This window comes from Klebsiella sp. P1CD1, from assembly GCF_003790505.1.
GTDB lineage: Bacteria > Pseudomonadota > Gammaproteobacteria > Enterobacterales > Enterobacteriaceae > Klebsiella > Klebsiella variicola.
The window spans coordinates 2565116-2621749 of record NZ_CP033631.1 but is presented as its reverse complement, the minus strand read 5'-3'; the positions used below and the strand labels follow the sequence as shown (position 1 = coordinate 2621749).

Here is a 56634-nt window from a genome sequence, read left to right as displayed (position 1 = left end):
CAAAGTAAAAAACGCGCCTGGATTGTTGGCAAAGAGCATTACGATCTCGGCAACGATCTCTTCAGCCGAATGCTTGACCCCTACATGCAGTATTCCTGCGGATACTGGAAAGAGGCGCAAACCCTCGAAGCGGCGCAGCAGGCTAAACTGGACCTCATCTGTCGTAAGCTGGAGCTTGAGCCGGGGATGCGGGTACTGGATATCGGCTGTGGATGGGGCGGGCTCGCCGAGTATATGGCGCGAAATTACCAGGTCAGCGTTGTCGGCGTGACCATCTCCGCCGAGCAGCAAAAGATGGCCCAGGCGCGCTGCGCTGATCTTGACGTGGAGATTCGGCTCCAGGACTATCGCGATCTGCACGACAGCTTTGACCGTATCGTCTCCGTCGGTATGTTCGAGCACGTGGGACCGAAAAATTACGCCACCTACTTTGAGGTCGCGGATCGTAATTTGAAACCCAACGGCCGTTTCTTACTGCACACCATCGGTTCCAAAGTCACCGACCATAACGTCGACCCGTGGATCGATAAATATATCTTCCCCAACGGCTGTCTGCCGTCGGTTCGGCAGATCGCCGATGCCAGCGAGAAGCACTTTGTGATGGAAGACTGGCATAACTTCGGCGCCGATTATGACACCACCCTGATGGCCTGGTATGAGCGTTTTCTCGCCAGCTGGCCGGAAATTGCCGATAACTATTCTGAACGTTTCAAACGGATGTTCAGCTATTATCTGAACGCCTGCGCCGGCGCCTTCCGCGCCCGTGACATTCAGCTCTGGCAGGTAGTGTTCTCGCGCGGTATTGAACATGGGCTACGCATCGCCCGCTAACAAAATCTCCCCCGCTCACCGGCGGGGGATTTTTTTCAGGCTTCATTCACCTTAGATGCAGCGTCTTTCGCGGCCAGCACGCGTTCAACCGTATCGACAACCGCCTGAGTTTGCGGGTCAATCTCAATATTGACGCGGTCGCCCAGCTTTTTCGCGCCCAGCGTGGTCCGCTGCAGCGTTTCCGGGATAAGATGCACGCAGAAGCGGGTTGCCGTCACCTCGCCCACCGTCAGGCTAATGCCATCAATACCGATGAATCCTTTATAAAGGATATATTTCATCAGCGTCGGATCCTGCACTTTAAACCAGATCTGACGGTTATTTTCGGAAGTGAGGATCTTCACGATTTCCGCGGTGGTCATAATATGGCCGGACATCAGATGCCCGCCGATTTCATCACTGAATTTCGCCGCCCGCTCGACGTTCACTTCATCCCCGATCTGAATATCGCCGAGGTTGGTAATCCGCAGCGTCTCTTTCATCAGATCGAAGCTGATGTGCGCGCCGTTTATTTCGGTCACCGTCAGGCAACAGCCGTTATTGGCTACCGAGGCGCCGGTTTCCAGCCCCTCCAGCATATGCGCCGGTAGCTCCACCACATGGGTGCGAAAATTGGGTTTATCATCAATGGAGACCACTTTCGCGGTTCCCTGAACAATACCAGTAAACATGTTAGGCTCCTGTTGAAAATCATGACGGTATCATTACCGTTTTCGCTATCGGGAACAATAACAGGAGGGCAAAGCGGTTGCCAGCGCGCTTCGTGCCTCGACTCTTTTTTCACTGGCTTAATGGCTAATCCTCGCTACAATAGACTGGAAATTCCTCATTTTTATCCCCTTGCTGCCAGTTACGGCGGCTTTTTTAGTCTCAAAATAACAACAAAATAAAGGTGTTCACGTGCAGAAGTATTTCGTTGAAGCGCGTCAGTTATTAGCTCTGGCTATACCCGTCATCCTTGCGCAGGTGGCGCAGACAGCGATGGGTTTTGTCGATACCGTGATGGCGGGTGGCTACAGCGCCACGGATATGGCCGCCGTGGCCATCGGGACCTCCATCTGGCTGCCGGCGATCCTCTTTGGCCACGGGCTGCTGCTGGCGCTGACCCCGGTGGTGGCGCAGCTTAACGGCTCCGGACGGCGGGATCGCATCGCACAGCAGGTGCGTCAGGGCTTCTGGCTGGCCGGCTTTGTCTCGGTGCTGATTATGGTCGTGCTATGGAACGCCGGCTATATCATCAGCTCCATGCATAATATCGACCCGCTGTTGGCTGAGAAGGCGGTTGGCTATCTGCGCGCGCTGCTGTGGGGCGCGCCGGGCTATCTGTTCTTCCAGGTTGCCCGTAATCAGTGTGAAGGGCTGGCGAAAACCAAACCCGGGATGGTCATGGGCTTTATCGGCTTACTGGTCAACATTCCGGTGAACTATATCTTTATCTATGGTCATTTCGGCATGCCCGAGCTGGGCGGTGTCGGCTGTGGCGTAGCGACTGCTTCGGTTTACTGGGTGATGTTCGCCAGCATGCTGTGGTGGGTGCGTCGGGCGCGTTCGATGCGGGATATCCGCTGCGCCGAGCGCTTCAGCCGCCCCGATGTCGCCGTCCTGTTACGGCTGGTGCAGCTGGGGCTGCCCATTGCTCTGGCGCTATTCTTTGAAGTCACGCTGTTTGCCGTCGTCGCGCTGCTGGTCTCCCCGCTGGGGATCATTGACGTCGCCGGTCACCAGATCGCGCTTAACTTCAGCTCATTGATGTTCGTTCTGCCGCTATCGCTGGCGGCGGCGGTCACCATTCGCGTCGGCTTCCGTCTCGGACAAGGTTCAACGATCGATGCCCAGGTTTCGGCCCGCACCGGCGTGGGCGTGGGCGTCTGTCTGGCGGTATTTACCGCTATCTTTACCGTGCTGATGCGTGAACAGATTGCCCTGCTGTATAACGATAATCCCGAGGTGGTGCTGCTGGCCTCGCACCTGATGCTGCTGGCGGCTATCTATCAGATCTCCGACTCCATCCAGGTGATCGGCAGCGGCATTCTGCGCGGCTATAAAGATACCCGGTCTATCTTTTTTATTACCTTTACCGCGTACTGGGTGCTGGGTTTGCCGAGCGGCTATCTGCTGGCGTTGACCGATATGGTTGTGCCACGCATGGGGCCCGCCGGTTTCTGGTGTGGATTTATCATCGGCCTGACCTCCGCCGCCATCATGATGATGCTGCGGATGCGTTTTCTACAGCGCCAGCCCTCCAGCATCATCTTACAGCGCGCCGCGCGCTAGTCCCTGCAAAGCCCGCCCCTCCGGCGGGCTTTTTCGTTCTCCGGCATTGCGACCACGTTGTACATTCCGTTACTCCCCGACACCAAAGACTTACTGATGGCACTCCCCGAGACGCATATAGTGTGGTCAACAGCCCCGCAGTGGGGTTACTCAAGAAACCAATTCGAGGATTTCAGAATGAAAAAAGTATTAGCTCTGGTTGTTGCCGCTGCTATGGGTCTGTCATCAGTTGCTTTCGCTGCCGATGCCGCAAGCGCCACCCCGGCCGCAGCTGCCAGCCATACCACCGTTCACCATAAGAAACATCACAAAGCGGCCGCGAAACCGGCAGCCGAGCAGAAAGCCCAGGCGGCGAAGAAACACCACAAAGCCGCTGCAAAACCGGCTGCTGAGCAAAAAGCCCAGGCGGCGAAGAAACACCATAAAGCCGCTGCGAAACCGGCAGTAGCGCAGAAAGCCCAGGCGGCGAAGAAACACCATAAAGCCGCTGCGAAACCGGCAGTCGCGCAGAAAGCGCAGGCTGCGAAGAAACACCACAAAGCTGCTGCGAAACCGGCAGTCGCGCAGAAAGCGCAGGCTGCAAAGAAACATCATAAAGCGGCACACCACGCAGCTAAACCGGCGGTTAAACCTGCGGCATAATGGTCAGGGCGTTAAGGTGATAAACCGGCGCAGAACAGCGCCGGTTTTTTTTCAGGAGGACATCATGCTGCAACGCTATCGCTTCGAATTGCTGCTGTTACTGCTCATCGTCTGCGCGCTGTTTACCCTGCGCTTGATATTTAAATAGCGGGCTGCTGAACCCATTTACGGGCCGGCGGCGTATAGTCGCGAAAACCGGCGATAATCTCGTCTGCCGAGGTAGCAAACGGCAGCATCTCCGCGTAGCGCGGGTGCATAAATCCTTCCCGTACCATGTTGTCGACCATCGCCTGAAGCGGATCGTAATAACCCTTGATATTCAGGAACGCGCACGGTTTCTCATGGATCCCCAGTTGCGCCCAGGTCCACTGTTCGAAAATCTCTTCGAGCGTCCCCGCCCCGCCCGGCAGGGCAATAAAGCCATCCGCCAGCGCCGCCATTTTGGTTTTCCGCTCGTGCATATCCTCGACCACATGCAGCTCCGTCAAGCCGCGGTGGGCAATTTCCCGTTCCACCAGGCCGCGCGGCATCACGCCGATCACCACGCCACCGGCCTCCAGCGCCGCATCGGCGACCGCCCCCATCAGACCGACTTTACCGCCGCCATAGACAAGCGCCAGCCCCTGCTGCGCCAGCGTACGTCCGACCAGACGGGCGGTGTCGAGATACAGCGGATGTTCGCCAGCTGAAGAACCGCAAAAAATACCAATCGATTTCATCTTCGTTATGACTCCTTATCTTCTGGTGGCCGATAATTTAACACAACGGCAACCGTACCGCGCAGAGTTAGACGGGCAGAAAAAAGCGAGTCATGACGCTCGCTGGCGAAGAAATATCCTTGTGGTTCAGTAAAATATATCCGGAATGGGTAAAAGTTCCGCAATCGCATGCAATGTGCAAGAAAAGTGACGTTTACCTCTTGCCACATCCTCTCCCTGCCGCTAATATGCGTCCCCGTTGTCACCACAACATTGCGTTCGTAGCTCAGTTGGTTAGAGCACCACCTTGACATGGTGGGGGTCGTTGGTTCGAGTCCAATCGAACGCACCATAATGCGTTTATAGCTCAGTTGGTTAGAGCACCACCTTGACATGGTGGGGGTCGTTGGTTCGAGTCCAATTAAACGCACCATAATGCGTCTGTAGCTCAGTTGGTTAGAGCACCACCTTGACATGGTGGGGGTCGATGGTTCGAGTCCATTCAGACGCACCAATCAGTTATCCTTCTGTAATTTCTGTGTTTTATCACCTGCCCCCCGATGGTATTGCTGACTTAAAATGTTGTGTATTGGCAAAGATTTTTCCTTGCATATTCCACACTCGTGCAGGGGAAGCCAACCCTTTTAAGTACATTTTTGAGCACATCGAAATGGCGCTTTAAGCCACAAACGGTGGGGAATGTGTCATTGCAACAAGGCATTTTTTCCCGGCGGAAAACATTTCAGGCTTTAAAACTCCGGGCACTGACGTGACAGAATACTGCAGACAAAACTAAGGTGACGACTATGCCATTAACCGACACGGCCATTCGTAATGGCGGCTACTCCCCCAAATGACTCGCTGACCGATATGGATGGCCACTCCCTGTCTGTCAGCAAATCAGGAAGCAAAAATGACAATTTCACTACTATCATAACGGAAAACAATGCAGCATGAGTTTCGGCCTCTAACCTGAAATTTCACTCAGTGTGGCCAGAATTTTACGTCATGAAGCCCGTTCACAAATTGCACAGGGTTTCGTTCCTCAGATTCAGACAAAATTAACGCTGGCAAAACGACACTTCAAGTATTTGAAAGGGCACCCATCACACTCATATTTTTACTCCACAGTCATGAGCATCAAAAATCGATCAACAGACCACGCCGTTTAATTTTTAATGATAATCATTCCATTCATCATAAATATATGCATATGCAAATCGATATATCAGATACCCCACCAGGAATTCCACAACTGAAAGTAAACCCCAGAGAAATTTATATTCATTTACTGAGAAAAAAAAGAACCAGCCAGCCAGCGCGATACCCGAAGTACCTAATCCCATACCTGCTCCCCTGATAACACGGGAAAGTATGATGAGTAATGTTCGTTTTATCTTCATAATCCACCAAAGAAATATTCCATACTGAAAACTATTCCCTGGCGTAAAAAAGCGAGCGCGCGGTACAGCAGGGATGAAACCCTGCCATAGTAGAATAAAGAAAGTCCAGCCCCGACCGGGCCAGACTAACTTTTTAAGATTAACGCCCGAATTACATTGAGAAATTACATATAAAAGACCTGAGCCATTGATGATGTCATAATATGGCGGGCGGTTCGCACATATCCAGAATAAGCGGCGAAAACGCACCATGAAATACATTGCTTTTCTGATTTACATCAGTAAGCGCCGCCTGACCGTTATGTCGTATAACCCGCTAATATTATCCAGACGATACTGACAGGGATAATATTCCCCGGCCATAAAGCGCAGCGGCAGCTTGCGCACCTACCGTCTGACAGACAGGACCCGCATATTGTCTTCAGACACGGCGAAGACTGGCCTGCGCCATCGCCAGGGCATCTTCCCCTGCCGGCAGCCGCGAAGGGGCATCAGGATCGTGCACCATTCGCCAGACGGCCTGAGCCACATCCGTCGTCTGCGTCACGCTGGCGTTATCCTGCATGCTGTCGAAGATCTGCTGGCCGAGCGCCGCATAGCTCTCCGGGAGCTGGCCCATCGTTCGACGAGCGTTTTCCCCGAAGCGGGTCTGGGGAGCGCGTCCCGGCAGGATCAACCCGACGCGAATATTAAAAGCACGAAGCTCCAGCGCCAGCGACTCCGTGAAGGCATTCACCGCCGCCTTACTCGCGGTGTATACCGCCAGCAGGGGCATCGGTTGCAGGGTGACCGCCGAGGTAATATTAACGATCGTCCCGCTTCGGCGCGCTCTGAACCGGGGGATCACCGCCTGGGTCATGGCAATCGTTCCCAGGGTATTGGTGGCAAACAGGTCTGCTATCGCCTCGCGCGACGCGCCCTCCAGGGCATTAAGCATCCCCACCCCGGCGTTGTTAACCAGCACATCAATCTCTCCGGCTTCGGCAATGGCCTCTGCGATACTCTGCGCCGAAGTGACGTCAAGACGCACCAGCCGCAGACGGTCACTGGCGGGCAACACACCTTCCTGCGGAGCGCGCATCGTGGCAATAACCTTCCAGCCTTGCTCGAGAAAATAACGCGCCGTCTCCAGGCCAAAACCCGATGAACAGCCGGTGATCATTATCGTTTGCATATCTCTGTCTCCGAATGGCTTCTTCCTTTTGATCATAGACAGGCCGTGTCGGACGATATAGGGTCAATAATCCATCATTCTTTAGCAGGAGTCCGGAAATGAGCGATCCGTTGGCGGAGGTTATTGCCATGCTAAATCTCAGAGCGGTGCTGACCAAAACCGTTGAGGGGGCGGGAGACTGGCGAGTGATACGCTCGGACCAGGGGTTGTCATTTTATGGCGTCGTGCTGGAAGGCGGCTGTCGGCTGGAAATAGACCAGCATGAGCCGCAGATCCTGCGCGCCGGGGATTTTATTCTGATCCCGGCGGCGTACCGCTTCGCGCTAACCAGCCTGACCCCGCCCCCTTCACCGGCGCTGGAGACCATCCCGATGCAACTGGCGGGGGGACACTTTCGGCTGGGAGCCCTCGACAAGCCTGCGCAGATGCAGGCGCTGATTGGCCACTGCGCTTCCGGTTCAACGAACGCCAGCCTGCTGGCCTCGCTGTTGCCAGCCTTTGTGGTGGTCCGCAATCAACCGCGGCTGGCCACCTTTGTCGGGCTGCTGAAAGAGGAAGCGCAGGCGGATCGCGCGGGCAAATCTTTCGTTCTGGCGCGGATGGTTGAGCTACTTTTTATCGAGGCCATCCGTTGCTGCGGAACGCTCGCGACCCCCGGTCTGATGCGCGGGCTGAGCGACCCGCGGGTCGCCCAGGCAATCCGCCTGCTGCATCAGGCCCCCGCCAGACGCTGGACGGTCAACGCCCTGGCCGCCGACTGCGCGCTGTCTCGCTCGACGTTATTTGAACGCTTTACCGACCTGACCGGGATGACCCCGATGGGCTATCTGTTAGGCTGGCGAATGACCCTGGCCATGCAGTGGCTGAGCGAGACGGGCATCAGCATTGCGGATATCGCCGAGCGCATCGGCTATGGCTCGGCCAGCGCGTTCAGCGTAGCTTTTACCCGTTATACCGGGATATCGCCGGGGAAATATGCCCGCCAGCGGGCGACGCAGCCTCCCCCCGGGCCAGCCCTGACTTAACCGGCTGCAATCTCCGTCTGCAGCCAGCGCTCAAACACCTGCAGCGCCAGCTCTCCCTCCCCGCCACCGGGTTTGATCAGACAAAAGCGCTTGGCCAGCGTCGGGGAGCCCGGCCACGGAGCGACCAGCGTCCCGGCGCGCAGCTCGCTTTCCACATACATCTTCGGCACCAGCGCCACCCCCTGCTGACTCAGTACCGCGGCGATGGCCATCTCATGCAGATCGTAGCGCGGCCCCTGCGCCGGATTATCCAGCGCCAGCCCGCATTCCCGGGCATAGAGCAGCCAGGCGTCAGGGTTCTGCCGCCGGTGAATGCGCGGCAATCGGTTCAGTTGCCCGGGGAGATCGTCATTCGTCAGCAGCGCCGCATGACAGACCGGCAGCAGATACTCCTCGAACAAAAAGGTCACATCCATGCCAGTCCACGCCGGGTGATCAAAATGGATGGCGGCATCAAAACCGCTGCCCGGGAGGATGAAGGGATCGCTGCGGGCGGCAATATTGACCACGATATGCGGATGCTGCGCTGCAAAGCGTCCAAGCCGGGGAATTAACCAGCGGCTGGCAAAGGTGGGGAGAACGGCGATCTCCAGACTATGCCCATCGGAGGGCATCCCGCTGACATCGTGGGTATCCCGCTCCAGACGGGCAAGGATCTCGCGGACCTGGTGGGCATAGCGGGCGCCAGCCGGATTGAGCCGCACCCGGCTCCCCGTCCTGTCGAAGAGTTTACTGTCGAGGAGCGCTTCCAGACGGGCAATCTGCCGGCTGATGGCCCCTTCCGTTAACGCGAGTTCCGCCGCTGCGCGGGCAAAGTTGCCGTGACGGGCAGCGGCCTCAAAAGCCAGTAGCGCAGCGCTGCTGGGGATTTTACGACGCATAGCCAATGCTCCTTGTGCAGTCTCACCGAAAGTCAGTGACAGAATATCACTGACCATTGAATTAACATCGTTTTTCAGCGCCATTTTTAGCCGATAGGATGATGAAAAGTCACTAAAGCGCTTTGCGCGCTCAATCATCTGTCCATCGAGGTCACTATGCTCTATGTCGTCGAATGCGCCTACACCGATCCCCAAAGCGAAACAGCGTGGAATACCTTTTACAATCAGGAAAAACTGCCGGCGCTGGTCTCTGTGCCCGGTTTTTACGCCTCTCAGCGCTTCCGCGCCCTCAACGAGGAGTGCCCCCGCTACCTGGCGCTGCACGATATCCACGATGCTACCGTCATCGACAGCGACGCCTACCGCCGCAACGGTGGCGGCCATTTTGCCCGCTGGCAATCGGCGATCACCGACTGGCACCGCCACCTCTATGTTGCAGATAGCGGCGTGCGGGAGGTCCGGTCTGATGAGGTGCTCCTGCTGAGCGATACGCCTCAGACGCTACCCATCTCCCCGGCAATCGTCCTGCTGCCTGGCGGCCTGGCGACGCAACAAACCCGGTATGCCGCCATCGTCCCGCGTGACGACCTGCATCACCTGGCCACGGCTGCCGCCGTCTTTATCTATCAGCCCATCACCGCCCGGTTACGTAACCCGGCGCAACGCGCGTGAGGTCGCCATGACACCAGCTCCCTTTTATACGTTGACCGCAGGAGATCTGACGGTGACCGCCGTCAGTGATGGTCAGATGTCGGCGCCACTGTCCTTACTCTCGGGTATCACGCCTGAGGAGGCGGAGCGCCTGCAGCGGAACGCCGGGTTAGCCTCACCGGAGGCCATTGCGATCGGCGCCTACCTTATCCGCGGACGCGGGCACACCGTACTGGTGGATACCGGCACCGGGGGAGTCAATGGCGTCGGCGGTGCGCTTATCGCCACTCTGGCGCTGCTCGGCGTACGCCCTGAGGAGATTGACACCATCCTCCTCACCCACGCGCACCCGGATCACATCGGCGGGTTGCTGACGGCAACCGGCGCCCCGGCGTATCCCAACGCCACGGTGTTCCTGCCTTCGCGGGAACGCGCTTACTGGCTGGCGGAATCCACACTGGACAACGCCAGCGATCGCGGCCGGCGCAACGTGCTGCTCGTCCACCGCGTACTGGCAATCTGCGCGGCGCAAATTCGCGAAGTTGATGGTGAGGAGACGGTCGCCGGGATCCACCCGTGCCCTCTGCCCGGCCATACGCCCGGCCATACCGGGTATCGTCTCGAGACGGGCGATACCTCGCTGCTCATCTGGGGGGATATTGTCCATTTCCCGACCATTCAGACCACCCGGACGTCGGTGTCGGTCGCCTTCGACGTCGATCCTGAACAGGCCCGACAAACCCGGGAATGTCTGCTGCGCCAGGCCGCCAGCGAACAATGGCTGATCGCCGGCATGCATCTTGGTTTGCCCGGCTTTGCCAGGGTGGTGGAGACGCCTTATGGTTATCTGTTGCAGTCGGTGTAAAGGTCGCAGAGGTAAGCCCTGCTTGTCCGCAGGGACAAGCAGGGCTTTATGTCAGGGGGTTGGGCAGGCCGCTAACTGCGGCTTTTCCAGGCTTTTTTGCTTTTGCAGCTGGCTTTGGTGGCGACCCACGGGTGGCGTAGCTGAGTCAACTGAAGATCCTGGGAGGCCGGGCTGGCCGACCAGCGTTTGTTACACAGAGGCTTACGAGTTGCAATGACCATAAAAACGCTCCTGAAAAGTAATGAACAATTCCCTGGGTAGTTCCATAAGTTCAGAATCAGCTTATCATCGCGTAACGGAAGTTATTTCAATCTTTGTTTTACTATGTAAATGGTGAAAGCCTCCTGAAATGAGCAAAATTGATCTAGATCAATATAAGTGCATTTAGTTTTTCCTGACACCTATATATTCAACCGCTTACCAGCGGCTGACGTTTGTTTAAGACTTTTCCTATACCATACAATCCTGCAGAGCAATAATCATTTATCAGATTTTTATTCTACTTATGTATACAAACATGGTTATTTGTTTTGATTATTCTAACAAATAAAATTCACTTGGTCAGTCAGCAGCAGGCAGGTACTCTGCACCGGCAATAACTGGATTTGTCAGGGAGTGGTGGATGACTAAGGGCTATAAACTGCTTGGCTATAAGTTAGCAGATAATATTTTCTACTGCCTGCATCATCGGGAAATTATCGCGCTGCGAGGGACGCGAACGCAAGTTCAGCTACGCAGTACCATGGCCTGTTTACTGGAATATCTGTTGGCGCATGGCAGAGAACGGGTGGTCAGCGATGAAGAGTTGATGATTAACGTCTGGGAAAAAAATAACCTTCGCCCGTCTGCGCAGCGATTATGGCAGGTTATTCAGACGTTAAAATCCCGTCTTAGCCAGGCAGGCGTTGAAAGCGCATTAATTATTCGGGTCAAGTGCGCAGGGTATTATATTAACAATGCTGTCGTAGCCGAAATTTACTCATTCAAACCACCGGGCATGATGAATTATATTAATGCCTCGCCTGCTGATATGAATAAACTTCTGGTACGCAGCTAATCCCCTCTCCGCGCCGTTTACATCGCTTGTAACAGGGTTTATCCGTTGAATATTTTAATTCACAGCAATAATCTTTTTTTTAATATCGGCCTCGCCCAGTGTTTCAGAGATATTCAGGAGACCCTGCCCGGGCTGAACATTATTCATTCGCTGCCACTCAGCCATTTTCCCGATCCGGCTGGGCTGGATGTGATTATTTTATCGCTGGAAAACTTTCACGATTATCAGGCCGCCGCTGAATTAGCCCTGCGTTATCAGAGTCTGGTGGTCGGCTTTACCTCGGCCGGCAACGTGAGGCGCGGACGCGCCTTTTTCGCGGATACCCTCCTGTGGGTTAGCCAGCGGGAAAGCGTTCCGGAGGTTGGCCGCCTTTTGCGCAGGCTGGCCGATCGTCGCTGGCCTCTGTTGCCGCGTCATCAGCGTCAGAGTACCTCTTCCCGTCAGCGAGCGCCCCTCAACCTTCTGGAAAGGCGGATAATCGCCGCCACCATGAAGGGACAGTCGGTGAATCAACTGGCGGCCACGTTGGGGATCAATCGCAAGCGAGTCTATAACGGACTGGAACGGATTAAGGTTAATTTTCACCTGGTCAGCCATGCTCATTTTCATCATTTTATGATCTCCGGGCCAACGTTTAACCCGCTCTCACCCGACCTTGCCAGTTATACGCCAGGGGCAAAGCCTGCCCGACAGCGGCAGGCTGCGTTGCACGCGGCGAAAAATCATTCATATTATTTGAATAAGATTCGCAAATTGTTTTGATTTTAGCCTGCAACATTCAAGCGTATTCTTTACCACATCAGGGCGAAAAGCCCTTTATCAGACACCAGATTAAGGAATACGACCATGAAATCCATCAAAACTTTCGTTGCAGTTGCGGCACTGTCTCTGTTCTCTTCTGTCAGCTTCGCCCAGAGCGTCAGCGCTACCGCTTCCACACTAGACCGTGCTGAAGCAAAAATCGCCGCCCAGGCCGCGGAACAGGGTGCATCCTATAAAATCACCAGCGCCCAGTTTAATAACCGCGTCCATATGACGGCTGAACTGAGCAAATAATCCCTTTTGCCGTTAGCAATGAAAAAGCGCCGTTAAAAACGGCGCTTTTTTTACCCCTTCCCCTTTCTTTGTTTTGCCGACAGGCATGCTGTGGCGCTCGCTCCATTCCCGACCAATACTGACTGTATCCTCCAGAAAAGAGAGCCTGATGATGAAAGCCTGGACAGTCAAAAAACCCGGTTCGCTTGAGAACCTGCAGCTTGTCGATCTTGCTGACCCCGGGGCGCCCGCTGCAGGAGAGATCCGGGTGGCGCTGCACGCCACCTCGCTGAACTACCATGATTTGCTGGTCGCAACGGGGGTAATTCCCACCGCCGATCGGCGGATCCTGATGGCGGATGGCGCCGGCGTGGTGGAAGCGGTTGGCGCCGGAGTGAACGAATTTCAGCCGGGTGACCGGGTGGTCGCTGGCTTTTTCCCGCAGTGGCTGGATGGCCGCCCCGGTCCGCTGGTGAGCGACTTCAGTCAGACCCCGGGCGATGGCGCGGAGGGGTTCGCCTGCCAGTATGTCGTCAGGCCGGCCAGCCATTTTACCCATGCGCCTGAGGGGTGGAGTTTCAGGGAGGCGGCAACCATCACCACCTCCGGTCTTACCGCCTGGCGTGCGCTGGTCGTCGAAGGACGGTTAAAAGCAGGCGATACGGTGCTGACGCTTGGTACCGGCGGCGTGTCGATAACCGCCCTGCAGCTGGCGAAAAGTATGGGCGCGCAGGTGATCGTCACCTCGTCGTCAGATGAAAAACTCGCCCGCGCTCGCGCCCTGGGGGCCGATCATCTCATCAATTACCGCACCACCCCGGCATGGGGCGCCGCGGTGCAGGATATCACCGGCCATCGCGGGGCCGATCTCATTCTGGAGCTGGGCGGTCCGGGCACCCTGGGGCAGTCGTTCGAGGCGGTCAGTGTTGGCGGACACATCGCCCTGATCGGCGTCCTGACCGGCTTCGAGGGCCATGTCCCCACCCATCTGCTGATGAGTAAACAGGCCCGACTGCAGGGGCTGGTGGTAGGTAATAGACGGCAACAACAGGACTACGTCAACGCCCTGAACCTGCAGGCGTCGCGGCCGGTTATCGATAAAGTGTTTGATTTTACAGCCTTACCGGATGCCTTTCGCTATCTGCAAAGCGGCGCCCATTTTGGCAAAATTTGCGTGGAGTGGTGAGGGGATGAACAGGGCCTCCGTGCCCTGAGAACGGCTTTATTCGAAGAAGACGTCCGGATTTTCCGACAGCGAAACAAAGGATTTCGTGTTTTTATCCAGCGCCTGAATGTCGCCGCTTTCAATGTCGTAGAACCAGCCGTGCAGGCGCAGGGTATGGTCGCGCAGACCGACCGCCACCGACGGATGGGTTTTGATGTTGTTCAACTGAGCGATGACGTTTTCCTGCACCATGCCGTTGACCTTATCGGTTTCGCTGGCCCAGGTTTTCTTTTCCACCACTGCTTTCGCGGCATCAGCATAGCGCAGCCAGTGGGACACCGCCGGCATCGGCTCAAGGCACTGGCAAGTGGCGATCGCTTTCATCGCGCCGCAGTTGGAGTGGCCGCAGATCACGATATCCGTCACGCCCAGCGCAACGACGGCATATTCGATGGTAGCAGAAACGCCACCTGGCTCCGGCCCGAAAGACGGCACGATATTCCCGGCGTTACGAATGACAAAGAGCTGTCCCGGCTCCTGCTGGGTTACCAGTTCAGGCACCAGACGGCTGTCTGAACAGGAGATGAAAAGCGCTTTGGGATTCTGGCTGGAGGCCAGGCTACGGAAGAGCTCTTTACGCTGGGGGAAGATCTCTTTCTGGAAGTTGAGGAAGCCCTCAATGATATGTTGCATAGCAGTGTCTCTTCTCTGTAGTTATTACGGTATGACAAAGATCACAGTTATTCAGTTTACCATTGATGACAAGAATGGGAATCGTTATTCAAACAGTTGCGCAGAAAACGCGCGCCGCCACCGCCCGCGCCGCCCTGCCTTATCCACACCTTTTTGACGTGATTTCCTGAACCAGTTTGCTACTCTGTCTACCCCAACCGTTCACAGGTTACCGACCGCCTGCCGGCGGCGGACATCACAGGAGTCGCTATGTTCTTATCCAGCCTGATGGCCATTGCCGCGGTGCTGATCATGGGCGTGATCAGTCCCGGCCCAAGCTTTATCTTTGTCGCGCGCAATGCCGTCGCTCGCTCGCGCGTGCACGGTCTGGTGACCGCCCTCGGTACTGGCGCCGGCGCCGCCATTTTTTCCATTATGGCGATGCTGGGCCTGCAGAAGGTGCTCACCGCGGTGCCGGAGCTGTTCATTGGCCTGAAAGTAGCGGGCGGGCTCTACCTGTTATGGCTGGGCTATAAGATTTTCCGCGGGTCGGCGCAGCCGATGGACTTTTCCGCCAGCGGCATGGCTGGCAACCATTCGCTGCTGAAGACCTTCCGCGATGGGTTGTATACCCAGCTGAGCAATCCCAAAACCGCGCTGGTGTTCGCCTCAATTTTTACCGCTCTGCTGCCTGCGCAGATCCCCACCGCCTTTTACTACATCGTGCCGCTGATGAGCTTTCTGATTGACGTCAGCTGGTATTCGCTGGTGGCGCTCGTGCTGTCTGCCGATCGACCGCGGCGCGTCTACCTGCGGCTGAAGCGGCGGATCGACATCGCCACCGCGACGGTGCTGGGGGCGCTGGGCCTGCGGCTTATCGCCACCTCCCTCACCCGCTAACGGGTTACACGGTATGGATGCGAATATCGTGCTGCTGAAAGGCAACGCGATATTCGCGACTGATGTTCTCTTCCACCACCAGCACATCGATATCGCTGCTCGCGGCCACCACAAACCGTGCCACTGCCGGAATTTTATCCGAGGTCAGGCCGACGATAATTTCGCTGCACTGCTTAATCACCGCTTTCTTGAACTCGCAGTCGGCGTAGTCAAAACCGGTCAGGCCCGACTCTGGCGCCATGGCGCAGCCGCCGATAAAACCCTGGTCGAATAACATGCCCTGCACCTGAGCCACCGCCGCGGCGCCGACGCACCCGCCGCTCGCCCGCTGCACCTGGCCGCCGAGGATCACCACGTCATACAACGGTTTTTTCACCAGTACCGCGGCGATCTCCGGGGAGTTCGTTACCACCGTCAGCGCCAGCTCAGCGGGTAGCGCCTCGGCCATCGCCAGATTGGTGGTCCCGGTATCGACGAAAATCGTGCCGCCGGGCTTCACCAGCCTGGCACACTGTTGCGCGATCCTGACTTTTGTTGCTCGATTTTTATCTTTCCGTTCACTGTAGTCCCCGGCCTCCGGCAGGCTCAGCACCGCCCCGCCATACACCTTTTTACAGAACCCCTCGCGACTGAGCTCATGCAGATCGCGGCGGATGGTGTGCTCCGACACCTGAAGCCGCGCCGCCAGCTCCGCGCACACCACTCTGCCGTTTTCCTGCAGGATCTGGCAAATCAACGCTTGTCGCTGTTGGGGAAAAGCAGCATAATCGAGCACGATAACTCCTTAAATTATCAAAAACGAGCAACAGCAAGCATGATCGTCTGCGCTGCTTTGATTGTCAATGTTCCTGCCCGGAGGTTTACCATGAAAATTGCCCATTTCGCCCTGTGGACCCAACAGCTCGACGTCCAGGCCCGCTTCTGGGTGGAGTTCTTTGCCGCCAGCATCAATGAAAAATACCTCAGCCAGACCAACCCCGGCTTTGCCTCCTATTTTGTCACCATCGACGACGAGGTGGTGATCGAGCTGATGACCAAGCCTGGCCTGCAGCCGGCCAGCGCGGATAATAACCATACCGGCTGGGCGCATCTGGCCCTCTCGGTAGGCGGGGCGGAACAGGTCGATGCCCTCGCCCAACGCGCCGAGGATGCGGGGATACTGGTTTCGCCGCCGCGTACCACCGGCGACGGCTATTATGAGGCGGTGATCGCCGATCCCGATGGCAACCTGATTGAAATCGTCGCATAGTCAGCAGACCGCCAGTATTCAGGAGGCATTCATGGCACGTTACCGAATTATCGACACCGCGACCTGGCCCCGCCGGGACCATTTCACCTTTTACCGACAATTTGCCAACCCCAGCTTTAACCTCTGTGTCCCGATAGCGGCGCAGCGCCTGTACGAATGTGCGAAGGACCGTCGGGTCTCGTTTTTTCAGCTCGCGCTCTATGCGCTGCTGCGCGCGGCAAACGGAGTACCGCAGCTACGGCAGCGCGTGCGCAATGATGAGGTGATTGAATATGACAGCCTGGCGGTAATGACGCCGGTGATGACCGTCGAGGAAGGATTCCGCCAGGTATGGTGCGACAACGCCCCCGAGTTCACCGCCTTCAGCGATGCGGCAACGCCGAAGATCGTCGCGGCAAGAGAGACAACGCCGGCACCGCTCATCGTCGATGGCGAGCATTTTATCTGCGCCAGTTGTCTGCCGTGGCTCCACTTCACCTCGATGACCCATGCGGAATATGCCGTAGGCGCGGCGGTGCCCGCGCTTACCTGGGGGAAACTACAGAACGGCGTGATCCCGGTAGCCGGGCGGTTTAACCATGCCTTCGTCGACGGTCTCCACGCCAGCCGCTTTTTTGCTCTCGTGGAAGAGGGATTTAGCGACCCCGAGCGGCTCTGGCAACCGTTAACCGAGACCGCACCCTCACTGCTCGCCCCTGCGGCAAAGAAACGCTGAGGTCCTCGCCACGCTCACCGCCTGACAGCCTTCCTTCGGTCCGGCGGTCGCTTTCCTCTCCTGTTGCCTTTGCAACAGCCGGCGCAAAACGGCGCTGCATTTGCAGCAGTCCGCTCCATCAGCTGACATAGCCAACCCGCTTCCTATCACGACTGCGCCTTCCTCTCTCGCTGGCACGTGTTTTGCTTACCCACACATATAACCCACAGGCATTATGAATTATTTATTTATCTAATTTTTGCATAAGCTATTCACTGAATAAGAGAGAAGATGATGTCAGCCAGTTCACCCGCACAGCCTTACACCCAGTCCACGCCGCAGGCGCATATTATTGCCAGCGATGCGGAAGCCCTCGCCATCGCCCATGAGATCGCCGCCGTGCTCAAACCCGGCGCCGCCGAGCGCGACCGGACGGGCATTGTCCCGGCGGAGATCGTCAACACCTATTCCAACAGCGGACTGTGGGGCATCACGGTGCCGCGCCGCTTTGGCGGCGCCGAGGTCTCGGCCGCGACCCTCGCGCAGGTTATCGCCATTCTCTCTGCAGCGGATCCGTCGTTAGGCCAGATACCCCAGAACCACTACTGCCTGCTGGAGGATATTCGTCTGCAGGGTAGCGACGACCAGCAGGCGTTCTTTTTCGCCCAGGTATTACAGGGCTATCGCTTCGCCAATGCCCTGTCGGAAACCGGGGGGAAAACGGTCCTTGATATTCGTACCCGTATCGAGGAAGGCGCAGACGGTCTGCGGATCAATGGCCGTAAAGGCTACTGCACCGGCTCGCTGTACGCCCACTGGATTGGCATTCTGGCGCTGGACGCCGACGACCGCGCCCAGCTCGCTTTCGTCCCCCAGAACAGCCCGGGGCTGACGGTGGTCAACGACTGGGCGTGCCTCGGTCAGCGCACCACCGCCAGCGGCACCGTGCTGGCCGATAATCTTCCGGTTAATCCTTTCCACCTTTTCCCAACCTGGAAGTCCTACGCCAGCCCGACCCTTGCCGGCCCGTTCGCCCAGCTGACCACCGCGGCGATAGACGCCGGGATCGCCCGCGCGGCGCTGGACGATACCGTGGCGTTCGTACGCCACAGCGCCCGGCCGTGGATCGACGCCGGTGTGGCGCAGGCGAGCGACGATCCGCTGACTATCTACCATATCGGTCAACTGGACAGCCGCCTTGCGGCAGCCGACGCGCTGCTGGAGCGGGCGGGACGGGTGCTCGACCGCTATAAAAATGACCTCAGCGAGGAGCATGTCGCCGAGGCGTCGCTGGCCGTCGCCCGCGCCAAAATCTGGACCACCGAAGTGGCGCTGGAGGCCGCCAGCCGCCTGTTCGAGCTGGGGGGCACTCGCGCCACCGGTGAGTCGCTCAATCTAGACCGCCACTGGCGCAATGCCCGGGTGCACACCCTGCACGACCCGGTTCGCTGGAAGTATCAGTTGCTTGGCAACTGGGTGCTGAACGGCATTCGCCCGCAACGACATGACTGGAACTGATATGACGAGTCTGCTGGCGTTTTTCGCGGAAATCGACTGGAACGATGTGGCCCAGGCCGCCCTCGATACCCTTACCATGCTGGCCTGGTCGCTGGGATGGACCGTACTGCTGGGGCTTCCGCTGGGGATTGTGCTCTATCTCACCGGTGAGCCGCGTTTGCTGTACGCCCCGCGCCTTTACCGCCTGCTGTCATTGTGCGTCAACGTACTGCGATCCCTGCCGTTCATCATTTTGCTCATCGTGATGATCCCGGTGACCACGTTGCTGACCGGCACCTCGCTGGGGGTGGAAGGAACCATTCCGCCGCTGGTCGCCGGCTGCGCCCCGTTCTTCGCCCGGCTGGTGGAAACCGCCCTGCGCGAAGTGGAGCACGGCCTGGTGGAGGCCAGCTGGTCGATGGGCGGCAGCACCTGGCAGCTTATCTGGCACACGCTGCTGCCGGAGTCGCGGGCCGGGCTGATCGCCGCCGTGACCGTGACGGCCATTTTGCTGGTCGACTACACCTCGATGGCGGGGGTGATCGGCGGCGGCGGGCTGGGCGATCTGGCCATTCGTTTTGGTTATCAGCGCTTTCAGACTGACGTGATGGTGGTCACCGTCCTGATGCTGATTGCGCTGGTACAGCTTCTGCAAATGAGCGGCGACCGCCTGGTGCGCTACGTCAGCCGCAAATAACTTACCCTTCTCTGCTCAGGAAACCCTTATCATGAAAAAATCCATTATTGCCGCCGGACTGCTGGCCCTCTTCTCCACCGCAGCGCTGGCTAACGAGACGCTGATCGTCGGCGCCACGCCGGTGCCGCATGCGGAAATCCTTGAATTTGTGAAGCCGGTGCTGGCAAAGGAAGGCGTCGATTTACAGGTCAAGGTGTTTAACGATTTTATTCAGCCTAACCAGCAGCTGGCGGAGAAACACCTCGACGCCAACTACTACCAGTACCGGCCATTCCTCGATAACTACAACCAGACCCGCCACACCAACCTTGTACCGGTGGTGGGAGTGCATATCGAGCCCTTCGGCGCCTACTCCAGCAAATACACGACCCTCGCCGCGGTGCCTGACGGCGCCACGATCGCCATCCCTAACGATCCGGTGAACACCGGCCGCGCGCTGGTGATGTTAAGCAACGCCGGGCTGATTACCCTCAAGGATCCGCACAACCCGCAATCGGCAACCAAGGACATTACCAGCAACCCGCATCACTTTAAGATCCGCGAACTGGAGGGCGCCATGCTGGCGCGCGCGGTGAAGCAGGTCGACCTGGCCTTTATCTTTGCCAACTATGCGCTGGAGGCCGGTATCGACACCGATAAAGCGTTGCTGGTGGAAAAAGGCAGCGATCTGTACGTCGAATATCTGGTGGCGCGCCCGGACAATATTCAGGACCCGGGCATTCAGAAGCTGGCGCAAGCGCTGCATTCGGACGCAGTTCGTCAGTTCATTCTTACGCGTTATCAGGGCAAAATTTTACCTGGATTCTAATCACCGCGGGCAGCGGCGTCAGCCGCTGCCCGGGCTAACGGAGCGCATCATCGTGACGCATATCCCCGCCCCACCGACCCACATTGAGTTTGCTGGTATCAGCAAAGCCTATCCTAACGGCGTGCAGGCGCTACAGGACATTGACCTGACCATCCGTCAGGGCGAAATTTTCGGCATCATCGGCCGCAGCGGCGCCGGAAAATCCACCCTGCTGCGCCTGTTTAATCGTCTGGAAAATGCCGACAGCGGCGAGATGTTCATCCACGGCGAGTCAACCGTGCGCTACTCCACGCGCCAGCTGCGCGATCTGCGTCGGCGGGTGGCGATGATTTTTCAGCACTTTAACCTGATGGCCACCAAAACCGTGGCGCAGAACATCGCCTTGCCGCTGAAGATGGCTGGCGTCCCGGCCGGCGAACGCCAGCGTCGGGTCAGCGAGATGCTTGAGCTGGTGGGCCTCAGCGCGCTGCGCGACAGCTACCCGGCCCGCCTCTCCGGTGGCCAGAAACAGCGGACCGGCATCGCCCGGGCGCTGGTCACTCAGCCGGAAATTCTGCTGTGCGATGAGGCAACCTCGGCGCTGGATCCGGAAAACACCCTGTCGGTGCTAACCCTGCTCAAGGAGATTAACCAGCGCCTGGGCCTGACAATCGTGCTGATCACCCACGAAATGGAGGTCATTCGCACCCTCTGCGATCGGGTCAGCGTGCTTGAGGGCGGGCGCATTGTCGAACAGGGCGATGTCTGGCGCGTGTTTGGCAACCCGCAGCACCCGGTGACGCGCGCCATGCTCGGCCTGCAGCACCCCGATCGCCCGGAGGCCGGGCCACCGCTGCGCGACGGCGAGCAGATCGTGACCTTACGTTTTGACGGCAGCAGCGGTCGCGAACCCAATCTGCAGCATATCGCCAGCCTGCTGGGAGGCGACGCCCGACTGCTGTACAGCAACTGCGAGCGCATTCAGGGCCGGGTGATCGGCCAGCTGCAGGTCCGGCTGAGCGGGCCGCTGGCCGCCAGCGCGCTGGCGCAGGATGGCTGGGTCGCAGACAGCATTCTGACTCACCATCATCAGACAGCGGAAACCACTGCTTCTTAGCCATCGAATGGGATTATATTCCCGATCCTTTGCTAAGGATAATTAGTTATAAATCATAGCGTTTCAGTGTTAGACAGGGCGAAGTGCGCCTCTTATCTTTCGTCATGAATTGTAAATAACCACGCAATTATTTGATGAGGTAGCACTTTTGTCCAGATTACAACAAGGATTAAAAACCCGAAAAACCCGCTTCGCCCTGGCGCTAAAAGTGGCCCTGCTCGGCGGCGTGGTAGCATTTTCTTCTGTTGCCCATGCTGAAGGGATCCTGAAAGAAGGCATCACCCCGGCCACCGACGCCAGCCAGATCCCGGCCAGCGCCAAACTGCGGAAAGACACGGTGGTGGCCGGGATCTCCGAGCCGCAGGGGATCTTTAACCCCTACTTTTTCGTCAACGGCTGGGATGAGAACGTGACTAACGTCATTTTTTCACGCCTGATCGACTGGGACAGTCAGGGTAAACTGGTCCCGGGACTGGCGGAGAGCTGGACGGTCAGCCCGGACAGTAAAGTCTATACCATCAAATTGCGCCCTGGCCTGACCTTCAGCGATGGTTCACCGCTGACGGCGGAAGATGTCGCCTTTACCCTGACGGTCCTGCTCGACCCCAAATATGATGGCGATACCGACATCACCCTGGCCAATATCGCCGGCGGCGCGGACTACAAAGCCGGCAAGGCTGACAGCGTCAGCGGCCTGAAGGTCATCGACCCGCTCACCCTGCAGGTGACCACCACGCAGCCAGGCGCCACCACGCTGGCCAAAATTGGCGGGCCGGTGCTGTCGAAAGCCTGGTACGGCAAAGGATATCAGCGGGGAAATCTCGACTATCTGCGTTCACTGCACGGCAAGCCACTGGGCAACGGCCCTTACGTGTACGACAAATACATTCCCGGTCAGGAAATACGCTTCCATGCCAATAGCCATTTTTACCGCGGAACGCCACCAACACCGCGCTTTATCTACCGCGTGACCAATCCGTCGACCAACTTCCAGCTGTTCCAGACCGGAGAGACCGACTATGACGCCTTTACCTCACGCCCCGACGATATTGAGCAGCTGAAAATGCTCGGCTTCGCCAACATTAATCTTTACGGCTCCAGCGACTACAGCCAGGTGGAGTTCAACGTGCATCGCCCGGCGCTGCAGGATAAGCGCGTGCGCCAGGCGCTGATTTACGGTCTGGATCGGCAGAAGCTGATCGACGTGGTCTATCAGGGGTACGGCAAAGTCGCCATCGAGCCGATCGCCCCGATCTCCTGGGCCTTTAACGCTGAAGGCGTCAACCCTTACCCTTACGATCCGGCACAGGCCAAAAAGCTGCTGGATGAGGCCGGCTGGAAACCTGGCGCCGACGGTATCCGCGCCAAAGACGGCCAGCGCCTGGAGCTGACCCTGCTGGTGAGCAAGAAGGTGCTCAACGACGCTCTGATCCCCATCGCCAAGGAGAACTGGCGGCAGATTGGCGTACTGCTGAAGCCGCAGGTGGTGGATTTCAATGCCCTGATGGCGCAGCGTAAAGCCGGAAATTACGATCTGGCCTCCTTTAGCACCAGCACCCTCAACGACCCGCACGATGGGGTATGGGATTTTTACAGCAGCGAAGCTAAAGAGTCCGGCTACCATAACGCGGAAGTCGATAAGCTGATTAACGCCGGCAACGCGGTGCTCGACATTGAACAGCGCAAGCCGATCTACCACCAGCTGTATAAAGTGCTGGCCGACGATCCGCCGGTGATCCTGCTTGGCTATCGCAACATTCTTTCCGCCAGCAGCGCCCGCGTCAGCGGCTTTAAGCCGGATATCTACAACGGCCTGACCGGCAGCCTGCCGGATGTAAAAATCGTCAAGTAAATCCCCCTGGCCGCCGGGTTAACCGGCGGCTGATGTGAGACCGTCATGAAAAATTTCATCCTGAGGCGCTTGCTGCAAACGCTGCCGATGCTGCTGCTGGCCTCCTTCATTATTTTTATGCTGTTTGCCAAAACCCCCGGCGACTTTATCGATGGCAATATCACCCTGACCGCCGCCCGCGCCGCAGAGCTGAAGGCGATCTACGGCCTCGACCAGCCGCTGTTCACCCGCTACCTCTACTGGCTGGGACAGCTGCTGCGCGGTGATTTAGGCTTTTCACTGCAGTATCAGATCCCGGTCAGCCAGTTGCTCAACCAGTACATCTGGAACTCTTTTCTGCTGGCCAGCGTCGCGCTCGTCTTTTACTGGGGCATTGGCCTGGCGGTCGGCGTGGTTTCTGCCCTGCGACCCGGCTCCTGGTTTGATCATCTGGTGAGCGTCGCGGTGTTTGCCGCCATGTCGTTCCCCACCTTTTTCCTCTGCCTGCTGCTGATTAAATGGTTCGCCGTCGATCTCCACTGGCTACCGGTAGGCGGGATGACCAATACCGGCAGCGACGAGAGCGGCTGGCAGTATGTGCTGCAAGTGGCCGCCCACCTGGCGCTGCCGGTGCTGGCGCTGGTGATGCTGCAGGCGGGCAGCCTGACGCGCTATGTGCGCGCCAGTATGCTCGACGTGGTGAAAATGGATTTTATCCGTACCGCCCGCGCCAAGGGATTGCAGGAGCGCACGGTGATCCTCAAGCATGCCCTGCGCAACGCCCTGCTGCCGATTATCACCCTGCTGGGCTTCGAGCTGCCGGGGCTGTTCTCCGGGGCGATCATTACCGAAAAGGTGTTCAACTGGCCGGGGGCAGGCCACATCCATATCGACTCGCTGGCCGCCCGCGACTATCCGGTGCTGATGGGGTTTACCCTGTTTCTGGCGGTGCTGACGATCGTCGGGAATTTGCTCGCCGACGTGCTGTACGCCTGGGCCGATCCGCGTATTCGGGTGAGGTCATGATGATCCTGTCTTACTTTGCTTCCCGTCGCCGCCAGCGGCAGGCGGCTATCCCGGCGCTGGCGCATATTCCCCCCTCTCCCTGGCGCCAGGGGTGGCGACAGCTGCGCCGTAACCGGCTGGCCATGTTCTGCCTGATCCTGCTGGCGGTGATGGCGGTATGGTGCGTGCTGGGGCCCGTCTGGTCGCCATGGAGAGATGATGCCACCGATGCCCTGAGCATCAACCAGCCGCCCGGGGCGGAACACTGGCTCGGGACCGATTTCCTCGGGCGCGATGTCTACACCCGCCTGCTGCTGGCCGGGCGCATCTCGCTGATTATCGGCCTGCTGACCATGGTGATGTCGGTGTGCCTCGGCTACCTGCTCGGCGCCCTCTCGGGTTATGTCGGCGGGTTAACCGACAAACTGATCATGCGGGTGGCCGACCTGGTGATGACTATCCCCGGGTTACCGCTGTTGATCGTCGCCGGGGCGATGCTTTCTGAGCTCGATTTTTCCCCGGACTCGCGCATTTATATGGTGGTGGTGATGCTCAGCCTGCTGGAGTGGCCCCGACTGGCGCGGCTGGTGCGCGGACAATGTCTCTCCCTGCGCGAACGCGATTTTATGCTGGCCACCCAGGTGCTGGGCCTGTCGGCGCGTCGCCGGCTGTTTGGCCACCTGCTGCCGAATACCATTCCGATTCTGGTGGTGATGGCGACCATGGCCGTCGCCAACGCCATTCTCAGTGAATCCGCGCTGAGCTATCTCGGCCTCGGCGTGGTACCGCCGACGCCGTCGTGGGGCAATATGATGGATGCCGCCAATAGCCTGATCGATTTCCAGCGCCGCCCCTGGCTATGGATGCCGCCGGGCATCGCCATCTTTATCACCGTGATCGCCATCAACGTGCTGGGCGATGGCCTGCGCGATGCCATGGATCCCAATATGAAACCGAGGCTGAAATGACCACGCCGTTAGTCGCCTTTAATCATCTCTCCGTCTCTTTCGCTGGCGAACGCACCCGCGTGCGCGCGGTGCAGGAGGTCTCTTTCACCATTCAGGCCGGTCAAACCGTTGGCGTGGTGGGCGAATCCGGCTGCGGCAAAAGCGTCACCGCCATGGCGCTGATGGGTCTCCTGCCACCGCAGGCGGCGCGCATCGACGGCGGCGAGATCCGCTTCGCGGACCGCGATCTGCTGCGGCTGAAAGCCAGACAGATGGCCGACCTGCGCGGCCACCAGCTGGCCATGATCTTTCAGGAACCGATGTCGGCCCTGAACCCGGTGTTGACCATCGGGGAGCAGCTGTGCGAACCGCTGATCCGCCACCTCGGCGCCACGCCGAAAGCCGCCTGGCAGCAGGCCATCCAGCTGTTAAGCGAGGTCGGCCTGGCGCGCGGCGACAGCCTGATGACCCGCTACCCTCACCAGCTTTCCGGCGGCATGCTGCAGCGGGTGATGATCGCCATGGCGCTGAGCTGTCAGCCCAAACTGCTGATTGCCGACGAACCCACCACCGCGCTCGATGTGACCGTGCAGGCGCAAATCCTGCGCCTGCTGCGTGACCGGGCGCGGGCCAGCCAGATGGCGATGATGCTGATTACCCACGATCTGGGGGTGATCGCGCAGATGGCCGAGCAGGTAGTGGTGATGTATGCCGGACGGATCGTGGAACAGGGCGCCACCGCAGAGGTGCTACGGCATCCGCAACATCCTTACACGCGTGGGCTGATCGCCTCCCGCCCGGTGCCGGGTGAGCGGCGTCGGCGGCTGTACTCTATTCCCGGCCAGGTGCCGGATCTGGCCGCTCTGCCGGCGGGCTGCGCCTTTGCCGGGCGCTGCGAGCGGGCGACGGCGCGCTGTCGGGAGGCGATTCCGCCGCTGCTCGGTGAGCGCCAGCGGGCCGCCTGCTTTTACAGCGAATTTGCGGAGGCGACAGCATGAGCGAACGCTATGTTATTGAAGTGGATGGATTGAAAAAATATTTTCCGCTGCGCGACGGCCTGTTTGGCCAGCAGACTGGCGAGCTTCGCGCGGTGGACGGCGTCAGCTTTAACATCCGTCCGGGCACCATTTTTGGCCTGGTGGGCGAGTCCGGCAGTGGTAAAACCACCGTCGGCCGGACCCTGCTTGGCCTGTATGAGAAGAGTGCTGGCAGCGTGAAATTTCACGGTCAGGAGCTGGCCGACCTGACCGCGCCTGCCCTGCGCGCCATCCGGCCCAGAATGCAGCTGGTGTTTCAGGACCCCTATAGCTCGCTGAACCCGCGGCTTCGTATTGGCGACGCGATTGGCGAAGCCATGCTGCAGCACAAGCTGTGCACCCGCGATGAGCTGTATGACCGGGTGATCGCCGTGATGAAGATCTGTGGCCTGGCGCCGGAACACTATGCCCGCTTCCCGCATCAGTTCTCCGGCGGCCAGCGCCAGCGGATCGGTATTGCCCGGGCGCTGATCCTCAATCCGGATTTTATCGTCGCCGATGAGCCCATCTCGGCCCTTGATGTGTCGATTCAGGCGCAGATCATCAATTTGTTTTCCGACCTGCGCGACGAGCGCGGCGTCACGTTCCTGTTTATCTCCCACGACCTCGGGGTGGTGGAACATTTATGTGATGATGTGGCGGTGATGTATCTGGGACAGCTGGTGGAAAGCGCCAGCCGCGATGCGCTGTTCAGCCGCCCCCTCCATCCCTATACCCGCGCCCTGCTGGCCGCGGTGCCCACCCTCGATCCGCACAGTGAACCGCAGGCGCTGGTGCAAGGTGAGATCCCGGATCCGGCCAATCCGCCCCCCGGCTGCCGCTTTTCATCCCGCTGCCCGCAGGTCAGCGAGCGGTGCAGGAGAGAAGCTCCGGCGCTGCGCGAGGTGGCCCCGGGCCATCGGGTCGCCTGCCATGGGGTCGCGTCCTGAGCACAGTCGATGGGGTTATTTATTTCTAAACAACCGTCCGATTGTGCGCGGCAGCGCCAGGATTTACTATCCGCCCCGTCTTGTGAGACGCGTTATGAATGAAGCGTAATATTTTTGTTCATTTTTGCCCGATGGCTTCGGGCATTTTTTTCTCTACGCCCGGGAGCGATCCTGTCGGCAACACATTTAGCGGGGCGCGGTCGCCCGTCTGTCAAAACGCAGCAATGGAATTGCTTGTCCGCGTCCCGCTATCCCTTTCCCTTTATCTTCCCCGCCGGTGATTAAAAACCGGCAAAAAATAAGAAATGATGAGATTGCCAGGGGTATAGCTTTCTCTTATGTTTTAAGCGTGTACTCCCCATTCAGGAAACAACATCATGCTTAAGCGTCGCACTCTTAAAACAGCACTGGCGGCGGTTATTTCTCTTGCCGTCATGGCCGCGCCGGCGTATGCCAATCCGGGTAATGGCAACGGTAATGGCGGTGGTAATCACGGGAACAGTGGTAACCATGGCAATAGCGGCAATCATGGCAATAATGGCGACCATGGTAATAAAGGCCAGAATAAAGGTCAGTCTGCTGACGAGCATGGCAACCGCAAAAACTATGGTAAACCCGACCACGTCGACAGCGATATTAGTTTCTCACGGGCGCGCTCCCTTGCCGTGAACTACGGTCTGGTCGGCTATCAGGCGCTGCCTCCGGGTATCGCCAAAAATGTTGCCCGCGGCAAACCGCTCCCTCCGGGTATCGCGAAAAAGACCCTGCCGGCTTCCATGATTAACGACCTGCCCTATTATCCAGGCTATGAATGGCGCGCGGTCGGCGATGACCTGGTGCTGGTCGCCCTGAGCACTGCCATCGTGACCGCCGTGATTAACGGTGTGTTTGACTAAATCACCTGCTTATTGAAAAGCCTCGCCCCGGCGAGGCTTTTTTGTGCCTGGCGCTGGAGCGTGACGACTCACCGGCATAACCAGTATGATAACGGTTCAACCAACCCGGGACAGACTATGGACAAAGACACTGTAGTGACGCTGTTGAAATACAAGCGCTGGATTGACCTTGCCACCTTACAGGCGATCCGCGCGATTGACGGTACGGTATATGGCGAGAAACGTCACCTGACCCTCAGGCTGATGAACCATATCCATGTCGTTGACATGATTTTCCGGGCGAACCTGCGCGGCAGGCCGCACGGTTACACCGCGCTGAATACCCCCGAGACGCCAACCGTTGATGAGCTGGAAACGGCCATGACCGCCTGTACGGATGAGTACATTCAGTACGTCAGCGCCATGACCCCCGCCGATTTCCACGAACGTATCGCCTTCAAATTTGTCGACGGCGGTGACGGCAATATGACCGCGATGGAGATGCTGAACCACATGCTCTTTCACGGCGCCTATCACCGTGGGGCGGTGGGCTGGATGATTAGCGAATGCGGCGGCGTGCCGCCGAAAGAGGTGCTGACGGTTTTTCTGCGCGACCATCATTCCTGAGGATGCGAAACCATCAGCCGTGAATCGCGCGGAGGATCAGCAGAAGTTCAGCCTGATGACGAGTATGGGTTTTCCGGTACAGGGCGCTGAGGTGGGTTCTGATCGTGGCGATGGATACGCCCAGATGTAAGGCGCATTCATCCGGCGTCATGCCCCGCACCAGCAGCTCCGCCACCGCATTCTCGGCGGGTTTGACGTTAAACAGCTCCATCAAGGCGCTGCCGGTGAGAAACGGTTCGGGAATAATCACGCAGGCGACCCCGGCAAGGCGGGTCGCCGGGATCACGAGGATCGGTTTCGGCTGACGCCCGGCAGTATAGCACAGCCCTGCCTTCGGCGGCTCTACCGTCCGGGTGGCCTGCTCGATGGCGCGTTTCAGCTTTTTACTGTCGGTATCGAGGCACAGCGTATCGCCCCCGCTATACCAGGAGAGGCGGGCGTTGGCGCGCAGGTAGCGTTCGGCATGCGCGCTGGCGTAGAGAATTCTACCGCCATGATCCACCAGCCATACCGGGTAGATCCCGTTGTCCATCACCGCGCTCTGGTATTTAATGGTGTCCCGCAGCTGTTCAAACCGGGCGTGAAGCTGGCAGGCGGTTTTTAACGCCGGGATCAGGCGTCTGAACAGTTCAAACTGCACCGGCTGCGGATAAGCCGCCGTATTGGCCGTCATCAGTGACAGATAGGTGGCATAGCCATTGATGGTGCACAGCTTGACGCTGGTGAGATGATTCAGGTCGTTGGGGTGATGAAATTCATTGTAATAGACGCTGCCGGCAATAAACTTATCGCCTAAATATTCCCGGTCCCGATATATTTGCCCGACTGGTAACGCGGTCAATATTTTTTCGGCGGGATCGATAGCCAGAAAGACGTCGCGATAGGCGGTAAAGACCTTCTCCTCGAGCAGGAATGAATCTGTCAACAGATGGGCGTTGCCTTTATCGTAAAACAGAAATGCCGCGTACTGATGACCGGTCAGTAACGCCAGTTTCTGCAACGCCGATTTCCACAAATCAGGATCCAGGGTGGCCATCAGCACCGTTTCCAGGATCTCGATGTAAATCAGTTCCGGATCAATCGCCATACCGCCACCTGTGAGTCACTGTTTCCGCTGCCGGGGCGGCGCATGTGGCCGCCCTAATCAGCATAGTTCCGCCAGTGAAACAATGACAGTTCCGGTTCGCTAAGCAGACCGGGAAGCGTGACGCCACCGCGCTATCAAGGGGGTTCAGCATCCACTGTCGCGGGTTTGGATAGCGCCCGCCTTCCGGCATAGCGTCCGCCAGACCATCAGGGCGCACACCAGGGTGACGACCGCCAGCCCGCTAAACAGTAGCGTATAAGCAGAGTCATAGCTCTCGCGCAGCGCCCGGAGGGAAAAGTCAGGCAAAAGCGCAGCCGCCTGCGGCATATTGCCAGCCCCCAGCCAGCCTGCGGCGCGGTCAATCACCTCAGGCGCATACCCGTGAACGCGACTCTGCAGGGTCAGGTTATTGCTTGCCGTTAATACCGCCGAAACGACCGCCAGGGCGATCCCCTCGCCGGCAACGCGAACGGTATTGAACAGGCCTGCCGCCATACCGGCTTTCGCCATCGGCACAGCGGAAATCGCCAGGCCGTCCATCAGCCCCCAGGGAAACGCCGCCCCAGCTCCACAGAGGATCAGCGCCAGCACCAGCTGCGGGAGATGGTGGCTGTGAAAAGCGTTCCCCAGCAACAGCAACCCGACGGAGGCCATCATCAGTCCCGCCGTGGACACGTGCCCCGGTGAAAACCAGCGGGTGAGCAGGGCCGCAACGGATGGGAAAACCAGCATCGGCGTGGTCAGCGCCATCAGATACAGTGCGCTCTGCGGCTCACTCATCCCCTCTCCGCCCATAAAATGCAGGGGAACAATAATCAGCAGGACAACGTAGCAACAGCAGGTGGCGACAGGCAGCAACAGTACGCCGACAAAACGCGGATGACGCAGCAGGGAGATGTCCAGCACCGGGTTGTTCACCCTCCGGCAGCGCACGACAAACGCCACGAACAGCCCCCCCGACGCGATGAGCAAGGCCAGCGTGGTCAGGGATAAAAAACCGCGGGCCGGAATGACCATGAGCGATGAGGTAAACAGCATCAGGGCCAGCGTAAACAGGAGTAAGCCGAGGTTGTCGGGTGTCCGCGGCTCGCTTTTTTCTGCCGCGGGCAGATACGCCAGTCCGATAAGCAGCACCCCTGCCGAAAGCAGCGCAAACAGGGCGTATACGCCGCGCCAACCCACCGCGTCGGTCATGAAGCCGATCAGCAGCGGGCCAAACGCCAGGCCGGCGCCGAACACCGTGCCCAGGATGCTGAATGCCCGCGTCCGCTGAGCGCCATCATACAGCTGGGCCAGCGCCGCACTGCCGCTGGCTAAAATCATCGCCGCGGCCAGGCCCTGCAGAGCCCTCAACACGCCTGACAGGAAGAGATTGTGCGTCAGACAAAACAGCAGGCTGCTCAGGCAAAACAGCGCGGCGCCGACGATAAAAATACGTTTTCTGTCGATGGCATCCGCCGTCACCCCTGCGGCCAGCAAAAAGCTGCCGAAGGTCAACATAAAGCCATTGGTCAGCCACGACAGCGCAGCGGGAGAGCCGCCCAGCGACTGCTGTATCGCGGGGGTGGTCATGACGCCGCCGGTAAAACTTAACGGCAGCAGCAAGGCCGCCATAAAGACAGAAAGCGCGGCCAGGGCGCTGGCGTATCGGGAAGGTGTTCTGGCGGTTAGTAACATCGGGCGGCCCTCATCAGTCGGCAAGGAATGAATAAACTGTCGCCATCCTATTGCGGATGTTATTGCCGATAAATAGACTGAAAATATCTTCTTAAGAGACATAAGGTTTATAATCGATGGACAGCCTCACCTCGCTGACGTCCTTTGTCCGCACCGCCGAAACGCTAAGCTTTGTTCAGGCCGCCAGGCTGCTGGGCATATCTGCCTCGGCGGTGGGTAAGAATGTCGCCCGGCTTGAGCATAAACTGGGGGTCCGGCTGTTCAACCGCAGCACCAGAAACGTCAGCCTGACGGCGGAGGGGGCCGCATTTCTGACGCGCTGCCAGAGTATCCTGGAGCAGATCCAGGAGGCCGAGTCAGAGCTGACCAGCAGTCTCTCACAGCCCACCGGCAAACTGAGGATTTCACTGCCCGTCATTGGCTACCGCCTGCTGCTCCCCGCCCTCACCGCCTTTACCCGTCTTTATCCGCAGGTTGAACTGGATCTCGACTTTAGTGACCGGCTGGTCAATCTGATCGATGAAGGATTTGATGTTGCTATCCGTAGCGGTGAATTAGCGGACTCCCGCTTGATCGCCAGAAAGCTGGGGGGCTTTCGTTTTGTGCTCTGCGCCAGCCCGGCCTATCTGGCGGAATACGGGCCCCCCGACTCGCCAAAGGAATTGGCGGCGCACAAGTGCATTTTTTTCCGCTTCCCCGCGACGGGGCTGATCCAGCCCTGGGAACTGCGCGATATGCGGCTGACGGGAGATTTCAGGGCCGCTGCCGTTGTAACGGTCAATAACATTGAGGCCGCCATTCGCTTAAGCGCGGCGGGGATGGGCATCGCTTATGTGCCTGATTTTGTCGTGCGCGAGGCCATGGATGAGGGACAACTGCAGGAGGTGTTGCCCGGCAGTTGCGTCAAGGATGGGCATTTCTCGGTCCTGTGGCCCGCCAGCCGCTACCTGTCACCGAGAATACGCTGTTTTATCGATTTTATGGCTGCGGCAGAGATACCCTTGTCACCCGCATCGGCGCCCCCTATCCCTTGTGTCTAACAATTTGTGGTGATTAGCTACCCCCACTGAAGCAGAGTGTGCCGCCCCCTTCCCCTAAGGTCAGAAAAGTCTGCACCGCTGAATCTTGATTTGCAGCACATGGCCCTCCGCTTCACCTTTCACACCAGCTCATCAGGTTGAACGGTTAGTCGGTTTGAGGTTTACTCAACAATTACGACGATTTTGCCAACCTGTCCATTTGCTTCCATATAGCGCTGTGCATCCGCAATATCTTCAAGCGGGAATATTTTATCAATGACAGGTTTCAGTTTGCCGGTACGTAAACCTTCGGTGACGAAGGATTTTGCGCGTGCCATTTTTTCAGGGTCTGTCGTAATTTCAAACAGCTCATATCCGCGCAGCGTGAGATGCTTACCGAGAATATCAAAGACAGGCACAAGCAGGTCGCGACTGTCTAGCGCGCCGTACTGGAAGAACATACCTTGCGGTGCCATCACCTGGGTCAGTTTTGCCACGTCCGGACCACCGACAGGATCAAAAACAATATGGGCGCCCATGCTATCTGTCGCATGATTGATTTCCGCAACCATATCCTGCTCAGCGGTAGCTATAACAGTGGCGGCACCAGCTTTTAGAAGCATGTCTCTTTTTTCGGCAGTCCGGGTAAGCGCAATGGGTTTAGCACCCAGCATGTTAGCTATCTGTATGGCAGCCAGTCCTACGCTGCTTGATGCTGCGCGGATCACAACATTCTGCCCAGCCTGAAGGTTGCCATATTCAACCAGTGCGCCATATGCAGTGACAAACATCATCCAGCTTGCAGCTGCCTCCTCGAAGGAAAGGTTTTCAGGATGCTTCACCACAGCATTTACCGGGGCATTGACCAGTTCGCCGTACATGCCGTATTCATTAAACATAAACGAAGGAATAACGCTGACCCGATCTCCAGTAACAATCCCTTCAACATGCTCACCAACGGCCTGCACGACGCCCGAGGCCTCGTAACCCAGGCGTGCTGGAAATTCCGGTTCAATGACATACTGACCGTTACGGTACATGATTTCTGCACGGTTAAGACCAATAGCATGTACGCGAATCTGAACTTCACCCGCTGCTGGTGCGGGCACCTCCACATCTATAACTTCCAAAACTTCCGGACCACCGGTGCGGTTAAAGGTAACAACTTTAGACATATTCAGCTCTCGTCAGTTATCAGCACATCTTTAGAATATTGTTGAAGACATGCCCGGTTCATTTACTGACAATCTACGCTGCTATAAACGTCCCAAAAATAGCTGACAGGGAACTTCAGTATTAATTATCTATTAATAATCCATTGGTTTCAGCGGTTCTGCATGGTCAAAACTTCACTGAACCAGTCGATAAAGACCCGTACTTTGGGAGATAGGTAGCGCCTGTCCGGATACATCACCGACACGGGCTTAGACACAGAAGGATATTGCGTCAGAATCTCTTCAAGAGCTCCGGAAGCAATATGTGGGGCAAGGGCGTTAAAGGTGGCCTGGATTATGCCGAGGCCCGCGAGGCCACAGGAAAGCAGAATATCTGAATTATCAACCAGCATGCTGCCCACGGGACGCAACGAAACGATCTTCCCATCCTTAGTAAATTTCCATTCCATCACATCACGACTGTGGTCGCTGAAAAAGTTTATTGCCCGATGCTGATCCAGATCCGCAAGTGTTTCCGGTCGTCCATGTTGTAGCAGGTAAGATGGGGCTGCACAGGTGACCATCCTGATGTCGCCAAGACGTCTGGAGATAAAACTCGAATCCTGAAGCTCACCCAGGCGGACAAGACAGTCCACACCTTCAGTGATTAAATCGGTTCTTTTGTCCGATGAAACCAATACGACATCAATGTCAGGATACAATGACTGGAAATGTTTGAGATTAGGGATCAGTATGGCGTGAGCCAGCGCCAGCGGGACATCAAGCCTGAGCCGCCCCCGAGGTGGAAGGGTAGGTGAAAAACTCGCCATCATGTCATTAACTTCAGACAATACAAGCCTGGCGCGATGATAAAACGCCTCCCCTTCAGCCGTAACGCTCAACTTACGGGTAGTGCGATGGATGAGTTTTACGCCGAGGTCGTCCTCTATCTGCTGTATCGCTTTGCTCACGGTGGGACGATGAATCTGCAGAATGTCAGCGGCTCTTGTAAAGCTGCCCTGCTCAACAACCTGTACGAAAATATTAAGGTATTCAATCATGTTTGAATGCACGTGATCACCTGGCTTTAGTTAGGCTGTTTGTAGCTGGCATTGTAAAGTAAACAATTCCGATGGGCACCAAGTTAAGGACTTGATGGCTTTCAAAATGTCCGCTCCTGGCTGGGAGTTCAATGTCTGCTGTGAGCGAGGAGCAGACGCTGAAGTCTCCCTCAATGAAGACAACTCATGCCGCTGCGTTAAATTATCGGAATTGAATGGCAGCTCAATGTGCCATTTCAAATGTCACATCGATATTACCCGTATGCCTGAAAATCCCAACTCCAGAGTGGATACGACCCACTTTCTGAAGGTTACCTATCCGTTCATTGTTCTGTTCGTACATGATGACGAAGCTGTGGCGGGGAGCCCAGTAAACAACATCGCCCACTTCATAACCGCTGGTCTGCGTTTCGTTTGCAGGCAGGGCATCCGGGAACCGGTAGCACATTTCGCGTCCGTAAAGATCTTCCATGGGCAGCGTCAGCGGAAAGCGAGAGACCAGCGCCCGGGTGGTGGCATTGTCATAAAACGTTGCCGTCATCACCTGGTCACCTGCGGTGATCTTGACCCGAATACCTTCGGCCTCGGCACCCAAAGATGAAAATGACACCGCCGTTAGGGAGGCCAGAGCAAGCATGACTGGTTTGAACATAAAACTCTCCGTTATTTTTATATTTTCAGGAATAACGGCACTGCAATAGTGCCGTTCAGAAACATTATTTATCTGATTTCAGATTGGTGTTAAAAAATGAGACCAGCTTGTCCCACGGGATGAGTTCAGTGCGGTCATACAGGTCGATACGGTTAGCGCCCTTAATCTCCACAAGCTCCTTCGGCTCTGCGGCCATTTTGTAAGCTGTATCGGTATAGGTGCGGGATGGTGCAGCATCACCCACGACAAAGAGTATTGGTCGCGGTGAAATGGACTCGATATCGATAAACGGATGGAAGTTCATGAATTTCGCATAGGTCGCCGGTGTTGAGCGGCGATCGTTGGATGCCACCTTACCGCGCTCCGTCTGATAAAAGTCATTGGACTCTTTACCTTCGATGAACACCGGATCGTTTTGCCCGGGACCATAAACGGGTTGCCCGGTTTCAGCAGTTTTGTAGCGTTGTTCTGCTGCAATCGCCAGGTCCTTGTTTCTCATTTCCACGGTCCGCTCATGGTTCAGACCGGTACGAAAATATTCGCCCATGTCGTACATGCTGACGGTGGCGAGCGCCCTGATGCGGGGATCCATTTTTGTCGCGGCGATGGCAAAGCCGCCGCTACCGCAGATACCTATCACGCCAATTTTTTCACGGTCCACAAATGCGCGCGTTCCGAGGAAATCAACTGCGGCGCTGAAGTTTTCTGCATAAACATCAGGCAGCACGGCACCACGCGGCGTACCCGCACTCTCACCCCAGAAAGACTGGTCGAAGGACAGCGCAACAAAACCGGCCTCCGCCATTTTGGTTGCGTAGAGGTCAGCAGCCTGCTGTCTTACTGCAGCAAAAGGATGACCGACAATAAGGGCGTCATATTTTTTACCGGCTTCCATATTGCGGGGAGTAAATAACGTGCCGGTAACTTCCATACCGTAAATATTTTTGAATTTAACGGTTTCAGTCTTCACTTTATCGCTTTTATAGAAATTATCCGCACCGTGAGACATATCCGCCGCGACGACTGTGTTTGCTCCCATACCCAGAGCGACGCTAAGTATCGCCAGCGCAGCCAGGGTTTTTAATTTCCCTTTTGAATGCAATTTCATATTACCTCCTGAATTAAAAAGCGGTGTTAAGACAAACGGAGTGAACAATCCGGAGAACAATAAACCTCCGGACTGCAGGACCTATTCAGGCCGGATTTTGTTTACTCTGGCCCGCGTGTTTTAACAGCAGGAATGCCACCACAGCGGTTGACAGCACTGCCAGCGCGCCGGCCAGAAATATCGCGTTCAGCCCAAGATGTCCTCCTACCCAGCCGAGCGCAGGACTGCCGATCGCCATCGCCACGTCAAGAAATGCTGTGTAGATCCCCATCACCATGCCGCGGTTCTGGGGCGTTGAACCATTGATGGCTTCAATACCGAGGCCCGGATAAACCAGCGAGTAGCCAAAACCGGCCAACGCGGCTCCGACCGTCGCAATCAGGGACGTACCGGCAAGCCAAATAAGGAACAGACCGGCGGCCTGGACAAGCACAAATATCAGCGCAATACGAGCGCCACCAAAGCGATCTGGCAGATGGCCCGCAACGGTACGGGCAACAATCAGCGCGACGCCAAAGGCGGTGAATGCCATCCAGACGGGCTGCCAGTTCATGGTGCTGTAATACAGTGAGCTGAAGGCCAGGATGGCGCAGTAGCCCGTGCTCGCCAGTGCTGCGCCCAGTCCGGGTAACCAGACCGCGTGCATGACGGAGCCAAAGGATGCTTGTGCGGCATGGGGATGAGGCGGCACGGCGGGCATACGGGCGAGATACGCTAGTACCAGTAGCGGAAGCAGGAACGTCAGCAGTGCGATCGCCTCAAAGCCGAAAGCATCAAATAACAGCGTCCCCACCGGTCCGCCGAGAGCCATAGCGGCAAACATCGCGGTGCCCACCCAGGCGATAACCTTACCTGCGTGCTCTTTATCCACCAGAGCCAGACCCCATGCCACAGCACCGGTAATGACGAAGCTTTCCGCACCGCCCAGGATCGCGCGTCCAGCAAGCAGCACGCTCACCGACACGACAGGAATACTGACCAGCCAGAGCGACACCTGGTACAGTAGCCCTGATACGGCAGCTGCGATAAGGCCGACTACTACGCCCTTTTTGGCACCGCGCCTGTCCGAATAGCTCCCGGACCACACCCGGGAAATAAGCGATGCAGCAAACTGAGCCCCGGCGACCAGGCCCACGATAAACGTCCCGAAGCCCAGGTCATTTTTGACATGCAGCGGCAGGACAGGAAGTGCCACACCGATAATAATAAAGCCGACCAGTACCGCAGCCATTACCGGCATCAGCGCTGAGACGACACCGGCACCGGAGATTGTGTGAGAATGTTTTACAGGCATACAAATCAGCCCCTTACCTTTTAATAAACAGAATGTCGTTTACGTATTTCATTTATAGGGCACGCTGTGGCCCGCAGAAAATTCCGGTTTGAATTTCCTGTCTACAAAGAAGCGTTAATTGATGCCGCTCTTTTTATTTCCGGATGATATAAACCATCCGGAAATAAGGCAGGCGTCAGCTACCCGCCTGTTGATGGTTTAATAAACCTGCACGGTCGGCCGGAAAAGTATTTCGTTAACATCCACGTCGTCAGGCTGGCTGATAGCAAATGCAACAACCCGCGCAAAAGCCTCTGCCGGGATCGCATTCTCGTAGGTTTTCGACATACCTTTCGCAATATCTTCGTCGGTGATGGTTTTAGTCAGTTCGGTATCTACCGCGCCGGGAGAAACAATAGTTGTGCGAATATTCCAGGGCTTCACTTCCTGACGCAGGCCTTCTGAAATAGCCCGGACGGCCCATTTCGTCCCTGCATATACAGCACCGCCGGGTCCCACCTTGTGTCCGGCTACGGACGATACATTGATAAACTGTCCGGACTTCTGCGCTTTCATATACGGCAACGTGGCGGCAATACCGTAAAGTACACCCTTAATATTCACGTCGATCATCCGGTCCCATTCGTCCACTTTCAGCTTGTCGAGCATGGAACTCGGCATTAAGCCGGCGTTATTAATAATGACGTCAATACGGCCGTGCAACTCTACCGCCCGGTCAACAAGGGTCTGAACCTGTGCGCGGTCTGTCACGTCGGTGCGCAGTATGGCTCGGGCATCCAGGCCCAGTTCGCCGGCAAGTTGCTCCAGCTTCTCCATACGACGAGCACCCAGGACCACCTTTGCACCCAGCCTCGTCAGGTGTCGGGCTGTTTCTGCTCCCAGGCCGCTGCTGGCACCGGTGATGACGATAATTTTGTTTTCAATACCCTGAGACATACAATCCTCCTGTAAAGGGTGATTATTTTGATTCACGCTGCTCAAACACCGTTTTAAAAACCGGCGCAGCTGAGAAAGCATTGGGCCACCCGGTATAATACGCAAGATGACTCAGTGCGCCCGAAGCCTGCTGCCGGGTCAGGCCGTTATCCATTGCCCGGTTAAGGTGCGGCGGGATTTGCTGTACCTGCCCGTTTGCAATCAGGGCAGACAGGGTCACCAGACTTCTGTCCCGTGGTGCAAGCCCGGGACGCAGCCACAATTCCCGGAAAAGCACGTCGGTGGTGTCGCTGACAAGCCCCGGCGCCGCGCTACCGATGCTCTGTTCCACGCGTGCAGCGCGAGCTACTTCAGCTTTTTCATCGATTGGCAGCAGCGCCTCCTCCGCGCGAGGAAGCTGTTCAGCGTTAATTCCTTTTTGCAGGAATATCTCTTTCGTTACCGCTGCGGCCGCAATGGCATTGCCCCAGCCGGCATAGAACGCCAGCTGCGTGATGGTTTCGGAAAGCTCATCCGGCTTAACACCGTTTTTCAGCGCTAGTTCCAGCTGCTCCGGTAAAAGTACGGTCTGATTCCGGGCAATAACCGCTGCAACGGTAACGAGGCTGCGATCGCGTGGCGACAAGTCGTTTCTTTTCCAGAGGTCTCCTGCCAGCCTGGTGCTCGCATAGCGTCCGAGTGCGGGAGATACTGCCTCTATGTCGGTGTCTGACAGCGGGCCCCGCTGTGCCCCCGTTTCTGCAATGGCGCCAGCGGATCCGAGAGAAAGCGCCAGCGCAACTGCCGTCGAAGTTTTCATCTGACCTCCGGATTACTGATACTGTTCGTCGGAGACGGGCTCCTGCCAGTCCACGTTCTTACCGTCCACCATATACGTCATGGCCAGATGGCTCATGGGGGACGTCGCCGTGGCGCCATGCCAGTGGCGAACGGTCGCAGGGATCCAGACGACATCCCCGGGGGCTATATCCTGACGAGCCTTACCTTCTTCCTGAATCCAGCCTTTGCCTGCCGTAACGATCAGCAGCTGCCCGGCGGGATGGGTATGCCAGGCCGTGCGCGCACCCGGGGCGAAATCCACCTGACCCAGACTGGCACGCGTGGACTCGTTTGGCGGCAATAACGGGCTGACAACCGCATGCCCCGAGAAGTTATCGGCCTTGCCGACGACAGAAGGGGTCTGCCCGTTACGACGGATTTCAATACTTTCGGCAAAAACCTGGGTGGCACCCAGTACAGACATAGCGGCTGCAGCAATAATCGCTTTCATATTTCACCTCGCTGGTTACTTTCGGCTAAATGGCGTAGCGGATTACATAAATTCCCTGCAAATGAAAACGCCTTTTGTCGGGAGGAATGGTTATTTAGTGAACGAAGAAAGTATATCTGAGGACGCATTAAGTGATTAGATGGTAAAATGAGATTGAAATTATAAGGAGAACCTCTAAATGGCTGATGATAATCTGAATGCCCTTGCTGCATTTATGGTGGTGGCTAAGGAACAGAATTTCACGCGAGCGGCAAAACGTCTGGGTGTTTCACAGTCAGCGCTCAGTCAGACTGTTCGTGTTCTGGAAGCACAACTCGGGATCCGGTTGCTTAACCGAACGACCAGAAGAGTTGTCCCAACTGAAGCTGGGGAACGTTTACTCGCTTCAGTCGGACCTCAGATAGAGGATATTCAGCGGCAGTTAATGGTGCTGAGTGAATTACGTGATAAGCCAGCCGGTACAATACGCCTTACCGCAACAGAATATGCAGCAGAGTCAATACTCTGGCCAGCAGTGTCGCGTCTCGTTAAAAAATACCCCGATATTAAAGTCGAAATTCTTACAGATTATGGGCTGACTGACATCGTAAGAGATCGTTTTGATGCCGGTGTACGTCCCGGAGAAACTATTGCCAAAGACATGATTGCCGTTCGTATTGCGCCAGATATGCGGATGACAGTGGCGGGATCTCCAGATTATTTCAGTAACAGGCATGTGCCCATTACTCCGCAGGAATTGATAGAACACTGTTGTATAAACCTGCGCCTTTCCGGGCATGGAGGACTCTATGCGTGGGAGTTTGAAAAGGACGGGCGAGAGCTGAATGTGCGAGTTGATGGTCAACTGGTTTTCAATACGGGGAGCATGATACTGAAAGCGGCGCTTGAAGGTCGAGGGCTAGCCTATCTACCAGAAGGACAGCTTGAACCCTATATAGCATCAGGGGATCTTGTTCGCGTGCTTGAGGATTGGTGTGAACCTTACTCTGGATATCACCTTTACTATCCAGGCCACCGACAACCCACCCCGGCATTTAGCCTGCTAGTTGATGAACTTCGCTATTCAACACGCGAGAATCATCAGAGTTAATCTTTCCTGATAAATGAAGGTCCGCTCTTGGCACGTCGCTGACAATCTGACCAGGATGAAAGTCTGCTTTGAGCTGTGAGTTCAACCGATGGATGCAACACATTGATTGAACCGTTCTGCGGGTGATTCATAGTCTAGCGTTTTTCTCGGCCTTTCGTTGAGCTGTCTGGCAACACTGTTAAGTCTTTGCTGGCTGTGAACCGATAAGTCAGTTCCTTTTGGAAAATATTGTCTGAGCAATCTGTTCGTATTTTCATTTGAGCCACGTTGCCAGGGAGATTGAGGATCACAAAAATAAATCTGAATGTCTGTCGCTATAGTAAATCGTGTGTGGCTGGTCATTTCAGCGCCACGATCCCAAGTTAATGTTTTATAAAGCTCAGCAGGTAATTCCCGGGCTTGTCTGATGAGTGCAGATATAACCGTTATGGTCTTGTTGTCTCTGATCTTCGCCAGCATAACAAAACGAGAATGACGTTCTACGAGGGTGATGATATAGGAGTTTTTCGAGCCCTGAATCAAGTCACCTTCCCAGTGACCTGGGATGGCTCTGTCAGCCGCCTCTGGTGGCCTTTCGCTGATAGGTATCGTGTTCGGGATTGACCCTAATCCTTTCCCTTTAAGCGATGACGTTCTGGATCTACGCACTGCTCTTCCGCTTCTGAGGCATTGCTGCAGCTCTTTTTTTAATGCTCCCCGGGTTTGTATAAAAAGCGTTTTATAAATCGTTTCGTGTGACACATGCATTTCCTGATTATCCGGATAACAGCGTTTCAGCCAACCGGCGATCTGTTCCGGCGACCAGTCCTGATGCATCTTCTCTGCAATGATTTTACACAATGCGGGGCTTTCAATTAGCTTGCAAGGTTTTGGTCTCAGTGCATTTTCCCACGCAGTAGCATCGGCTTTTGCTGCACGGTATTGTTTTGCACCACCGTGCCTCCTGACCTCGCGGCTAATCGTTGAGGGCGCTCTTGATAATTTGGCGGCGATATCCCTGATACTGAGTTTTGCTACCAGCCCTCTGGATATCTCCTCTCTTTCATCAAGCGAAAGCGCTAATCGGTGCCGTTTTCGCACGGGAGGACGATAGCCGCCTGTCTGGTGGATAGTGGGCATAATGGAAGAATGATATCTGTCGAACATTCTGGCGATATCATGTAGAGAATCACCTTGCTTATATCTGTCCCAGATAATTGCCTTCTGCTCTGGCGTGTAGTTAATCCGAGTTCTTCGTTTCATGACAACGTCCCCCTTGATTAAGGATAGCGTTGCATCGACCCGTTGAACTCACAGCGAAGAGCGGACAGTGGCTTTACCCTTTCGGTAAAACTTAACTGGAAGGTTTCGATACGACACCAGACCCGCTAAACAACATGCGGATACCGAGGCCTATCATGACAACGCCTGTAAATCGTTCCTGCCATTTGATAAAGCCTGGGTGTTTACTTAGCCAGTTTCCAAATGTCCCTGACGCCATCGCGACTGACCCCAGGGAAATAATTCCTGCCAGCTTCTGGATACTACCCAGAACAAGCAATTGCAGCCAGACAGGACCCGCGGCAGGATCGACAAACTGAGGAAGAAAAGCGAACATGAACAGCAGGGATTTTGGGTTGGTCAGGCTGTTCAGGGCGCCTTCCTTAACGGCACTCCAGTCAGAAATTTTGGCAGTTTTTCGCAGCCGCGTATCTGTGCCTGAAGTCGCAATCATTTTTACACCCAGCCACATCAGATAAGCCGCGCCAACACACCTTAGCAAATCCAGCGCCACCGGCCAGGCATGAACAACGGTTACCAGCCCCAGGACAAGAAAAGAAACCTGCACAAAACCCGCTACAAAGACATTACCCAGTACCGTAAGCAGTGCAATACGTCTTCCCTGGCCGACTCCTCGGGCGATAGTCAGCATCATGTCTGGCCCCGGAGAAATCTCCAGAAGCGTCAGCGCGAGAAGAAAAGTGATAAACGTTTCGATGGAAGGCATCTAGGTTGCGTCCGGATAAATATTTCCGCTACATTACCTCAGCCGGATTCGAGCCGAAAGCGAAATGTACTGCAACGTTCCCCCTTGATTAAGGATAGCGTTGCATCGACCCATTGAACTCACAGCATAAAGCAGACGTTTGCATAAGTGAGTCCTAACGTCAGGCCCGCTACCGCTTCCTCACACCACCTCACTTTCTTCCTGACTTTTCCGGCAGCAGATAATTGTTATCTCTTCATCGCTGCTTGATACCATTCTGTAGCTTTCAATCCTGGCCAGCCAGCAACTTAATTTTTGTTGACTTTTATGTGCCTTGTGCCTTCATGTCATCGCGGCGTAATGCATGGACACAAGCAGCCAGACTATGGAGAAGTACCCACAGAGTGGCATGGTTTTCACTCAGATTCGGGATAAATGTGGAGCATGCTAATCAATGTTCCGGGCTACGTCCTGCACTGTCAGGGAATGGATTGTCTCACCTTCTTCGTCGATAAAAAGTTTTTCCGGCTGCAGACTGTACGTCCGGAGCTTCGGCTCTTCAGCCTCATCTATTTTGGTACAGGTGAGAGAGAAGGCAATTTGCTCACCTTCACGCTTCACATAAAACTCAGCATCCAGAGCCGTACAAAACAAACTGGAACGCCCCGCCTCATTAGCCTCGTATTTTCCTGAGTGGTGAACTACCAGTTTGTTGCATCGCAGGAACATTTGGCGCATCAGTATCCTCTGCCTGTAATAAGCGAAAAATGGAATTAATCCTTAACATCAACGCTGCAAATCACATGGATAAATACACAGTCAGGAAACCACAACCGCTGCTTATAATCCCGGTGTGCGAAATAAAAATGCCGAATTTACGAGAATCAGCCTGTCGCCAGCCGATGTAGTACATCGGCTGCATTTAAATATATGCTAAGCGATTAAAAGATTAAGTGATTTAGGGAAGCTCAGATTTTTTAGCTTTTTTTCCGGATCTGTTGTCACAAGCCAGGCAATGTCTTTCCATCCGGCAACCAGCGATGTGGCTCGGTTATTAATTTTATGTCCGTCAGCTAACACGACAGTCTGGTTGCTTTGCTTAATCATCTGCCGTGCGATCGCCGCCTCATCGAGGCTCTGATCCATCACCCCAGCGTCAGGGCTTACCGCACCTGCCCCGATAAACGCATAGTCGGCATAAAATGCGCTGATTGACTGAAGCGCTATCGGACCCACGCATTCCATCTTAGACGAACCGAACTGTCCCCCAATAAGGATAAGTTGCGTGGTGGCATTATCGTGAAAGAGATTGGCTATCACGGGAGAGTTGGTAATCACGGTCAGGTCATTTATACCACTGATCTGACGGGCAAACTCCATTGTCGTGGTGCCAAAATCGATAAAAAGCGAATCTCCGGGCTTTACGAGCTGTGCAGCTTTTTCAGCAATGGCTTTTTTCTCATCTTCCGCAAGTTTTGCACGCTCCTTGAATTCAAGCTCGAAGCCGAACTGGGCACTCACCGCACCGCCATGCACTTTCTTGATGTATCTCATCTCTTCAAGCTTGTTAAAATCACGCCTGATGGTTTCCTGCGATACATTGAAGAACTCTGCCAGATCGTTCACAAAAACCTGACCGTCCTCCCTGAGCTTTTCAAGGATAATATTTCTTCTTTCAGAACCGTTCGAATGATCCATTTTTGATTCCGATGACTGTTTGTGGAGATAGTACGCGCAATGAGACTCTGCACAAATGCATCTGCTACATCAGCTAAGGTAAAGCTGCTGCGCGTACCGCCTTAACCCAAAATAACAGACATACGCATATGACAAAACATCGATGTTGTTTTTATGTGGTTTTTCACCTCTTCCTTCGCATTTTGAATAACCTTTCTACTTCCATTGCCATCCTAAATAACCGACAGGGACCCGCGTCATGAGCCAGCCACGAGTCTGCTCACAGGAAAACTGAAGCTATTTTGCGTAGTAAAAGCCTCACGCGCGCCACTTAATGGATAACCACACGATCATTGGAAAAAAGTATGAAGCACGTCACGGTTATGTGGAGTAATGTGACATTCATGTTGATTATATGTGTGTATGTGATGCTAAATGGTGGAAAGAACAACATTAGCAACACATAAGTAACATCCAGCTATTGAGGTTTTATGCTTAACCAACGCTATGCAGCTATTGACCAGGGAACGACCGGAACGCGCGTTGTCGTGTTCAGCGAAGATGGAAAATACTTTTCACCCGCGGCTATCGCGCACAAACAGTTAACACCCAACCCGGGGTGGGTTGAGCATGATCCAATGGAAATTTTGCGCAACATCCGCAACTGCCTCAGCCATTGCGGCGTGGTGGATGCTATCGGCCTGGCTCATCAGGGCGAAAGTATCGTCGCCTGGGATGCGCAGAGCGGGCTTCCTATCTGTAACGCCATCATCTGGCAGGATCAGCGTACAGAAGGCACTATCCGTAAACTACGCGCAGACGGTGTGGAGGAGTTCGTTCGGGCTCGCTCTGGTTTGCCTTTAGATACCTATTTTTCAGCCAGTAAAATGGGCTGGATCATGCGTAATGTGACCGGCGCGCAGGAGCTGCATCGCCGCGGAACCCTGCGGCTGGGAACCATGGATGCGTTCTTCATGTTCCATCTGTGTGGAGTGCATGCAACCGACTTTAACTCCGCGTCACGTACTTCACTTTTCAATATTCATACGCTCCAGTGGGATGAAGAGCTTTGCCGGATTTTCGGTGTACCTATTGAAACGCTGCCGGAAGTGCGCCATAACACCAGCCACTTTGGTGACGTCCGCTATGAAGGTAACAGTACGCCGCTAACAGCCTGCATCGTTGACCAGTTTGCCGGGACATACGGCCATGGCTGCCTTGAGCCCGGGCAAATGAAAATTACCTTCGGCACCGGTGCTTTCCTGCAGTCAATTACCGGCTCAGAAGTACCGGATGCTGCGGGTTCAGGCCTTCTGCCAACGCTGTGCTGGAAGTTAGCGGGAGAAAAGCCACTTTATGGCCTCGATGGCGGTGTTTATAACGCAGCGTCTGCCATAAACTGGGCGGGCAAGATTGGTATGTTTACTGAGCTTGAAGAGTTCTCAGACTTCCCCGATGAACCTGCCATCGCGCGCGGTCTGGCTTTCGTGCCTGCTCTGTCGGGCCTTGGCTGTCCGCACTGGGATCGCTCTGCCGCGGGTTTGTGGGCCGGCCTGTCACTGGAAACCGAGCGCAAGGACATGCTGCAGTCAATTCTCGAGGGGATTGCGGTTCGATCAGCGGAAGTTATCAACGCCATGGATAAGGTTCGCCCGATTGGCGACACCATTTCCGTGGATGGTGGGCTGTCATCCAACGAATACTTCAAGCAGTTTCTGGCAACGCTTATTCAGAAAACAATTGTATCGCCTTCAAACCGTGAGATTACGGCGCAGGGAGTTGCATTGCTCGCCCGTAAAGGACTCGGAAATACACATCCGCTTAAAATCAGGAACCAGCACTCAGTCACAGAACCAAAGAATAAAGATTTCAAACCCTACTTAGAAAAGTATCAGGACATTATTTCCCGCTCCCGTAACCTGCGAAACGAAGAATAAAAAGAGGCTACCATGTCTGAGATCGGTAATATTATTATATATATCATTATGTCTGGCACCTTAATCGGTGCCATGGCCTCAGTCGTGCGCCCCGAAAGTGGACTGGGCAAAGAGTTTGTTAATGGTATCCATTCCATCGGGCCGGTATTTCTGGCGCAGGCAGGGATAATGGCAGCTATCCCGATAATTTCTTATGCTATTACGCATACCATAGGGCCATTGTTTGAATCCATGGGGTCGGACGTATCCATTGCAGCGCTTTCTGTCATTGCGGTGGATATGGGTGGGTATCAGCTGGCCGATGTCATCGCGTCTAATCGTGATCAGTGGATCACCGCGATGCTTATCGGGTACACATCCGGAGCCAGTATCGTGTATCTGATACCTGTTGGCCTGATTATGCTGCAGAAAAAGGATCACAAGTATCTTGCGCTCGGTGCAATGGCAGGATTAATCAGCATTCCTTTTGGCGTATTGATCTCTCTGATGATTATCACGCTTAATAATATTCCTGTGCGTGATATTATTTCTACGTCGTCGCCTGCTAATCACTACCTTAGCATTGACTTTATTAATGCCCTGCATTTACTGGCTCCCCTCTTTGTATTCTGCTTTGTTCTGGCGCTGGGGCTTAAATACCGCACTGAACTCATGGTGGCAGGCTTTTTGTTATTCGGAAAAGTGATGGATGCGTTCATCAAACTGGTGCTGGCTGCATGTATCGTCCAGCACTTTACCGGTATTTTTACAAAAATATTTGGCGGCTGGGTATTTGACTCGCTGTTTGCCGATGAGAAAGAGCTGATCCGTGCTATTGAGATCGCCGGCTATATCGGCATTATGCTTGCCGGTACGTTTCCAGTTTGTTATCTGTTTCAGAAATACTGTCAGCGCCCGATGAAATATATTGGTGCGAAACTGAAACTGACCGATGCCGGGGCATTAGGCATCGTCATGGTGCTTGCGAATATCATTGCTGTGTTCCATCTCTTCAAGGATATGCGTGCGCGTGACAAAGTGCTGTGCGTAGCTTTTGGTATCTGCGCACAGGCTACGCTGGGCGATCATCTGGCATTTACTGCTAACTTCCAGCCCACCCTGGTTCTTCCGATTATGGTCGGCAAATTTTTAGCCGGGGCGATTGCCGTCGTCATTGCCATATTCATCTCTGTTCCTGAAGCACAGCGAATGGAAAAACGGGATGAGCATGAAAACCCACAGAGTGCCTCTGAAAACCCCTCAGTTGCTGCGCAGCTGACGCAATAAACTTTCACCGATGCGGCCAGTATAGCCGTATTAATTTGTCACACCATGAGGTAATTATGCGTAAAATTTTCCTGGCCTGCCCATACAGCCATGCAGATGAGAACGTGGTCCATGAGCGCTATCTGGCCTGTAACAAAGTGGCCGCTAAAATCGCTGAATCAGGCAATGCTGTGTTCAGTCAGGTCACGATGTCACACCCGATCAACCTGGTGCTTGAGAAAACGGAAAAAGCTAACATCGGTAAGATGTGGGCGCCCATTGATACTGTCTTTCTGGATGCAATGGAAGAGCTGATCATCCTTGATTTAGAGGGATGGGATAAAAGTGCCGGTATTCAGCGCGAGATTGAGTTCTATAAAGGACGCAACCAGCGTGTCACCCTGTGGTCAGAAGTTGAGAAAGAGTTCCAGTAAATAAAAATGGCGCGCAAGCGCCTTTTTTATTAGAGGTAATATGATGAATTACGGGTGCTGACCAGGTTTATGTGTGGTTTTTTAATCAGTTCAGAAGAGCCAATATAAAATGGACTGCGCTGATGCAGTTTGTCCGGAACAATATCAAGTACTGATAACAGGCTGTTAGTCGCTCTGGCTGATGCCTTTTCAGCAATAAATCCCATTAGCTTACATTCATACATCAGTCGCAGCTTTCCCTGATTGTAAATACGGCTTTCTGGATAAATATAAATTCCACCGAAGATCAGATTTCGATGGAAGTCTGCCACCCGCGAGTCTATATACCATGAAGAAAATGGCTTGCCGGTTATAATATTTTCCTGCTGGCAGTTTGCATCGTAATTTTTTATTACCTGCGAATAGTTTCGCATGTTCCCTTCATTGTTCGAACAGGTCGTTACAGCCGAAGGTAGCCGCAATTTATCACGGCACAGAAATAACTCACTTAACGACAGAACGTAGGTAAAAACGTGCATGCCTTTACTTGTGATGTAGACAAGCATGGCGGACGAGGCATAAATGATGTATACGGCGGTGGCCTGAGCCCATCCATGCTGGGTAAAATCATCGATTATCACCGGTGAACCTATGGGGGTGATCTTCTCATAGACAGAAAATATCGTTCCAACCGTCACGTTCACATCAATATGTGACCAGTCATCAAGCGGATCAGCCAGTCCGGCCCGCCGTATTTCGATGTTAATGCCTTTTCCTGAAAGAACAAGTGCATTTAAAAGTACTGCCAGTTCAGGCTTAGATTTACAGCATGCCTCACCATAAACACGATTCTGGAATCGTCATTATGATTTCTCACAGGCAGGAAAAAGGCGGACTGTTGGCCGCCTTAGAATGAACTTAAAGAATATATTAAACAGCTTTAACGCTTAATATGCTCTCTGGTGTGAGGGCTGACACGTCAATGTGCTTGAGTAATATGCGTCGCTCGGGCATACAACGGTGCTTTTTACGATAAAGCTCACGACTGCCATCTGTCACAACGATCTCGCCGGTGTGGGCTTTTTCAACACGCACGTTGAGGGTAACTTCTCCTTTATAGCTGTTACCACAGCTAATCACGTTTGGTGCAGCAATACGGAATACGTCATCCAGGATCACAGGGACCTTAAAGGCCCGGATATCCTGCTCCGATAACGTACGCGCCACATACCTGCCGACGCGCTGCCCTTCCTGGTAACACTGGTCTCCCATATCTGCAGGATGTGTCATATTGCCCACCGCAAAATAACTCGGATCCGAACAGCGGCCGTTTTGATCAAACAAGGGACGCCCGGTTTCCGGCTGGAACTGCAAATGGCTTTTACGGATTAGGGTGTACTCACCCGTGAAGCGTCCCGTAAAGATGATGCTGTCACATGTCAGCAGATGTTCCTGACCACTGGCATCTTTAAATTCGATACTTTCTACACGCTCGCTACCGTTGATTTTGGTAACGTGGGATCCGAAATGCACTTTCACGCCCATCAGGCGGGCATAAAGCGCGCTGGGTTTAAACGCCACGGGGCGGCTGTTTTCGTCAATCAAAGCAAGGGCTTTAATTCCCGCATTGCGTAGCGTCCAGATAGCGGAGAAACTCACAAGTTCGGAACCCACAATGACGGGGCGAATCCCTGGCTTCAGCTTTTTGAGATAGATAAACTGCTGCAGTGCACCTGCCGTCAGTACACCCTGCGGCCTCTGACCGCTGATCAGTCTTGCGTGTCGCGGCGTTTCACGGACACCGGTTGCAATAATGACCCGTTTGGCATGAAGCGTCTCAAGCCCGCGATCGGAAGAAACTTCCAGCTCTCCTCCGGGCTTGATATTCACAACGGTCGTACTGGTGCGGATTTCATATTTCCCCTGCACGAGTTTAAGAATACGTGCAGCCCAGTTATGACCATTCATCGGACGAAAATAGGTCTGAATACCAAAGGTTGGATGCCGACAATGGCGCGGCACGCCGCCCGCTTCACTTTCACGTTCGAGTAACAGGACATTTTTGATGCCCAGCTCAAGCAGAGAGCGGGCTGCGGCAAGACCAGACGGCCCGGCACCAATAATAATGACTTCATACTGACTGCTCATTCTACTTTCCCGACGACAATGGTGTTATCAAGACGGTCACCAACGATTTCAGCGACATTGTTACTGCAGAAGAATCCATTGCAACGGCCCATCATTACCCGCGTGCGGCGACGAAGCCCTCCAATGCATGCCGGAGGTACGGCAGAGTCGAAAGCCGCTTCCAGTTCGCGCCTCGTAACGAGTTCGCAATGACAGACAATGCCGCCATTGCCCGGACAGGCAAAATCACGGGTTTCATACTCAGACAGCATAGGCATATGAGGCCACTGAAGTTCGCGTGGCTCATTGAGTGCGAAGAGCACCGGAAACCGTTCGCGGTACAGGCTCTCAACGTAACGGGCAATCCCCAGCGCGGCCGTTAACCCCGTTGAGCGAATTCCCCCCACCGTAATCCATTTTTCCTGTGGATAAGGGAAAATGCGGTACTCTTTTTTCTCTGTGGCAGGACGCAGCCCGGCATAGGTTGCGGTGACAGAATAATGAGTCAGCGAAGGCAGCATTCTGCTCCCTTTATCAATCAGTTCGTTCATCATGCTTTCATCAACGTCCGCACGATTACGGTCCTGTTGCTCTTCAGCCGTTGGCCCCAGGATCATATTGCCGAAGATCGTTTTACACAGCAGCACGCCTTTGGTTGTTGCCGTAGGAACCGGAAGAATAATGGCATTGATTTGCGATGCAGAGGCCTTGTCGTAAACCAGGAACTGACCTTTACGAGGACGAATCTCAAACTCAGGAGTGCGCCACATGCCATCGATGAGATCGCCGTGGTTTCCTGCGCAGTTAATGACGAGCCGTGTGCGCACAGTTCCTTTGTTTGTGGTGAGCTCCCAGCCGTCTGACTCGAGCTGTACATTCAGTACCTGACAGTTGAATTCATAGCGGCCTCCATGCATCACGGCCTGGGTGACGTAGGCAAGGGGTGAGCTCCATGGATCAATAACGTATTCGCCCGGTACAAAGACACCACCGAGCGCCCCCGGAGCCAGATTGGGTTCCCGGTGATAAACCTCTTTCTCTGAAATCTGAATGACATCCGCCACACCATTAGCATGTGCCTGTCTGACAATACCCGGCAGAGCGTCCAGCTGTTCCTGATTCCAGGCAACAACAATAGCGGTGGTTTTGAGCAATGGCAGATTCATTTTATCGCGAATCTCCATGTACTCCTTATAGCCGTCCTGCATACATTTCAGCTCAAGACTACCGGTAGGCGCATCAAATCCAGTATGCAGGATGGCGCTGTTTGCCTTACTGGCGCCCGAAAGGATATCGCCACCTTTTTCCAGCAGCAGCGCATTGGCTCCCATCAGGGTGAAACGCCGGAAAACAGCACATCCGACGACGCCACCACCGATAACAACCACATCAACATTCTCATTTAACTGTGTCATTAACATTTTTCCGGTATCAGGTTCTGGCATTATCTAATCACAAAAACCACACTCGTTCAACACAAATACAACTCACCTACCACATCAAAACCACATGAATGTGATCTGGCTCTTACGCCATGATTGAGCCTTCATAAGGCCATCAAGTCTCCTTTTTTCAAGGAATAGCGGCGATATCACCTCAAAAAAGTTCAACCAGCGTTGCACCCTTGCAGCGTTATACCCCTGTAAAAAGGAATGTGGTTTTTCTGTGTAATTGTGCCAATAGCGGTTGTTAACAATGTCAACGCTTCAATAAGAAAAAAGTATGAGAGCTATCACGTAACGATCAATTAATGTTGCTTTTGTGTTGAATAAGTGATCAATAAGATCACCAATCAACACATAAACAACACTAATTAAACATTTATGACCGGAGGATTTATGAGTACCTTGCAGTCAACACCGACCGGAAGACGAGCAGGTAAATACGCTGCGTTGGGAGGTAGCCCCCTTATGCTCTCACTCGTTTATATGTCGCTCACGTCCAGGTCTGTCGCCGTCAATGAGCTGGCGCGCACCTTTGAGCTGATCTCCGCCTGGATACAGGAGGACTCAGCTGCGCTGATAGCCGAGTATCGGCTTCAAATCACATCTCCTCAGTCCTTATAACACCGGACACCTGAATTATGACCTGTCCCACATCGCATAAAAATGTTGTGAATGACGTGTTGTTTGAATGTGGTTTAAGCGTTGTATTTCAGTACTTCGGTTAGCAAGGCAACATTAAGAAAAGCAAACTCTGACCACTTCCGGCACAGGGCACGTTTACTGGTAAGCAGCAGGAGACATATCATGTCTGACGTAAATAAAGATCTCAGAACAGTAGATCAGGGACGTTCTGAAGCATCGCATTCACAGTTTGAAAGAACGCTCGGTAAATTCGAGTCTTTTGCCGTGGCGTTTTCATTCATCTCCATTACTACCGGACTGTTTTCAACCTACGGCAGCATGCTCGCCTCCAGTGGCCCTGTTGGCATCTGGACCTGGCCTGTGGTAACCGTAGGAACGCTACTGGTGGCGCTGGTATTCGGGCTGCTAGCCAGTAAGATCCCGCTCTCTGGCTTCAGCTATCAGTGGGCCAGCCGGCTGGTGAACCCGGTGCTGGGATGGTGGTTCGGCTGGGCCAGCTTTGCCTTCCTCGCAATCGTTACCGTTGCTGTTGACTACGGGCTTGCTCAGGTCGCTCTGTTCCCGCTTTTCGGACTGGATTATTCCGCTGCCGGCGGGGCAGTCACCACGGGCTGTTTAATTCTGGTCCAGACGATCCTTGTTATCTGGTCAACGCCTGTACTAACAAAAATCAATAACCTTGCGGTGGGTGCAGAGGTGGTCGCCATTCTGGGGCTTATCGTCGCGATTGGCGCGGCGGTCTTTTTCTTTGGCAAAGGCAACACCTCCAATCTTCTCTCAACCGGTCTGATTCACAGCGATCATTACTTTGGCTGGCTGGGCCCCTTTATGCTCTCCGGCCTGCTGGGTGCATTTACCCTGGTGGGCTGGGAGTCAGCAGCAAACCTGGCAGAGGAGACTCGCAACCCCAAGCAGGTAGTTCCACGCGCTATGGTTAAAGCCGTGCTCGCAAGTGGGGTACTGGGCACGCTGTTTCTTATCGTCATCAGCCTCGGCCTGGGCGATCACGTTGAAGAACTATCAAGAAGTTCCGCGCCCGTGGCTGATGTTATTCGCATGACACTCGGTGAGACGTTTAGCAAAATCATTCTGATTGTGGTATGCATTGCGATTTTTGCCTGTGGTCTAGTAATCCTGACCAGTAACAGCCGTCTTATCCATGCGATGGCACGTGACGGGCGTTTGCCGTTTTCTGAGAAGCTCAGCTATGTGCCTCGTCCGACGGGCGGCCCGCTATGGGCGACTATTCTGGCCGCCGTGGTCTCTGGCCTGATTGTGCTGAGCTTCTACTCGAATCCCGATGCGCTGACGCAGCTGCTCGGTGCGGCAACGCTTTTTCCGGCACTGCTCTACAGCGGAACCGTCCTGCTCTACATCTTCACCCGTCATCAGCACGTTCACCATCCTGACGATTTCATGCTGGGTATCTGGGAGTGGCCGGTGATTATCGGGGCGGTAGCGTGGCTGATTGTGGAAATGTGCGTTTTCATCATCCCGGCGGATTTCCGCACGGCGCAGCAGTACGTGTTTTTCCTGATGCTGGCTGGCGTGCTGGTTTTCATTCCCGTGTGGTTGTGGCGCAGAAAGCAGCTCAAAAAAATGCCGCCGCTGGGAAGTTACGAATAAAAAATCAGGGAGGTGTGGACCTCCCGCCCACTGAACGGTTTTGTTATTACACCCAGGGTCAAGAGTATCCCGATGCCCGAAACAAGTCAGTCCCGTATATTAGGTTTACTGAAGCCCGTGCACACAGAGTCTGCCTTGACGTGTTCGGTTCACCGCTTTACTGGCGGTCTCAATAACATCTGCGATTTTATTGTTCGTCTTGAAAACTGCTCTGACGCATTGAGGGTCGTGAATGTCCGTTTTGGCACAAAGCAGACGTTAAAACCTACAGCATCGGGAAGCTTCAGAATGCCGCGTCAGCGGCATGGAGGTGCCAGATGAGGTTACATGTGTCTGTGGAGTCACATGGCGCCGAAAGCCCGGTGTAGCCGGTTACCGAGCTATAAATTCGGCCCCCCTGCCCTGGTTAGCCTTAACCCACTAACAGCAATAAAGAAGTTAAGGTAATCCCTTTAACCCCGGTGAGCTGGCTTTACGGCGTTTACGACGTAAAGGACGTGATTTTCAGGGCCTTAACCAAGGTAGCTTGCTGCTGACGCTTAGGGGGATGTTCTTCAGATATTTCAGTGACACCAGGCAACTTAACACGGTAGCTGAAAAGCTCAGCGCCGGATATCCTGCCGCCCGGCCAGCGAAAGCCGGCGGCAGGTATACCATTCAAGAGTGCATCTTACCCTTTGGCGAAATTCGCCTGGATCCGCTGCTGCAGATAATCCTCGGCGCTGATGGGCGGGTACTTTCTCTGCGGCCCAAGGATCTCGACATCTTTATTGGCCTGGCAGAAAAACGCCAGGCTGTAGCGCGGCCCCTGATATTCGTGGGGCAGCGGATTTTTCACCCGGTGGAAGTTAGACGGCAGCTGGTCGTCGCTCCAGCGCATCAGCATATCGCCGATATTGCAGGTGATCACCTCCTCGCGCGGCTCAATGCTGGTCCACTGCTGGCTTTCGCGGTCTTTACCGGGACAAACCTGCAGGCCGCCCTGGCCGGGGCGCTGGAACAGCAGCGTCAGACAGTCAAAATCGGTGTGCGCGCCGGCCCGCCACATCCCCTGCTGCGACTGCTCGGTTGCATAGTAATGCAGCATGCGCAAGGTGCTCTGATAGGTGTCACGCTGCGGATCGTGCGCGGTGGTGAAAAACGATTCCGGAAAACCGAGCTTCAAAGCAAAGCAGGAGAGGATCTTCATCCCCAGTTGCCAGCACTGCGATTCAAACCCGAGCATCGTCTGCTGGAATGTTGGCAACTCCCGGTCGCTGGGCCAGCGCCCGGCCATCAACGGCCGGGTTATCTGATACGACTCTTTTTGATCCGGCGTGCGGGTCGACGGCCGAACCTGCGCCTTGCTCTCCCAGCCAGCGTTGCCGGCCAGCGGATACTGGCGCTTCACCTCGTCGGGCAGGTCGAAAAACGCCTCGGTCATGCTGAACGCCTGGCGGATATCCGCCAGCGGAATACCGTGGTGGCTGACCTGGAAGAAGCCGATCTCCACCGCCGCCTCCCACAGTTGTTCGGCAATGTCATTTTTTCTTTCGGCAAAGTTCGACAGGTCGATACAGCGCACTTCGCGGGCGAAGGTCTCTTCGCCCTGGGCGCCCATCAGCGCCTCTTTTTCCAGTTCCTGTAAGGCGTAGCGTTGATTCTGGGTGGTTGCGTTCATCGTCATTATCCTGTTATCAGTTAAACAGCGGCGCGCTGCTGGAGGGTACGGACGGCCGCCAGCGCGTCGTGGCGCATTGCGTCAAGGTCGAGACCGGGAATGGCGTCGTCTTCCACGATGGGGCGGCCATTGAGCAGCAGCGCCTTCAGCGCGGCGCGCCCACCGCAGGCCACCGGCCCAATGGCCATATCATGCAGGCCGAAGTAGCGCGGATCGTCCAGCCGGTAAATAGCGAGGTCCGCCTGCATCCCAACCTGCAGGGTGCCGGTCTGCGCTAAGCCAAGGATCTGCGCCCCGCCGGCGCTGCCCCAGCGCACCACATCCTCCACCGTGGCCGCATCGGCCCCCCCCTCGAAGGTGCCCCCGGCGTAGCGCGGCTGCGCCAGCATCCCCTTGCGCGCGCGCTGTAGCAGCCATGCGGCATGGGCTTCGCTTTGCATATCCGCCGCTTCATTGGAGGCAGCGCCGTCCACCCCCAGCGAGACCGGGACCCCGGCCTGCTCCAGCGCCAGCAGATCGGCGATGCCGCTGCCCAGCCGGCCGTTGCTTTGCGGGCAGTGGGCGATGCCGGTTCCGGTGCGGCCCAGCAGGGCAATCTCCTCCGGCAGCAGCTTCACCAGATGGGCAAACCACACGTCATTTCCCAGCCAGTCGTGCTCCGCGCAGAACTGCACCGGCGTCATGGCGAATTTCTGCCGCGCGGCGTCGAGATAATCGACGGTTTCCGATAAATGGCTGTGCAACCGGATCCCCAGCTTGCGGGCCAGCTTCGCCATCTCCCGCAGCTGGGCGCCCGGCGCGGAGTGCAGGACGGTAGTGGGCGCCATCACCACCCGGCGCAGAGAATCGGGCCGGGGGTCGTGATAGCGGCTGACCAGCCGTTCGATATCCGCCATATAGCCGTCGAAGGTTTCCGGACGCAGCGCCACAGGCAGATCCTGTTCCACCGCCCGACCCTGGGTCGCCCCACCCCGGCACAGAAC

Annotated in this window: 55 protein-coding genes, 3 tRNA genes and 3 pseudogenes (2 of these 61 only partly in view); 33 read left to right on the top strand and 28 right to left on the bottom strand. The window is 55.5% G+C overall.

The features are described from left to right. A protein-coding gene (cfa, locus tag DTA24_RS13085) for a cyclopropane fatty acyl phospholipid synthase (RefSeq protein WP_008804616.1) crosses the window boundary here: on the top strand, nucleotides 1–831 show its 3' portion. The gene continues 318 nt to the left of window position 1, outside the view; only the last 831 of its 1149 coding nucleotides appear in the window; its start codon lies off the left edge, out of view; the stop codon is at nucleotides 829–831. 35 nt (nucleotides 832–866) lie between these two features. On the opposite strand, the gene DTA24_RS13080 is transcribed toward cfa, so the two are convergent. After that, nucleotides 867–1502, bottom strand: a complete 636-nt coding sequence (locus DTA24_RS13080; RefSeq protein WP_008804615.1) for a riboflavin synthase — start codon at nucleotides 1500–1502, stop codon at nucleotides 867–869. 229 nt (nucleotides 1503–1731) lie between these two features. Here DTA24_RS13080 and mdtK point away from each other — a divergent pair, with 229 nt between their 5' ends. Both mdtK and asr read left to right on the top strand, forming a co-directional pair. After that, on the top strand, nucleotides 1732–3105 hold the full coding sequence (mdtK, locus tag DTA24_RS13075; RefSeq protein ID WP_012541512.1) for an MdtK family multidrug efflux MATE transporter: 1374 nt from the start codon (nucleotides 1732–1734) through the stop codon (nucleotides 3103–3105). 177 nt (nucleotides 3106–3282) lie between these two features. After that, nucleotides 3283–3747 (top strand): acid resistance repetitive basic protein Asr, encoded by a 465-nt coding sequence (asr, locus tag DTA24_RS13070; protein ID WP_046882409.1) that lies wholly within the window; start codon nucleotides 3283–3285, stop codon nucleotides 3745–3747. A 140-nt stretch (nucleotides 3748–3887) separates the two neighbouring features. Here asr and DTA24_RS13065 read toward each other — a convergent pair whose 3' ends face one another. Further along, entirely contained in the window at nucleotides 3888–4466 is a 579-nt protein-coding gene (locus tag DTA24_RS13065) for a TIGR00730 family Rossman fold protein (RefSeq protein ID WP_008804612.1), read from the bottom strand. Between the two features lie 254 nt (nucleotides 4467–4720). On the opposite strand from DTA24_RS13065, the gene DTA24_RS13060 reads away from it, so the two are divergent. The 3 genes from DTA24_RS13060 (at nucleotide 4721) to DTA24_RS13050 (ending at nucleotide 4959) form a co-directional block, all read left to right on the top strand. After that, a tRNA-Val gene (locus DTA24_RS13060) sits at nucleotides 4721–4797 on the top strand. Nucleotides 4798–4801: 4 nt separating this feature from the next. Beyond that, nucleotides 4802–4878, top strand: a tRNA-Val gene (locus DTA24_RS13055). 4 nt (nucleotides 4879–4882) lie between these two features. Continuing rightward, nucleotides 4883–4959, top strand: a tRNA-Val gene (locus tag DTA24_RS13050). Between the two features lie 661 nt (nucleotides 4960–5620). On the opposite strand, the gene DTA24_RS28850 is transcribed toward DTA24_RS13050, so the two are convergent. After that, nucleotides 5621–6100 (bottom strand): hypothetical protein, encoded by a 480-nt coding sequence (locus tag DTA24_RS28850; protein WP_123836870.1) that lies wholly within the window; start codon nucleotides 6098–6100, stop codon nucleotides 5621–5623. A 169-nt stretch (nucleotides 6101–6269) separates the two neighbouring features. After that, complete coding sequence (locus tag DTA24_RS13035; protein ID WP_016161208.1) at nucleotides 6270–7022, bottom strand: SDR family oxidoreductase; 753 nt, start codon at nucleotides 7020–7022, stop codon at nucleotides 6270–6272. 98 nt (nucleotides 7023–7120) lie between these two features. Here DTA24_RS13035 and DTA24_RS13030 point away from each other — a divergent pair, with 98 nt between their 5' ends. Continuing rightward, nucleotides 7121–8047 carry an AraC family transcriptional regulator gene (locus tag DTA24_RS13030; protein WP_023322741.1) on the top strand — a complete coding sequence of 309 codons (927 nt, stop codon included), beginning with the start codon at nucleotides 7121–7123 and terminating at the stop codon, nucleotides 8045–8047. On the opposite strand, the gene DTA24_RS13025 is transcribed toward DTA24_RS13030, so the two are convergent. Continuing rightward, nucleotides 8044–8928, bottom strand: a complete 885-nt coding sequence (locus DTA24_RS13025) for a LysR substrate-binding domain-containing protein (RefSeq protein WP_023322742.1) — start codon at nucleotides 8926–8928, stop codon at nucleotides 8044–8046. The genes DTA24_RS13030 and DTA24_RS13025 overlap by 4 nt on opposite strands. 156 nt (nucleotides 8929–9084) lie before the next feature. On the opposite strand from DTA24_RS13025, the gene DTA24_RS13020 reads away from it, so the two are divergent. Both DTA24_RS13020 and DTA24_RS13015 read left to right on the top strand, forming a co-directional pair. After that, nucleotides 9085–9600, top strand: a complete 516-nt coding sequence (locus DTA24_RS13020; protein ID WP_023340262.1) for a hypothetical protein — start codon at nucleotides 9085–9087, stop codon at nucleotides 9598–9600. A 7-nt stretch (nucleotides 9601–9607) separates the two neighbouring features. Continuing rightward, nucleotides 9608–10444 (top strand): MBL fold metallo-hydrolase, encoded by an 837-nt coding sequence (locus DTA24_RS13015; protein WP_023340263.1) that lies wholly within the window; start codon nucleotides 9608–9610, stop codon nucleotides 10442–10444. A 71-nt stretch (nucleotides 10445–10515) separates the two neighbouring features. Here the strand turns inward: DTA24_RS13015 and DTA24_RS28155 are convergent, their stop codons facing one another. Continuing rightward, nucleotides 10516–10665, bottom strand: a complete 150-nt coding sequence (locus tag DTA24_RS28155) for a hypothetical protein (protein ID WP_012541503.1) — start codon at nucleotides 10663–10665, stop codon at nucleotides 10516–10518. Between the two features lie 401 nt (nucleotides 10666–11066). Here DTA24_RS28155 and DTA24_RS13010 point away from each other — a divergent pair, with 401 nt between their 5' ends. The 4 genes from DTA24_RS13010 (at nucleotide 11067) to DTA24_RS12995 (ending at nucleotide 13722) form a co-directional block, all read left to right on the top strand. Beyond that, nucleotides 11067–11501 (top strand): winged helix-turn-helix domain-containing protein, encoded by a 435-nt coding sequence (locus tag DTA24_RS13010; protein ID WP_012968028.1) that lies wholly within the window; start codon nucleotides 11067–11069, stop codon nucleotides 11499–11501. 45 nt (nucleotides 11502–11546) lie between these two features. Then, nucleotides 11547–12263, top strand: a complete 717-nt coding sequence (locus DTA24_RS13005) for a hypothetical protein (protein WP_016161213.1) — start codon at nucleotides 11547–11549, stop codon at nucleotides 12261–12263. An 84-nt stretch (nucleotides 12264–12347) separates the two neighbouring features. Continuing rightward, a complete protein-coding gene (locus DTA24_RS13000) occupies nucleotides 12348–12557 on the top strand; it encodes a YdgH/BhsA/McbA-like domain containing protein (protein WP_004202908.1) in 210 nt (69 codons plus the stop codon). A gap of 148 nt (nucleotides 12558–12705) precedes the next feature. Then, nucleotides 12706–13722 (top strand): zinc-dependent alcohol dehydrogenase family protein, encoded by a 1017-nt coding sequence (locus DTA24_RS12995; RefSeq protein ID WP_196530643.1) that lies wholly within the window; start codon nucleotides 12706–12708, stop codon nucleotides 13720–13722. 36 nt (nucleotides 13723–13758) lie between these two features. Here the strand turns inward: DTA24_RS12995 and DTA24_RS12990 are convergent, their stop codons facing one another. After that, nucleotides 13759–14394 (bottom strand): carbonic anhydrase, encoded by a 636-nt coding sequence (locus DTA24_RS12990; RefSeq protein ID WP_008804599.1) that lies wholly within the window; start codon nucleotides 14392–14394, stop codon nucleotides 13759–13761. Between the two features lie 249 nt (nucleotides 14395–14643). Between DTA24_RS12990 and DTA24_RS12985 the strand changes: the two genes are divergently transcribed. Further along, a complete protein-coding gene (locus DTA24_RS12985; RefSeq protein WP_008804598.1) occupies nucleotides 14644–15273 on the top strand; it encodes a LysE family translocator in 630 nt (209 codons plus the stop codon). 4 nt (nucleotides 15274–15277) lie between these two features. Here the strand turns inward: DTA24_RS12985 and DTA24_RS12980 are convergent, their stop codons facing one another. Next, nucleotides 15278–16048, bottom strand: coding sequence for a DeoR/GlpR family DNA-binding transcription regulator (locus DTA24_RS12980; RefSeq protein WP_016161215.1), 771 nt, complete (start codon nucleotides 16046–16048; stop codon nucleotides 15278–15280). A 90-nt stretch (nucleotides 16049–16138) separates the two neighbouring features. Here DTA24_RS12980 and DTA24_RS12975 point away from each other — a divergent pair, with 90 nt between their 5' ends. From DTA24_RS12975 to DTA24_RS12915, 13 genes are all read left to right on the top strand, one after another. After that, nucleotides 16139–16522, top strand: coding sequence for a VOC family protein (locus DTA24_RS12975; RefSeq protein WP_012541498.1), 384 nt, complete (start codon nucleotides 16139–16141; stop codon nucleotides 16520–16522). A 31-nt stretch (nucleotides 16523–16553) separates the two neighbouring features. After that, complete coding sequence (locus DTA24_RS12970) at nucleotides 16554–17237, top strand: CatA-like O-acetyltransferase, family 1 (RefSeq protein WP_023297753.1); 684 nt, start codon at nucleotides 16554–16556, stop codon at nucleotides 17235–17237. Between the two features lie 270 nt (nucleotides 17238–17507). Continuing rightward, a complete protein-coding gene (locus DTA24_RS12965; protein WP_008804594.1) occupies nucleotides 17508–18734 on the top strand; it encodes an SfnB family sulfur acquisition oxidoreductase in 1227 nt (408 codons plus the stop codon). Between the two features lies 1 nt (nucleotide 18735). Further along, nucleotides 18736–19410, top strand: a complete 675-nt coding sequence (locus DTA24_RS12960) for a methionine ABC transporter permease (protein ID WP_008804593.1) — start codon at nucleotides 18736–18738, stop codon at nucleotides 19408–19410. 31 nt (nucleotides 19411–19441) lie between these two features. Next, the gene (locus DTA24_RS12955) at nucleotides 19442–20218 is read left to right on the top strand and encodes a MetQ/NlpA family ABC transporter substrate-binding protein (protein ID WP_008804592.1); all 777 of its coding nucleotides are present in this window, start codon (nucleotides 19442–19444) and stop codon (nucleotides 20216–20218) included. A gap of 52 nt (nucleotides 20219–20270) precedes the next feature. Beyond that, nucleotides 20271–21314, top strand: coding sequence for a methionine ABC transporter ATP-binding protein (locus DTA24_RS12950; RefSeq protein ID WP_008804591.1), 1044 nt, complete (start codon nucleotides 20271–20273; stop codon nucleotides 21312–21314). Between the two features lie 148 nt (nucleotides 21315–21462). After that, nucleotides 21463–23166 carry an ABC transporter substrate-binding protein gene (locus DTA24_RS12945; protein ID WP_008804590.1) on the top strand — a complete coding sequence of 568 codons (1704 nt, stop codon included), beginning with the start codon at nucleotides 21463–21465 and terminating at the stop codon, nucleotides 23164–23166. Between the two features lie 45 nt (nucleotides 23167–23211). Further along, entirely contained in the window at nucleotides 23212–24171 is a 960-nt protein-coding gene (locus DTA24_RS12940) for an ABC transporter permease (RefSeq protein WP_046620088.1), read from the top strand. After that, the gene (gene opp4C, locus DTA24_RS12935; protein WP_012541495.1) at nucleotides 24168–25118 is read left to right on the top strand and encodes an oligopeptide ABC transporter permease; all 951 of its coding nucleotides are present in this window, start codon (nucleotides 24168–24170) and stop codon (nucleotides 25116–25118) included. The genes DTA24_RS12940 and opp4C overlap by 4 nt, the downstream gene beginning before the upstream one ends. Then, complete coding sequence (locus tag DTA24_RS12930) at nucleotides 25115–26095, top strand: ABC transporter ATP-binding protein (protein ID WP_100680440.1); 981 nt, start codon at nucleotides 25115–25117, stop codon at nucleotides 26093–26095. Before opp4C ends, DTA24_RS12930 begins: the two co-directional genes overlap by 4 nt. Then, nucleotides 26092–27063: an ABC transporter ATP-binding protein gene (locus DTA24_RS12925; RefSeq protein ID WP_012541493.1), complete on the top strand. Its 972-nt coding sequence runs from the start codon at nucleotides 26092–26094 to the stop codon at nucleotides 27061–27063. Before DTA24_RS12930 ends, DTA24_RS12925 begins: the two co-directional genes overlap by 4 nt. A gap of 377 nt (nucleotides 27064–27440) precedes the next feature. Next, a complete protein-coding gene (locus DTA24_RS12920) occupies nucleotides 27441–27959 on the top strand; it encodes an anti-virulence regulator CigR family protein (RefSeq protein ID WP_008804585.1) in 519 nt (172 codons plus the stop codon). 117 nt (nucleotides 27960–28076) lie between these two features. Next, entirely contained in the window at nucleotides 28077–28565 is a 489-nt protein-coding gene (locus tag DTA24_RS12915; RefSeq protein ID WP_123836869.1) for a DinB family protein, read from the top strand. 36 nt (nucleotides 28566–28601) lie between these two features. Here the strand turns inward: DTA24_RS12915 and DTA24_RS28845 are convergent. The 3 genes and pseudogenes from DTA24_RS28845 to DTA24_RS12905 all read right to left on the bottom strand — a co-directional run bounded on the left by DTA24_RS28845 (nucleotide 28602) and on the right by DTA24_RS12905 (nucleotide 31329). Then, nucleotides 28602–28857: pseudogene (locus tag DTA24_RS28845) on the bottom strand (transcriptional regulator). Nucleotides 28858–29538: 681 nt separating this feature from the next. Next, nucleotides 29539–29652 (bottom strand): annotated as a pseudogene (locus DTA24_RS28840) (LuxR family transcriptional regulator); the annotation flags it as partial. A 144-nt stretch (nucleotides 29653–29796) separates the two neighbouring features. Beyond that, on the bottom strand, nucleotides 29797–31329 hold the full coding sequence (locus tag DTA24_RS12905; protein WP_123836867.1) for an MFS transporter: 1533 nt from the start codon (nucleotides 31327–31329) through the stop codon (nucleotides 29797–29799). A gap of 116 nt (nucleotides 31330–31445) precedes the next feature. On the opposite strand from DTA24_RS12905, the pseudogene DTA24_RS12900 reads away from it, so the two are divergent. Continuing rightward, a pseudogene (locus DTA24_RS12900) lies at nucleotides 31446–32382 on the top strand (LysR family transcriptional regulator). 148 nt (nucleotides 32383–32530) lie between these two features. On the opposite strand, the gene DTA24_RS12895 reads toward DTA24_RS12900, so the two are convergent. The 8 genes from DTA24_RS12895 to DTA24_RS12860 form a co-directional block, all read right to left on the bottom strand. Further along, a complete protein-coding gene (locus tag DTA24_RS12895) occupies nucleotides 32531–33523 on the bottom strand; it encodes a zinc-dependent alcohol dehydrogenase family protein (RefSeq protein WP_123836865.1) in 993 nt (330 codons plus the stop codon). 149 nt (nucleotides 33524–33672) lie between these two features. Then, the gene (locus tag DTA24_RS12890; protein ID WP_012968014.1) at nucleotides 33673–34563 is read right to left on the bottom strand and encodes a LysR family transcriptional regulator; all 891 of its coding nucleotides are present in this window, start codon (nucleotides 34561–34563) and stop codon (nucleotides 33673–33675) included. Between the two features lie 223 nt (nucleotides 34564–34786). Further along, nucleotides 34787–35215, bottom strand: coding sequence for a cyclophilin-like fold protein (locus DTA24_RS12885; protein ID WP_012968013.1), 429 nt, complete (start codon nucleotides 35213–35215; stop codon nucleotides 34787–34789). Nucleotides 35216–35279: 64 nt separating this feature from the next. Beyond that, nucleotides 35280–36323, bottom strand: coding sequence for an alpha/beta hydrolase (locus DTA24_RS12880; RefSeq protein WP_123836864.1), 1044 nt, complete (start codon nucleotides 36321–36323; stop codon nucleotides 35280–35282). 85 nt (nucleotides 36324–36408) lie between these two features. Continuing rightward, nucleotides 36409–37617 (bottom strand): MFS transporter, encoded by a 1209-nt coding sequence (locus DTA24_RS12875; RefSeq protein ID WP_012968011.1) that lies wholly within the window; start codon nucleotides 37615–37617, stop codon nucleotides 36409–36411. A gap of 198 nt (nucleotides 37618–37815) precedes the next feature. Beyond that, nucleotides 37816–38553: an SDR family oxidoreductase gene (locus tag DTA24_RS12870; protein WP_042947500.1), complete on the bottom strand. Its 738-nt coding sequence runs from the start codon at nucleotides 38551–38553 to the stop codon at nucleotides 37816–37818. Nucleotides 38554–38575: 22 nt separating this feature from the next. Further along, complete coding sequence (locus DTA24_RS12865) at nucleotides 38576–39352, bottom strand: carboxymuconolactone decarboxylase family protein (RefSeq protein ID WP_023340281.1); 777 nt, start codon at nucleotides 39350–39352, stop codon at nucleotides 38576–38578. A 12-nt stretch (nucleotides 39353–39364) separates the two neighbouring features. Beyond that, nucleotides 39365–39796, bottom strand: a complete 432-nt coding sequence (locus tag DTA24_RS12860; protein ID WP_370517449.1) for a cupin domain-containing protein — start codon at nucleotides 39794–39796, stop codon at nucleotides 39365–39367. 205 nt (nucleotides 39797–40001) lie between these two features. Between DTA24_RS12860 and DTA24_RS12855 the strand changes: the two genes are divergently transcribed. Then, a complete protein-coding gene (locus tag DTA24_RS12855) occupies nucleotides 40002–40913 on the top strand; it encodes a LysR family transcriptional regulator (RefSeq protein ID WP_123836863.1) in 912 nt (303 codons plus the stop codon). Nucleotides 40914–40994: 81 nt separating this feature from the next. On the opposite strand, the gene DTA24_RS12850 is transcribed toward DTA24_RS12855, so the two are convergent. The 4 genes from DTA24_RS12850 to DTA24_RS12835 form a co-directional block, all read right to left on the bottom strand. Continuing rightward, nucleotides 40995–42155 (bottom strand): IS30-like element ISCfr4 family transposase, encoded by a 1161-nt coding sequence (locus DTA24_RS12850; RefSeq protein ID WP_023296974.1) that lies wholly within the window; start codon nucleotides 42153–42155, stop codon nucleotides 40995–40997. A gap of 91 nt (nucleotides 42156–42246) precedes the next feature. Next, a complete protein-coding gene (locus DTA24_RS12845; protein WP_023340284.1) occupies nucleotides 42247–42900 on the bottom strand; it encodes a LysE family translocator in 654 nt (217 codons plus the stop codon). A gap of 426 nt (nucleotides 42901–43326) precedes the next feature. Next, nucleotides 43327–43617, bottom strand: coding sequence for a hypothetical protein (locus tag DTA24_RS12840; protein WP_023340285.1), 291 nt, complete (start codon nucleotides 43615–43617; stop codon nucleotides 43327–43329). 195 nt (nucleotides 43618–43812) lie between these two features. Then, complete coding sequence (locus DTA24_RS12835) at nucleotides 43813–44577, bottom strand: DeoR/GlpR family DNA-binding transcription regulator (RefSeq protein WP_012968005.1); 765 nt, start codon at nucleotides 44575–44577, stop codon at nucleotides 43813–43815. A 470-nt stretch (nucleotides 44578–45047) separates the two neighbouring features. Here DTA24_RS12835 and DTA24_RS12830 point away from each other — a divergent pair, with 470 nt between their 5' ends. The 3 genes from DTA24_RS12830 to DTA24_RS12820 are packed head-to-tail and all read left to right on the top strand — an operon-like array spanning nucleotide 45048 to nucleotide 48172. Further along, nucleotides 45048–46493 carry a glycerol kinase gene (locus DTA24_RS12830; protein WP_123836862.1) on the top strand — a complete coding sequence of 482 codons (1446 nt, stop codon included), beginning with the start codon at nucleotides 45048–45050 and terminating at the stop codon, nucleotides 46491–46493. A gap of 12 nt (nucleotides 46494–46505) precedes the next feature. After that, a complete protein-coding gene (gene eutH, locus DTA24_RS12825; protein ID WP_012968003.1) occupies nucleotides 46506–47759 on the top strand; it encodes an ethanolamine utilization protein EutH in 1254 nt (417 codons plus the stop codon). 56 nt (nucleotides 47760–47815) lie between these two features. Continuing rightward, the gene (locus DTA24_RS12820; RefSeq protein ID WP_012968002.1) at nucleotides 47816–48172 is read left to right on the top strand and encodes a DUF1937 family protein; all 357 of its coding nucleotides are present in this window, start codon (nucleotides 47816–47818) and stop codon (nucleotides 48170–48172) included. A 29-nt stretch (nucleotides 48173–48201) separates the two neighbouring features. Here the strand turns inward: DTA24_RS12820 and DTA24_RS12815 are convergent, their stop codons facing one another. The 3 genes from DTA24_RS12815 to DTA24_RS12805 all read right to left on the bottom strand — a co-directional run bounded on the left by DTA24_RS12815 (nucleotide 48202) and on the right by DTA24_RS12805 (nucleotide 51693). Beyond that, the gene (locus DTA24_RS12815) at nucleotides 48202–48891 is read right to left on the bottom strand and encodes a class 1 fructose-bisphosphatase (protein WP_227500912.1); all 690 of its coding nucleotides are present in this window, start codon (nucleotides 48889–48891) and stop codon (nucleotides 48202–48204) included. 190 nt (nucleotides 48892–49081) lie between these two features. Then, nucleotides 49082–50299 (bottom strand): NAD(P)/FAD-dependent oxidoreductase, encoded by a 1218-nt coding sequence (locus DTA24_RS12810; protein WP_012968001.1) that lies wholly within the window; start codon nucleotides 50297–50299, stop codon nucleotides 49082–49084. Continuing rightward, the gene (locus DTA24_RS12805) at nucleotides 50296–51693 is read right to left on the bottom strand and encodes an NAD(P)/FAD-dependent oxidoreductase (RefSeq protein WP_012968000.1); all 1398 of its coding nucleotides are present in this window, start codon (nucleotides 51691–51693) and stop codon (nucleotides 50296–50298) included. The genes DTA24_RS12810 and DTA24_RS12805 overlap by 4 nt, the downstream gene beginning before the upstream one ends. 834 nt (nucleotides 51694–52527) lie before the next feature. Here DTA24_RS12805 and DTA24_RS12800 point away from each other — a divergent pair. Next, complete coding sequence (locus DTA24_RS12800) at nucleotides 52528–53991, top strand: amino acid permease (protein ID WP_023340289.1); 1464 nt, start codon at nucleotides 52528–52530, stop codon at nucleotides 53989–53991. Nucleotides 53992–54661: 670 nt separating this feature from the next. Here DTA24_RS12800 and DTA24_RS12790 read toward each other — a convergent pair. Then, nucleotides 54662–55651: an isopenicillin N synthase family dioxygenase gene (locus DTA24_RS12790; protein ID WP_123836861.1), complete on the bottom strand. Its 990-nt coding sequence runs from the start codon at nucleotides 55649–55651 to the stop codon at nucleotides 54662–54664. A gap of 20 nt (nucleotides 55652–55671) precedes the next feature. Further along, nucleotides 55672–56634 carry the 3' portion of an amidohydrolase family protein gene (locus DTA24_RS12785; RefSeq protein WP_123836860.1) on the bottom strand. The gene runs 456 nt beyond the window's last position, so 963 of the gene's 1419 nt are visible here — the last part of the coding sequence; its start codon lies off the right edge, out of view — the gene reads right to left on this strand; its stop codon occupies nucleotides 55672–55674.

Bases quoted from the DNA above. Each gene is read 5' to 3' on its own strand.
- DTA24_RS12975 (WP_012541498.1), top strand. From the start codon at position 16,139: ATGAAAATTGCCCATTTCGCCCTGTGGACCCAACAGCTCGACGTCCAG.
- DTA24_RS13025 (WP_023322742.1), bottom strand. From the start codon at position 8,928: ATGCGTCGTAAAATCCCCAGCAGCGCTGCGCTACTGGCTTTTGAGGCC.
- DTA24_RS12800 (WP_023340289.1), top strand. From the start codon at position 52,528: ATGTCTGACGTAAATAAAGATCTCAGAACAGTAGATCAGGGACGTTCT.
- DTA24_RS12830 (WP_123836862.1), top strand. From the start codon at position 45,048: ATGCTTAACCAACGCTATGCAGCTATTGACCAGGGAACGACCGGAACG.
- DTA24_RS12880 (WP_123836864.1), bottom strand. From the start codon at position 36,323: ATGAAATTGCATTCAAAAGGGAAATTAAAAACCCTGGCTGCGCTGGCG.
- DTA24_RS12875 (WP_012968011.1), bottom strand. From the start codon at position 37,617: ATGCCTGTAAAACATTCTCACACAATCTCCGGTGCCGGTGTCGTCTCA.
- DTA24_RS12955 (WP_008804592.1), top strand. From the start codon at position 19,442: ATGAAAAAATCCATTATTGCCGCCGGACTGCTGGCCCTCTTCTCCACC.
- DTA24_RS12895 (WP_123836865.1), bottom strand. From the start codon at position 33,523: ATGTCTAAAGTTGTTACCTTTAACCGCACCGGTGGTCCGGAAGTTTTG.
- DTA24_RS12985 (WP_008804598.1), top strand. From the start codon at position 14,644: ATGTTCTTATCCAGCCTGATGGCCATTGCCGCGGTGCTGATCATGGGC.
- DTA24_RS13020 (WP_023340262.1), top strand. From the start codon at position 9,085: ATGCTCTATGTCGTCGAATGCGCCTACACCGATCCCCAAAGCGAAACA.
- opp4C (WP_012541495.1), top strand. From the start codon at position 24,168: ATGATGATCCTGTCTTACTTTGCTTCCCGTCGCCGCCAGCGGCAGGCG.
- DTA24_RS12840 (WP_023340285.1), bottom strand. From the start codon at position 43,617: ATGCGCCAAATGTTCCTGCGATGCAACAAACTGGTAGTTCACCACTCA.
- DTA24_RS12810 (WP_012968001.1), bottom strand. From the start codon at position 50,299: ATGAGCAGTCAGTATGAAGTCATTATTATTGGTGCCGGGCCGTCTGGT.
- DTA24_RS13035 (WP_016161208.1), bottom strand. From the start codon at position 7,022: ATGCAAACGATAATGATCACCGGCTGTTCATCGGGTTTTGGCCTGGAG.
- DTA24_RS12885 (WP_012968013.1), bottom strand. From the start codon at position 35,215: ATGTTCAAACCAGTCATGCTTGCTCTGGCCTCCCTAACGGCGGTGTCA.
- DTA24_RS12835 (WP_012968005.1), bottom strand. From the start codon at position 44,577: ATGGATCATTCGAACGGTTCTGAAAGAAGAAATATTATCCTTGAAAAG.
- DTA24_RS12920 (WP_008804585.1), top strand. From the start codon at position 27,441: ATGCTTAAGCGTCGCACTCTTAAAACAGCACTGGCGGCGGTTATTTCT.
- DTA24_RS12790 (WP_123836861.1), bottom strand. From the start codon at position 55,651: ATGAACGCAACCACCCAGAATCAACGCTACGCCTTACAGGAACTGGAA.
- DTA24_RS12905 (WP_123836867.1), bottom strand. From the start codon at position 31,329: ATGTTACTAACCGCCAGAACACCTTCCCGATACGCCAGCGCCCTGGCC.
- DTA24_RS12995 (WP_196530643.1), top strand. From the start codon at position 12,706: ATGATGAAAGCCTGGACAGTCAAAAAACCCGGTTCGCTTGAGAACCTG.
- DTA24_RS28850 (WP_123836870.1), bottom strand. From the start codon at position 6,100: ATGGTGCGTTTTCGCCGCTTATTCTGGATATGTGCGAACCGCCCGCCA.
- DTA24_RS12970 (WP_023297753.1), top strand. From the start codon at position 16,554: ATGGCACGTTACCGAATTATCGACACCGCGACCTGGCCCCGCCGGGAC.
- DTA24_RS12845 (WP_023340284.1), bottom strand. From the start codon at position 42,900: ATGCCTTCCATCGAAACGTTTATCACTTTTCTTCTCGCGCTGACGCTT.
- eutH (WP_012968003.1), top strand. From the start codon at position 46,506: ATGTCTGAGATCGGTAATATTATTATATATATCATTATGTCTGGCACC.
- DTA24_RS13080 (WP_008804615.1), bottom strand. From the start codon at position 1,502: ATGTTTACTGGTATTGTTCAGGGAACCGCGAAAGTGGTCTCCATTGAT.
- DTA24_RS12940 (WP_046620088.1), top strand. From the start codon at position 23,212: ATGAAAAATTTCATCCTGAGGCGCTTGCTGCAAACGCTGCCGATGCTG.
- DTA24_RS12990 (WP_008804599.1), bottom strand. From the start codon at position 14,394: ATGCAACATATCATTGAGGGCTTCCTCAACTTCCAGAAAGAGATCTTC.
- DTA24_RS13000 (WP_004202908.1), top strand. From the start codon at position 12,348: ATGAAATCCATCAAAACTTTCGTTGCAGTTGCGGCACTGTCTCTGTTC.
- DTA24_RS12850 (WP_023296974.1), bottom strand. From the start codon at position 42,155: ATGAAACGAAGAACTCGGATTAACTACACGCCAGAGCAGAAGGCAATT.
- DTA24_RS12820 (WP_012968002.1), top strand. From the start codon at position 47,816: ATGCGTAAAATTTTCCTGGCCTGCCCATACAGCCATGCAGATGAGAAC.
- DTA24_RS28155 (WP_012541503.1), bottom strand. From the start codon at position 10,665: ATGGTCATTGCAACTCGTAAGCCTCTGTGTAACAAACGCTGGTCGGCC.
- DTA24_RS12870 (WP_042947500.1), bottom strand. From the start codon at position 38,553: ATGTCTCAGGGTATTGAAAACAAAATTATCGTCATCACCGGTGCCAGC.
- DTA24_RS12965 (WP_008804594.1), top strand. From the start codon at position 17,508: ATGATGTCAGCCAGTTCACCCGCACAGCCTTACACCCAGTCCACGCCG.
- DTA24_RS12865 (WP_023340281.1), bottom strand. From the start codon at position 39,352: ATGAAAACTTCGACGGCAGTTGCGCTGGCGCTTTCTCTCGGATCCGCT.
- DTA24_RS12805 (WP_012968000.1), bottom strand. From the start codon at position 51,693: ATGACACAGTTAAATGAGAATGTTGATGTGGTTGTTATCGGTGGTGGC.
- DTA24_RS12930 (WP_100680440.1), top strand. From the start codon at position 25,115: ATGACCACGCCGTTAGTCGCCTTTAATCATCTCTCCGTCTCTTTCGCT.
- DTA24_RS12860 (WP_370517449.1), bottom strand. From the start codon at position 39,796: ATGTCTGTACTGGGTGCCACCCAGGTTTTTGCCGAAAGTATTGAAATC.
- DTA24_RS12890 (WP_012968014.1), bottom strand. From the start codon at position 34,563: ATGATTGAATACCTTAATATTTTCGTACAGGTTGTTGAGCAGGGCAGC.
- DTA24_RS13010 (WP_012968028.1), top strand. From the start codon at position 11,067: ATGACTAAGGGCTATAAACTGCTTGGCTATAAGTTAGCAGATAATATT.
- DTA24_RS12925 (WP_012541493.1), top strand. From the start codon at position 26,092: ATGAGCGAACGCTATGTTATTGAAGTGGATGGATTGAAAAAATATTTT.
- asr (WP_046882409.1), top strand. From the start codon at position 3,283: ATGAAAAAAGTATTAGCTCTGGTTGTTGCCGCTGCTATGGGTCTGTCA.
- DTA24_RS13065 (WP_008804612.1), bottom strand. From the start codon at position 4,466: ATGAAATCGATTGGTATTTTTTGCGGTTCTTCAGCTGGCGAACATCCG.
- DTA24_RS12915 (WP_123836869.1), top strand. From the start codon at position 28,077: ATGGACAAAGACACTGTAGTGACGCTGTTGAAATACAAGCGCTGGATT.
- DTA24_RS12960 (WP_008804593.1), top strand. From the start codon at position 18,736: ATGACGAGTCTGCTGGCGTTTTTCGCGGAAATCGACTGGAACGATGTG.
- DTA24_RS13015 (WP_023340263.1), top strand. From the start codon at position 9,608: ATGACACCAGCTCCCTTTTATACGTTGACCGCAGGAGATCTGACGGTG.
- DTA24_RS13030 (WP_023322741.1), top strand. From the start codon at position 7,121: ATGAGCGATCCGTTGGCGGAGGTTATTGCCATGCTAAATCTCAGAGCG.
- DTA24_RS12855 (WP_123836863.1), top strand. From the start codon at position 40,002: ATGGCTGATGATAATCTGAATGCCCTTGCTGCATTTATGGTGGTGGCT.